This window comes from Arthrobacter sp. AOP36-A1-22 (genome assembly GCF_052377615.1).
In the GTDB taxonomy this organism is placed as follows: Bacteria; Actinomycetota; Actinomycetes; order Actinomycetales; family Micrococcaceae; genus Arthrobacter_H.
Map to the genome: position 1 here is coordinate 57,672 of NZ_JBQSWX010000009.1, position 57,671 is coordinate 115,342.

Below are 57,671 nucleotides of genomic sequence, written 5' to 3' on the forward strand. Positions count from 1 at the left end.
GTTCGGCCCCCAGGGTGCGCAAGGCCAACGGGGCATGGTCGAAGTCCAGGACATGGCCGTTGTCGAGGTAGGCCGGGTTGCCCAGCACCGTCGTCGTCCCCTCCACGACGTAGCCGTAGGCCTCGTGGTCCCGGGCCCCGTAGTTGAAGCATCCCCTCGCGGCGCGGTACTTCTTCCCGCCGGCGGCGGCCTCACGCGTTTCGGCGACGGCGGGAACCGGGCAGTCGGCAGCCACCGGGGAGTCGGCCTCCTCGGGGACGACGCCGGCCGGGCGGGTGGAGGGGGCGAAGACCCGGAGCTCATCGAAGCCCGGCTCCACCAGTACGGTCCGGCCGGCGGCCTCGTCCAGTTCGGTGAGTTGGTCCTGGTTCAGGTAGCCGCCCTGGTCGTGGAGCAGCAGCGTGGTCCCGCCGTCGGCCCGCAGGGCAGCCAGGGCGGCGTCGAGTCCGTCGGGTTGTTCCACGGAGATGTCGTGGTCCGCCAGGACCCGTGCCACCGCCTTCCCGCCCTCGGGGCCGGGGTTCTGCGGGCTCAGGACCCGGGTGTCGTGGGGGCCGTTGGCCAGGGCGTAGTAGACGGCGGCGAGCACGGCCACCACGGCGATGATGATCCACAACCGCCAGGCCCGCCAGCGGCCGGCCCAGACCGAACGGGCCGAGGCCGGACGCGGGGCCGCCAGCAGGCGATCGCCATCCTTGATCCGACTCATCTGGGCACCACCACTGCCGGGTCCGCCCGGGCGGCTGAGGGGGTGGCCGTGGAGAGGCGGTCCTCCAGCGTGGTCAGGTTGCGGGCGTCCTCGGCGCTGGGCTCGTGATGACCGTAATGCACCGCGTTGAAGAGCCTGGCCGCCTCCCGCAGTGCCGGGGATTCGCCGGCGAAGGCCTGCCCGAGCGCGGTGGAGACTTCGGTGGCGGTCCGTCCGGGCCGGGGCTCCAGCAGGGTGCGTTCCTCGGCCCGGGCCAGCAAGGCCCTGAACCGCTCCAGGACGGCGGTGGCATAGTCGGCCGCCAGGAAGGCGCGGTCGGCCCGTCGACGGTAGTCCTCGGCGCCGAGGGTGGCATCCAGGTCCACCTCGGCCCCGGCCTCCTGCGCCGTGCGGGCCCGGCGCTGCAACCGGGGGCGCGCGAAGAGGACGACCAGGGTGATGAGGATGGCCAGGGCCAGCAGGACCACGAGCCAGCCCAGGTTCGGGGCCAGCGCATTCAAGGAATCCACCCACTGGACGAAATCGGCCCAGACCTGTTTCAGGAAGACCACGATGGGGTTGGGCATCGCCTGGGCATACTCCTGCCGGGCCAGTTCCCGCGTCAGCTCACCGGTGGCTTCGTCCCGGTCGGGAAGATAGTGCGGGGCCTGCAGGAGGAGGGGCAGCGCGGAGGGCATCGGGTCAGCGGCCCGCCGGGTAGCCGGGGGAGTTGCCCGCCGGGGGGACGGTCGGCAGGCCCGGGATCGGGGCATCGATGCCGCTGTCGAATTCACGCAGCAGGGTCATGTCGAAACCGTCGCGACGGAACCGCAGATCGGTGTAGAGCAGCGTGGTGACCGAGCATTCGTAGGCGAAGCCCAGTCCCGCGGCGATACCGCCGAGGATCGTGCTGACGAAGCCGATCTTGACCAGGAGGCCGGCCAGGGCCGCCGGATCCTCGGGGGCCAGCATCCCGCCCAGCAACCCGGAGATCATGCTCAGCGGGGAAGTGATCAGGCTGGTGATGATCGCGACGATGATGCCGGTCAGCAGCAGGATCCCGAAGCACCGCCACCAGGAGGACTTCACCAGGGCGAAGGATCGGGCCATGGCCGCCAGCGGTGGCAGGTTCTCCGCCACGACGGCGTGGACGGTGAACGTCAGTTTGATCGAGATCCAGAGCGTGGTGGGGATGGCCAGCACCACGACGATGGCCGCCGTGGTGAAGGTGGCGGCCGTATCGGCGTTGAAGGCCACGAGGGTCACGATGCCTGCGCAGATGGCCAGCGCCGCGATCCCGGCGATCAGGTACAGCAACGCGACCAGCAGGAGCCTGCCGATCGAGGGGCGCAGGATCCGCAGGGCCTGCCCGAAGCGGGTCTTGCGGTTCAGCGTCGCCCGCAGCACGGGGATGGTGATGGCCCCCTGGACGATGATCATCAGGAACACCGAGGCCAGCCCGGCCGCCAGGCTGCCCGCGACCATGGTGATCAAGGATCCGGCCAGGGCGCTGAAATCCGGTTCGGCACCGTCGGCGAAGCCGGGGTCGGCGATGACGGTGAGCAACGGGATGGCCAGCAGGGCGCTGATGGTTCCGATGAAGAGCTGGACGATCACCGACAGGCCCAGCGTGGAACCGGCATTGCGGCGGACCGCCTGGAAGGCGCCGTCGAGCATGTCCCCGAGACCGAGTGGACGCAACGGGACGACCCCGGGCTTCGGCGGCGGGGCATATCCGTAGGGGCCCGCCGGGGGGAAGCCCTGGCCGGGAGGCGGCATCCCTCCGCCGGGGCCCGGTGGTCCTCCCCAGGAGCCGGGGGCCGGGTGGCCCCAGCCCTGGCCCGGTGCGGCCCCCCACCCCTGCTGCGGTGGGTTCTGCCAGCCGGGCGCCGCCGGTGGTTCGAAGCCCCCGGGAGCCGGCGGGATTCCGACGCCCTCCGGCACTCCGGCATCCTGACCGGGCTCGGAACCGGGCAGGTCGTCGGGGTTGGGTGGGTATTCAGTCATGCCGTTGGTGCCCCTCGCATCGCGTCAGTGTCCGAACCAGCCTAACGGGGCTCGGTGCGCCGCTGCAGGGGGCGCACCGCTGACCCCTATAGTGGAGGGCAGGTTCAAAGAGACACCAGTGAGACGTTCAGACGGAAGAGGGGTGCCATGAAGGCCCGAGTTTTGGTGGTCGACGATGACGAGGCGCTGGCCGAGATGATCGGCATCGTGCTGCGTAACGACGACTTCGACCCGGTCTTCTGCTACGACGGGGCCCAGGCCCTGGACACCTTCCGCGAGGTCAAACCGGATCTGGTCCTGCTGGATCTGATGCTGCCGGGCATGGACGGCATCGAGGTCTGCCGGCTGATCCGGGCCGAAGCGGATGTCCCGATCGTCATGCTCACGGCCAAATCCGATACCGCAGATGTGGTCCGTGGACTGGAGTCGGGGGCCGACGACTACGTCCCGAAGCCGTTCAAGCCGGCCGAACTCATCGCCCGGGTCAGGGCCCGGATGCGTCCGGGGGAGAAGCATGCCCCGGAGACGCTGAAGATCGCGGACCTGGTGATCGACGTGGCCGGGCACTCGGTGACCCGGGGTGGGGAACCGATCTCGTTGACCCCGCTGGAATTCGATCTGCTGGTGGCATTGGCCAGGAAACCGTGGCAGGTCTTCACCCGTGAACTGCTGCTCGAACAGGTTTGGGGCTACCGGCATGCCGCCGATACCCGGTTGGTGAACGTCCATGTGCAGCGGCTGCGGTCCAAGGTCGAAACCGACCCGGAGAACCCCGAAGTCGTCCTGACCGTGCGCGGAGTCGGATACAAGGCCGGACAGGGCTGAGCATGGAGACCTCCGCCGCGGACCACCCGGCGGCGGAACCCGACGACGGGGAGCCGCCGGTCTCCCGGGCCTTCCTGCTGCGCCCGCAGGCGGACCGGGAGGGCTCCCGGTGGAAACGCATGGTCACCGCGTGGCGGCGCTCGCTGCAATTGCGGGCCGTGGCCACCACCGTGCTGCTCTCCGCGTTGGCGATGCTCGGGGCCGGGATCTTCCTGTCGAACCAGATCGCCGACGGCCTGTTCCAGGAACGCTTCAACCAGGTCCAGGAGGAATCGGTCCGTGGCCTGAACCAGGTCAAATCCAACTTCGAGTCCGCGGCCACCACCGACCGCTCCAGCACCGTGGCCTTCGTCAATGACACGTTGAAGCTGGTCGAGGGTGATGGTGCCAGCGTCCAACGCGACTTCATCCTGACCCCGCTGCCCAGCTCCGAGAACATCTATGTCCCCAACACCGCCAGTGGCGGACTGACCAATGCCGTCATCCCCGACACCCTGTCCACCACCGTGAAGGACAGCCCCGGGGTCTATTGGGAATCGATCAGCTTCCCGCATGCCAGCTACGACACCCCTGGTCTGGCCTTCGGCACCACGGTCCAGTTGCCGCCCGGGCGCGACTATGCCCTGTATCTGGTCTACGACCTGGATTCGGTACAGCAGACCCTGGACTTCATCCACCGGGTGCTGGCCATCGGTGGGGTGCTGTTGCTCCTGGTCACCGGCGGCATCGCCTGGTACACCACGCGTCTGGTGGTCCGCCCGGTCTCCACCGCCGCCTCGGCCTCGGAGAAGTTGGCCGCCGGACAGTTGCAGGAACGCCTGGAGGTCCACGGCGAGGACGAGATCGCCCGGCTGGGGATCTCGTTCAACCGGATGGCCACCAACCTCCAGGACCAGATCACCCAGCTGGCCACCCTGTCGCAGATGCAGCAGCGCTTCGTCTCGGACGTCTCTCACGAACTGCGCACCCCGCTCACGACGGTCCGCATGGCCGCCGAGGTCCTCCACGACGCCCGCGAGGACTTCGACCCGATCAACCGGCGCTCCGCCGAACTGCTCTACAACCAGGTCGAACGCTTCCAGACCCTGCTCAACGACCTGTTGGAGATCTCCCGTTTCGACGCAGGGGCCGCGCTGCTGGATGCCGAGGTCCTCGATCTGGTTCCGGTGGTTCGGCGGGTCGTGGAGACCGCGAGCCTGCATGCGGAGAACCTCGGATCCGAATTGCGCGTCCACCTCCCCGAGGAGGGGTGCGCCGTGGAGATGGACCCGCGCCGCATCGAACGGATCATCCGCAACCTGGTGATGAACGCCGTCGAACACGGGGACGGGAATCCGATCGACATCACCGTCGGCCAGGATGAATACGCGGTCGCGGTCAGCGTGCGCGACCATGGGATCGGAATGGACCCCGAAGAGGCCTCGCGCGTCTTCGACAGGTTCTGGCGCGGGGATCCCGCCCGGGCCCGGACCACCGGAGGCAGTGGGTTGGGACTATCCATCGCCACCGAAGACACCCGCCTGCATGGTGGGTGGCTGCAGGCCTGGGGTGAGAAGGGCGAAGGAGCCTGCTTCCGGCTGACGTTGCCACGGCATCTGGGCGAATTGCTCGGTTCCTCGCCGTTGCCCCTGATGCCGCATACCCAGCTGGCGCTGGGCCAGTCGCTGGGCATGGGGGAGCCCGCCCCGTACACGGCCTCGCTGCCCACCCTGCCCACCCTGCCCACCGGGAACCTCGCCTTGCCCGGCTCGATCCTGCGGGCGGTTCCACCGGCCGAGCGGGCCACCGCGGTGTCCCCCTCCCCGGACCCCGACGACCAGCAGCCCGCCGCCCCGGACCGGATGGACCCCCACGGTGATGACCGGGCTGCCGCGGGAGGGCCGGAGGAACAGGACCCGGGAAGCATTGCCGACGACGAGCCCGGCACCGGGAAACAGGGAGGACAGGATGCTTAAGCACAGGGCATGGCACGGCGGCGGGGCCCGGGTCACCAGGGTACTCGGGGCCCTCGTCGCGGTCCTGTTGGTCATCACCGGTTGTGCCTCGATCCCGACGTCGGGGCCCGTGGGCACCAGTGCCCCCGAAGCCGCCGGCCAATCCGATTTCTCCTATGCCTTCGATCCTCCCGGGCCCACCAAGGATGCTTCCCCGCAGCAGATCATCGAGGGGTTCCTGCGCGCGGGCATCGACCCGCAGGACGATTACAGCGTGGCCCGCGAATACCTGGCCCGGGATGTCTCCCGGGAATGGCGGGCCGCGGACCGGACCACCGTCTATACCTCCGAACCCAACATCGTGGAGAATGTCGAAAAAGGCAGCTACACGGTGGAGGTCTCGGAGACCTCCAGCATCGACGAATACGGGCTCCTGACACGCAAGAAGGAACGGACCACGAAGTCGGTGGACTTCGAACTGGTCCAGGTCGACGGCCAATGGCGGCTCTCGAAGGTCCCGGATGGCACGATGATGGACGAGGGAAGCTTCGCGATCGTGTTCAAGTCCTACCCGTTGTACTTCTACGATTCCACCGACACCTACGCCGTGGCCGACTACCGGTGGTTCGCCACGCGGCAGGGCCTGTCCGCGACCGTCACGGCCGCACTGTTGGCCGGCCCCGCCCCTTATCTGCGCAATGCCGTCAGCAGTGCCTTCCCCGAAGGCAGCGAACTGGCGCGGGCCTCCGTGCCGGTGGAGTCCAAGCGGGCCACGGTGGACCTGAACGAGGCGACGTTCACCGATGCCAACGAGCTGCAACGACAACTGATGCAACAGCAGCTCGAATTGACGCTGAGCCAGATCCAGAACGTCAGCACGGTCACGATGACGGTCGCCCAACGGGCCGTGAGCCTGGGCAGCGTGGCCGAGGGGTTCACCGATGCCATCGTCGAGGCCTCGGTGCCGAACACCCAGATCGCGATCGCCAACAATTCCCTGGTGTTCTACCAGGGCAACGGCGTCGTCCCCGTGGGAGGGGTCCAGGACATCTCCTCGCATAAGCCCCGCGACCCGGCCATGTCTCCCGCGGACAATCGTTTTGCCTTCCTGAACGGCAAGCGCACCCAACTGTTCACCGTGGACGAATCCGGGGTGGTCCATGAGGCGACCACCGGGCAGAAGTTGTTGCGTCCGAGCATCGACGTCCACGGCTGGACGTGGACGGTCGGCAACGACGGACGCACCCGGGTCAGGGCGACCCCCTCGGACACGAAGAAGGACGGCCCCTCACGCCAGGTCAATGCCGGATGGATGTCCAAGGCGGATGTCACCTCCCTGCGGGTTTCCCCCGATGGGGCCCGGGCCCTGGTGATCGCCAAGGTCAAGGGCACGACCGGAGTCTACATCACCGGCATCATCCGTGACAGCGAAGGCGTCCCGCGCGGGTTCACCGATCCGTTGAAGCTGGACTCCTCGGTTCCGGTGGAGCGGGGGGTGTGGAACTCCTCGGATTCCGTGGTGGTGATGAAACCCAGCGACACCAAGGCCGTCCAGGCCGAAGAACTCTCCCTGGATGGAAGCACCAAGGAACTGGAACCGTTGTTGGGGATGACCAATATCTCCGCCGGCCCGGGAGACCAGCGTACGGTCTACGCCGAAACCCCCGACGGGGTCTACTCGCAGGTCTTCTCCACCTGGAAGAAGCGTGAGGGCAAGGCCACCCAGCTCGCCTACCCGGGGTAGCGGCCCGCTGTCCACAGCCGCTGGTCCGGACCTTCCAGACATGGCCCGCCCCGGGGACCATGAAGGCATGGAGTACCCGGCATTACCCGATCGGTGGGGTCGTCGCCTGGACTCGGTGGCCTTCTCCTCCTCGGTCCGGGGGCCGCTGTCGGCCCTGGCCGAACTCGGTTCGGTGGCGGCGCCCAGCGACTGTGTGTTCTGCCGCCGGCCCGATGTGGTGATGTGCCGGTCCTGCCGGGGCTCCTTCCGGGCCGCGACCGTCCGTCCCTTCCAGGCCCAGGACGGGGCCGAGTCCCTCCCGTTGGATCCGAAGGGGGAACCGTTGGCCGTGGTGGCCGGGGGAGTCTATGCCCGGGAGGTCTCGGCCGCCGTCCTGGCGTTCAAGAACCGCCAACGGGTCTCCTTGGCCGGGGTGTTGGGCCCGGCCCTGGCAGGGGCCCTGCGGGTCGCCGGGGAGGGCTTTGACGACGGGGTGGTGCTGGTGCCGATCCCCTCGACCCGCATCGCCCGGGCCCGCCGCGGCTATGCCCCGGTGGACGTGCTGTTGACCTGGATCCAGCGCCGGGCCCTGTTGCCGCCGTCGACCAGCCTCGCCCGCATGCTGCGGGTCCGCCCCGGACCGCCATGGGCGGGGGCCGCGCAGAAGACCAAGGGCCGGCGTGCCCGCTCGGGTAGTGCCGCACAACTGGTCCTGCGTCGCACGCGGGGGATCCCCGACCGTCCGGTGCTGCTGGTGGATGATGTGCTGACCACCGGGGCCACCCTGGCCCGGGCGCATCACCAACTCCAGGCCGCCGGGGTCCGGGTCGAGGGTGCCGTGGTGCTGGCCGCGACCGCTGCACCGCGGCACGGGGACGGGTCAGCGGTGGGCGCCCCGGATCCCGACGGGAGCGACACGCCCACCGGATCCCGGCCGGGACGCTGAGGAATTCGATGCCAGACCACATGTCGAGTGACGTGGATCACGAAATGAACGGTGGGAAGGCTTGATTAACCTGCGCGCTGGATTACGGTTGAGTATGGGCACCTCACCAAGAGGAGAAGAACCCATCTTCAGCGGTTGAAAGGAGAGACTTTCAGCCGCTGTCGTGTCACCCGAGGTCAGTAGGAGGACACCATGGAGATGCACATCACCGGGCGCAATGTGACGGTATCCGATCGATTCCGCGAATACGCGGATGAGAAGACGGGCAAGATCGAGCAGTTGGCCAGCAAGGTCCAGCGCCTCGACGTGAAGGTCACCAAGGAACCCAACGCCCGGCAGGCCGAAGCCCAGCTGACAGTGGAGATCAGCGTGGTGGGCAGCGGCCCGGCCATCCGTGCCGAGGCCAAGGCGGCCGATAAGTTCGCGGCCTTCGATACGGCCTTCGCCAAATTGCTCGAGCGGCTGCGGCGGGCCCGCGATCGGCGAAAGGTCCACCACGGCCGGCAGACACCCAAGGCGGTGTTCCAGGCGACGTCGACCCTAGAACCGGTCAGCAGTACCATGCCCCTGCATGAACAAACCCGTCAGGAACAGGACCAGGAACGCGAAGCAGCCGAAGCCGCCGAGGAAAGCCCGGTCGAGATCCGCCGTAAGGTCTTCCCCTCCGAGACCATGAGCGTGGACGATGCGGTGGACCGCATGGAACTGGTCGGGCACCCGTTCTACCTGTTCGTCGATGCCGACACCGGGGCCAGCTCGGTGGTGTACCGCCGGCGGCAATGGAACTACGGGGTGATCACCCTCGACGACAACCACTCCGACGAGGAGACGGTGGAGACCCGGAAGTACCGTGGCTCGCAGGGCGCCGCCGTGTGATGACGGCTCCGGGGCCCGAAAGGGCTCCATGACCCGATCGATGACCTTGGCCCAGGCCCGGCGCATTGCGCTGGCGGCCCAGGGACTTCATCAGGAACGGCCCACCCGCCGGGCGACCGCCCGGCAGGTGGGCCGGACCTTTGAGCGCCTGCAATTGTTGCAAATTGATTCGGTCAACGTCCTGACCCGGGCCCACTATCTGCCGCTCTTCGCCCGGTTGGGGCCCTACGATCGGGCGGCATTGGACCGGTTGTCCTCCCGGTCGCCACGGCGGATGGTGGAGTACTGGGCCCACGAAGCAAGCTTCATCCGGCCCGAACACCACGCCGACCTGTTGCTGTGGCAACGACGGACCTGGATGGGCAGCTTCACCCCCGATCGTCCCGAACTCGGTGAACTGGCCGACCGGATCCTTGACCTGCTGGGCTCCTCACGGCCGCTGACGGCCCGTGAGGTGGCGACTCGTTTGGGACACCATGAAGTGATCGACCGTTCCGGCTGGGGATGGAACCGCTCCTCGGTGAAGGAGGCGTTGGAAGCCATGTTCGCCCTCGGGCAGGTCGGCTCCGTGAACCGCAGCACCCAGTTCGAACGGCGTTATGCCCCCATCTCCACGGTCCTTCCCCCACAGGCCCGCAGTGCGGGGCCGCCGCGGGCGATCGAGGGGGTCGGAGGTGGCATGGTCGTCGCGGCCACCGACGCCGAGCGCTCCACCTCCGCCCGCAGGCTGATCGAGGCCGCGGCCAGGGCTCACGGCATCGGCACCGTGCGTTGCCTGGCCGATTACTTCAGGCTCCCGGTCCGCGCCGCGGCCGAAGCCGTGGAACGACTCGTCGAGGACGGGGTGCTCGAACTGGTCGATGTCCAGGGGTGGCCCGGCCGCCAATACCTCCACCACCAGGCTCTCAAACCGCGCCGGGCACGGGCCCGGGCGCTGCTCAGCCCCTTTGACTCGCTGGTCTTCGAACGACGGCGCCTGGAGGAGCTCTTCGGTTTCCACTACCGGCTCGAGATCTACACCCCGGCCGCCCGACGACGCTACGGCTACTACGTCCTGCCCTTCCTGTTGGGCCAGGACCTCGTGGCCCGGGTGGATCTCAAGGCCGATCGGGCGCGGGGAGTGCTCCTGGTCAGATCCAGCCACGCCGAACCGGAGGCACCCGCTGAAACCGCCCGGGAACTGGCGTCCGAGCTTTCCCTGATGGCTGAATGGCTCGGTCTGGAATCGGTGCAGGTCGAACTGGAGGGTAACCTTTCCCTAGAACTGGCCAATACGGTGGGGACACGAAGCGCGGGAACCTGAAAGGGCCGCCGATCGTGTCTCCCGTAGACTGGTCAAGCCAGAATTCCTGTGCCTGAGATTTGGAGCTACCACGTGGCATCACTGCTAGAACGCGTCCTGCGGACCGGCGACAAGAAGACCCTGAAGCAACTGCGCGGATACGCGCAGGCCATCAACCTGCTTGAGGACGAATTCCGGGCCATGTCGGATGCGGATCTGCGGGCCGAAACCGAGGACTTCAAGAAGCGCTTCCAAGAGGGCGCTTCGCTGGACTCCTTGCTGCCCGAGGCCTTTGCCGCGGTCCGCGAGGCATCCGACCGCACGTTGGGCATGCGTCACTTCGACGTCCAGCTCATGGGCGGGGCGGCCCTGCATCTGGGTGACATCGCCGAAATGAAGACCGGTGAAGGCAAGACGCTGGTGGCGACCGGGCCTGCCTATCTCAACGCCATCTCCGGCAAGGGCGTGCACATCATCACGACCAACGACTACCTCGCCGAGTACCAGTCGGACCTGATGGGGCGCGTCTTCCGCTTCCTGGGCCTGACCACCGGCTGCATCCTGGCCAACCAGGATCCTTCGGTGCGCCGTCAGCAGTATGAAGCGGACGTCACCTACGGGACGAACAACGAATTCGGCTTCGACTACCTGCGCGACAACATGGCTTGGAGCAAGGATGAACTCGTCCAGCGCGGCCACAACTTCGCCATCGTTGACGAGGTCGACTCCATCCTCATCGACGAGGCCAGGACCCCGTTGATCATCTCGGGCCAGGCCCAGGGGGATGTGAACCGCTGGTTCAGCGAGTTCGCCCGGCTGGTGACCCGCCTGGACGTCGACACCGACTACGAGGTCGACGAGAAGAAGCGCACCGTGGGCGTGCTGGAGGCGGGGATCGAAAAGGTAGAGGACCACCTGGGCATCCACAACCTCTACGAAGAGGCCAACACCCCGCTGATCGGCTTCCTGAACAACGCCATCAAGGCCAAGGAATTGTTCAAGAAGGACAAGGACTACGTCGTGATCAAGGGCGAAGTCATGATCGTCGACGAACATACCGGCCGTACGCTGGCGGGACGCCGCTACAACGAAGGCATGCACCAGGCGATCGAGGCGAAGGAAAACGTCGAGATCAAGGCGGAGAACCAGACGATGGCCACGGTCACATTGCAGAACTACTTCCGTCTGTACGCCAAGCTTTCCGGCATGACCGGTACCGCACAGACCGAGGCGGCCGAGTTCATGGGGACCTACAGCATCGGTGTCGTGGAGATCCCCACGAATAAACCGATGGTGCGCAAGGACCAGTCGGATCTGATCTACAAGAACGAAATCGCCAAATTCGATGCCGTCGCCCAGGACATCGTGGAACGCCACGCCGCCGGACAGCCGGTGCTGATCGGTACCACCAGCGTCGAAAAGAGCGAATACCTCTCCCGCAAACTCGCCCAGGAGGGCGTGCGCCATGAGGTGCTCAATGCCAAGCAACACGCCCGTGAGGCCGCCGTCATCGCCCAGGCCGGCAAGAAGGGTGCGGTCACCGTGGCCACCAACATGGCCGGCCGCGGTACCGACATCATGCTCGGCGGCAACGCCGAGTTCCTCGCCGTCGCCGACATGGAGCGCCGTGGCCTCGACCCCGAGCGCGACTCGGAGGAATACGAGCGGATCTGGGACGACGTGTTCGCCGCCGCCCGCGAAAGCGTGAAGGCCGAGGCCGAGGAGGTCCGCGGGTTGGGCGGTCTCTACGTCCTGGGCACCGAACGCCACGAATCCCGCCGTATCGACAACCAGTTGCGCGGCCGTTCCGGACGTCAGGGCGATCCGGGGGAGTCCCGTTTCTACCTGTCCATGACCGACGAACTGATGCGGCGCTTCAACGCCAACGCTGCCCAGCGGATCATGAACAACCCCTCGATGCCCGAGGACATGGCCCTGGAGTCCAAGATCGTGTCGCGGGCCATCGAAACCGCCCAGGGCCAGGTCGAGTCGACCAACGCCGAACAGCGCAAGAACGTCCTGAAGTACGACGACGTCATGAACCGCCAACGCGAAGCCATCTACGGCGACCGCCGGCGCATCCTTGAAGGTGGCGACCTGCAGGAGCAGGTCCAGCACTTCCTGGAGGACGCCATCAAGGCCATGGTGTCCGAGGCGACGAGCTCGGGGCACGGCGACGACTGGGACTTCAAGCAGTTGTGGACGAACCTGGGGCAGTTGTACCCGATCGCCTTGACCATCGAGGAGGTCCTGGAAGAAGGTGGCGGCCCCGGCCGCATCACCCCGGAGTTCCTGTACGAGGAAATCCTTTCCGACGCCCGCGTCCAGTACGAGGAACGCGAACGGGCCATCGGTGCCGAGAACCTGCGTGAACTCGAACGCCGGGTGGTCCTGAGCGTGATCGGACGCAAATGGCAGGAACATCTCTACGAGATGGACTACCTCAAGGAGGGCATCGGCTTGCGGGCCATGGCCCAGCGCGACCCGCTGGTCGAATACCAGCGCGAGGGCTACGTGATGTTCCAGACCATGATGGAGGCCATCCGCGAGGAAAGCGTCGGCTTCTTGTTCAACCTCGAGGTCGAGGTCGCCGCACCGACCCCGGTGTCCTTGCCCGGGGTCACCGACGGACGCTCCAACACCACGACGCCGGTGCTCAACACCCCCGGCCTGGATGCGCCGGCCCCTCCCTCGACCTTGCAGTACACCTCACCCAGTGAGGACGGGGAAGCGGAATCCCGGGTCGAGCGGTCGGCCTCGGCGGCGGCCAAGACCAAGGGCAAGGCCAACCGGGCCGAGCGGCGCTCGAAGAAGGCCAAGCGCAGCTAACCCAACTGCAGATCGACTACGGTCCAGTGTCCGTGTCGCCGCTCCACCCGGAGAGCGGCGGCACGGACACGGTCGTTTTCGGCCACCACCAGACTCGCCTCGTAGGCGCCGGTGGCCACCGGGCAGAGCCGGGTCCGTCTGATCGAGGTGTTGCGCCGGGAGCGGGTTCCGTCATCGGGTCGGGTCGCGTTGATCAGGGCGACCCGGCAACGGAGCTTCTCGTACTGGCCGGCCTCGAGCCAGCGGGCCAGCTGGTGGACCGGTCTGACCCCCGTCATCGATTCGAAGGCCGCCAGGGCAACCATGCGCACGATCGTCTGCACATGGGCGACTTCCTCCCGCCGGGACGCCTCCGCGGCGTCGTGCCGTGCCGGTGGAACCCTGGGGTCCGCAGCGGACCCGTTCGAAGTGCTGGCGGGGTAGCGGGGTGTGGTTGCCGGGAGCAGATCGGCGAATTTGCGCACCGGCAGGGGGCGGATCATTGCCTCCGGTGTTCCGGCGGAAAACCCCGGTCCGATCCCGGGGCCGTTCACGGGGCCCGGCGGCGGGGGTTCCGGTTGTGCTGACTGGCTCATGGCTCCTACTTTCCGTTGTGGTCCAACTCGGCCGGAGGCCGGGTCAAGACGGTTCCGATGGACAACAGGTTGGGGTCCGGGCCGATGGCATCCCGGTTGGCGTGGTACCAGCGGGGCCAGGCATGGGCGATTTGTGCGTCACTGGCTCCGGGCCCGGCCATCCGTGCGGCGATCCGCCAGAGGGAATCCCCGGCGCCGACCACCACGGTCCTTCCCGGTGCGGGGGCATCGGCCGGACTGCCCATCAGCCGCTCCATCGGTGCTGCCGGCCGTTCGGCATTCCACCGGGGGGTGGGTAGCTGCCGTTCGGTCCAGGACGCCGTGGGCACCGTGGACCGTGGGTCCTGGAGTGCCAGCTCCGGTACCGCGATGCGGAAGGTGGCAGACGAGGCAGCGACGGGGGGAACCGGTGCGAGGGCGTGGGCGGCCGGGACGATCAGGAGTTGGGTGCCGAGCAGGGCTGCCGCCGCCCGGCGCATGAAGACCGGCGAAAGCCGTGCGGTGCGATCGGCGCCCGCCGTCCGTCCTCTCCGGCGTAGGAATTCACTGAGGCAGGCGGCAAGGAAGCTGAAAATCCACCACCCGATGACCGCCAGCCCCAGCACGACGCAGCAGAGGGCGGCGCTGCGGTCCCAGCTGGCGGGGGAGCGCGTCGCCGCATCGCCCCACTCGGGTCCGCCGGACAGTCGGATCACCGCACAGAGCGACAGCAGGATCGTGCAGAGTCCGATCAGGACCCCGCTCACCCCCGAGGCTGTCTGCCGGGGGTCACCGGTCGGTCCTGGAACCATTTCCATCACTCTTTTCATTTGATGCAGTTTGATGTTATTTGGTGTTGATTGAGATCGAGCATGGCACTCGGGATCCCCGCTGTCCAGAGCCGAATGGAAATCGGTGGGAATAGGGTGGGCCCATGCGCTGGGAATCACTATTCGCCGATCTGGAGTCCCAGCTCAATGCCGTCCGGGCGCGGGAGCGCACCGTGGAGATCCAGGAGATGGTCCGGATCGAGCGGTCCCAGCTGCGCCTCTGGGACTATCTCGCCGGCCAGACGGGCGCGGAGATCACGCTGGACCTGCTCTCCGGTCAGCGGCTGCGCGGGGTGCTGGTGCATGTGGGGGCGAATTGGTTGTCGCTGCTCGAGGGCCATGCCGAATACCTGGTGTTGGCTCCCGGCATCAGGTCGATCGAAGTGGCCGGAGAGCGTGCCGCGGTCGTGGACCAGACCGCGGTACGACGCCGGCTCAGCCAGGGTGCTGCCCTGCGTTCACTGGTGCGCAACCGGGCGCGGGTCACGGTGTGGGCCGTGGACGGGGCCGCCTTGGGGACCGGGACCCTGGATCATGCCGGTGCCGACCATTTGCGCCTGGCCCGGCATCCGGCCGACGGGTACCGTCGCAGCGCCGAGGTCAGATCGGTTGCCCTGCTGCCATTCGCCTCGATCTCCGTCCTGCGTCATGAGGGCTGATGGCCGCCGACGATCCACAGATCGGGCCCACCCCTTGGGTAGTGGGGGTTTAGTCATTAGTGTTGACGCGTAGGGAGGAATCATTCACCGTAACTTCTCCCACCAACGCGGTCTGTGTCATCACAGTCGGCGGGAAGCAGAGGCAGCGTGGCAACCGATGTACAGCACAGCCAACCGGCGCGCAGACTGCGCAAACCCGGGTGGAGGGATCCCCGGCTGATCGTTGGCATCCTGTTGGTTATCGGCGCCGTGGCCGGAGTCCTCACCCTGCTGTCCTGGCAGAACAAGACGGTGCCGGTATACGTGGCCAGCCAGGACATCAGCATGGGGGAGAAGATCGAAGCCTCCGGATTGGACGTTGTCGATGTGCGGCTGGATTCCGTCCAGGACCAATACCTCACCGCCCGGCAGGCCCCGTCCGAGGATCTTCGGGCCAATACGCTGATCCGCAGCGGTGAACTGGTCCCCCTTGCCTCGCTGGGCGGCCGCGACCCGCAGAACCGCAAACCCCTCTCCGTCGAGTTGTCCCGGGACCTGCCGGTGGCGGTGGCGGTGGGCACCCGTGTTGATGTGTGGGCCGCCGAACGGGCCAAGGACTCCACGACCTATCAGGAACCGAAGAAACTGTTGGAAACCGTGGAGGTCAGTGCCATCCGCGAACTCGATTCCGGTTTCGGCGGGGTCTCGGGGCAGGTGGTTGAGCTCCTCGTGACCGATGAGGACCTGCCCGGGATGATTTCCGCCTTGGCCAATGAAGCGCAACTGACCGTGGTGTTCGCCGGCGGAGGGTCTGCCGGATGAGTATCGCCGTCGTGGTCTGGGGCCGGGCCGGGGACCTGGCGGACCGTCTTGAACGATTGCGCGGCATGGTCACCATCGTGAGGCACTGCGAGGAACTGGGCGAGGTCGTGGCCTTGGCCGAATCCGGCTTGGCCGATGCCGCGTTGTTGCTGGGACCGCCCATGGACATCGATGCGGAATTCGCCGACGAGCTGTCCTTCCACGGCGTCCCGGCGGTGGCCATCACGGATGAACCCTCCCAGGCCGGGCGGCTCGCCGGGCTCGGTCTGGGCGTGGAACCGGAAACCGCGCAGGAGCAGTCGGTCTCGGATCTGCTCGAACTCCTGGTTTCCGGCGCCCACCGTCCAGCGCCACGCGGTGCACGCCGGGCGCAGTCCCCCGCAAGGACGGAGCACATCCCGGAGCCGGCCCCGGGACGGATCCTGGCGGTCTGGGGCCCGGCGGGATCGACTGGGAAGACCCTGGTTGCGGTGAACCTGGCTGCCGAAGCGGCCATGGACGGCCAACGGGTCGTGCTGCTCGACGCCGATACCTACGGCGCCAGCGTCGCCGTCCATCTGGGGCTGCTCGACGAGGCTGCGGGGCTGGCACAACTATGCCGGCTCTCGGACCAGGGCATGCTCGACGAGGCGGGGTTCGAACGCTCCTGTGCCGTGGTCGCGGTCGGAGGGACAACGCTCCGGGTGGCCACGGGCTTGTCCCGGCCCCAACGATGGCCCGAACTGCGGGCCGGGGCCTTGGCCCGGGTGCTGGACTTCGTGCGTCGTCGGGCCGACCTGGTGGTCGTCGATGTCGCCTCCTTCCTCGAACGCGACGAGGACCTGACGTATGACACGTCCGCCCCGCAACGCAATGGTGCGGCCCTGGCCGTGTTGGAGTCGGCGGCCGAGGTCATCGCCGTCGGCTCGGCCGACAGCGTCGGGGTTCCCCGGATGATCAAGGGCCTCGAGGATCTGCGCGAGATCCTGCCCGGAACGACTCCCCGGGTGGTCTTCAACCGGGTGCGTCGTTCGGCGGTCGGACCCGCCCCGGAACGGGCCCTGGTGGAAAGCTGGGAGCGCTTTGGTCCCGGTGGCGGGATCGACGGGCTGCTGCCCTGGGAACCGGACACCGCGGACCGGGCCTTGCTGCAGGGCAGCGTGCTGGCAGAGCTGGCTCCCGAGAGTGTTCTGCGGGCCGGGATCGCGGCCCTGGTTTCGGTGGAAGTCAGGCGTCGTGCAGGGTTCTTCAATCGCTGATACAGCCCATTGGGAGCTAACCGGTCCGCGGGTTAGTCTTGAGGTGTTCGAGACCGCAAAGGCGCGGTCCTCATCCTTTTACGGAGGCGTTAATTGATGTCGTCGGAGTCGGGCAGTCCTACAGGATTCATTGCCGAGACCAACACCCCCCAGTTCGCCGAGGCCTATTACGGGCACCTTTCACCGGAGGATGCGGCAACGTATCCACCGGAGGAGCTGCGGAACCGCGTCGGGGTGCATCTGGGCCTCGGGCACCAGCGGGACCGGGGACGGGCGAAGGTCGCGGTGGATCTGGAGGAGGACCGTGCGGTCGTCTATGCGGTCACCGACGACATGCCCTTCCTGGTCGACTCTGTCACCGCGGAGATCGTCCAGCAGGAACAAGGCATCACCTTGGTCGTCCACCCGACGTTCCTGGTCCATCGGGACGAGGAGGGAATTGCGACCACGATCGAACCGGTCAACACCGCCGAGGCCACATCATCGGGCGATACTGCTGCCTTGCCGGACCTTTCCGCCTTCATGGACCAGACCGGTAAATCGACCGTCGAATCATGGATCGCCATCGAAATCGCCGGGACGCCGGAACCGGAGCGGGTCACCGCATTGGTCGAGGGCCTGGAACAAGTCCTGTCCGATGTCCGCGACGCCGTGGAGGACTGGGCGCCGATGCGTGCCAAGGCCCACGAAATCGCTGATTCGCTGGCAGATGTCAACGACGAGATCCCCGATCTGGATAGCGCTGCCGAGCTGTTGCGTTGGTTGGACGAAGGCAACTTCACCTTCCTGGGATACCGCGAATACGATCTGGCCGTGGAGGACGGAAAGGATGTCCTGCACGTGCGTTCCGAGAGCGGATTGGGCCTGATGCGCCGGTCGGGCACCACCATGCTCCGTCAGGAACTGACGAAACTGGGGAGGGACAAGGCCCGGGAAAAGCGTCCACTGGTCATCACCAAGGCCAATTCACGCTCCACGGTCCACCGCGCGGTCTACCTGGACTACATCGGGGTCAAGAGCTTCGACGCCCAGGGCAACGTCACCGGCGAACGACGCTTCATCGGCCTCTTTGCCACCAGTGCCTATACCCGCCCGGTCCGGACCGTCCCGGTGGCCCGCGATAACGTCGAGCGCGTGCTCAAGGCCTCGGGATTCGCCCCTGATTCCCATTCGGGCAAGGACTTGTTGACGATCCTGGAGAGCTACCCCCGGGACGAACTCTTCCAGATCCAAACGGAGGACCTGCTGCGTATCGTCACCGGGATCCTCAGGCTGCAGGAACGTCGTCGCACCAGTTTGTTCCTCAGGCCCGACATCTACGGACGGTTCATGTCCGCCTTGGTCTTCCTGCCCCGCGATCGGTACACCACGGCGGTCCGGTTGCGCATCGAGGAGGAACTGAAGAAGGCCTACGCCTCGGATTCCACCGAGTACGAAGTACAGATGAACGAATCCGCCCTGGTGCGGCTGTTCTATCGGGTCCGACTGCCCCTGGGTGAGCAGACGCCTGAGGTTTCCCGCGAGGAGCTGGAACAGCGGCTCGTCCGGGCCGTCAGGTCCTGGGGCGAGGGAGTGGACGAGGAGGTGCGCAGTCGCTTCGAGCGAGGCGAAGCCGCCGAGATGTCCCGGCTTTGGGCCGATGCCTTCCCGCAGGCCTACCGCGTGGACTTCGAAGTGGAGGACGCACTCGATGACATCGAACGCTTCTCCACCTATGACGAGCCCGGGCACGAAGGCCCCGTGCTCCACGTCTACGTCCCCTCCAACGTGGCCGACCAGCATGGCGTGGATGCCCGGTTGAACCTGTACCTGACCGAACCGCTGTCCTTGAGCCGGATCCTTCCGGTGCTGTCCCACCAGGGATTGGAAGTCGTCGACGAGAAGCCGTTCGCCATCGAACGACGCGACGGCAAGAAGTTCTACCTCTACGACCTGGGACTGAAGTATCCGGAGGGCATCGACCCGCTCGAAACCAGTGACCTGCTCACCGAGGCCTACGGTGCGGTCTTCGTGGGACGGGCCGAATCCGACGCCTTCGACCGGCTCATCCTCGCTCAGGGCCTGTCTTGGCGGGAGACGGCGGTCCTGCGGGCGTACGCCAAGTACCTGGGCCAACTCGGTGCCTCGAACTCCTATGGGTTCATTGCCGATACCATGCTGGCCAACCCGGAGGTGACCGAGGCCCTCGTGGACCTGTTCGAGGGCACCTTCGACCCGGATCTCGATGACGCCGAACGCACGCGTCGCACCGCAGCGGCACGGGCCGCGCTGGAGACCGGGCTGGAACACGTGGCGACCCTTGACGCCGACAGGCTGCTGCGCCGCTTCGTCAACGTCATCGACGCCACCACGCGGACCAACTACTACCAGGACACCATCCACCTGTCCTTCAAGCTCGAACCAGGGCGGATCGACGGGGCCCCGTTCCCGCGGCCGCAATACGAAATCTGGGTCTATTCGCCCCGCGTCGAAGGCGTGCACCTGCGCTACGGCAAGGTTTCCCGCGGTGGCCTGCGCTGGTCGGATCGCCGGGAGGACTTCCGGACGGAGGTCCTGGGGCTGGTCAAGGCACAAATGGTCAAGAACGCCGTGATCGTCCCGACCGGCGCCAAGGGCGGTTTCTTCGCGAAGAACCTGCCTGACCCTTCGGTGGATCGCAATGCCTGGATCGAGGAAGGCAAGGCCGCCTATCGGATCTTCATCTCGGCCCTGCTCGATATCACCGACAACCTGGTCAGGGACGGTGACACCGAGAGGGTGGTCGTCCCGGACCGCGTGGTGCGCCTGGATGACGACGACACCTACCTGGTCGTCGCCGCCGACAAGGGCACGGCCAGCTTCTCCGATACCGCCAACGAGATCTCACTGGCCCGGGGCCACTGGCTCGGCGACGCCTTCGCCTCGGGCGGATCGGTGGGCTACGACCACAAGGCCATGGGCATCACGGCCCGTGGCGCCTGGGAGTCGGTCAAACGGCACTTCTTCGAACTGGGAATCGACACCCAGACGGAGGAATTCACCGTGGCCGGCATCGGCGACATGAGCGGGGACGTCTTCGGCAACGGGCTGCAGCGTTCCGAGCACGCCAAACTGGTTGCCGCCTTCGACCACCGGCACATCTTCCTGGATCCGAATCCGGATCCGAAGCCGTCCTTCGCCGAGCGCCAGCGGCTATACGAGCTACCGCGTTCGAGCTGGGGCGACTACGACACCTCGCTGATCAGCGAAGGCGGGGGTGTTTATCCACGCCAGTCCAAGTCCATCCCGATCTCCGACCAGGTCAGGGACGTGTTGGGGCTGCCGGAAGGGACGACGTCGATGTCGCCCCCGGACCTGCTGCGCGCCATCCTGTCGGCGCCAGTGGATCTGGTCTACAACGGTGGCATCGGCACGTATGTGAAGGCTTCCACGGAATCCCACACCGATGTCGGGGATCGTGCCAACGACGCGATCCGGGTCGACGGCAAGGATCTGCGGGCCCGGGTGGTCGGCGAAGGCGGAAACCTGGGCATGACCCAGCGCGGACGCATTGAAGCAGCGCTGAAGGGGGTCATCCTCAACACCGACGCGATCGACAACTCCGCCGGGGTGGACTGCTCCGACCACGAGGTCAACATCAAGATCCTGATCGATCGGATGGTCACTGCCGGAAAGCTGCCCGAGGACGAGCGGGCGGACTTCCTGCATTCGATGACCGACGAGGTCGCGCGGCTGGTGCTGCGGACCAACGTCGACCAGAACATCCTGCTGGTCAACGACAAGCAGCATCTCTCCGAATGGAGCCCGAGCTTCGAACGGCTCATGGACTGGTTGGAGGAGCATGCCGATCTGGACCGCGAGCTCGAGTTCCTGCCCAGTACGGAGGAACTGGAGGAACGCCTGGCCGGGGGCAAGTCACTGACCGCTCCCGAGCTGGCCGTGTTGGTGGCCTATTCGAAGATCCAGCTGGCCACGGCGTTGGCGCAGACCACGCTGGCGGATGATCCGTACTTCGACCGGACGATGCGCGAGTACTTCCCGGTGCAGCTTTCGGAGAAGTTTCCCGAGGATGTCCTGGCCCACCCGCTGCGCCGGGAGATCGTCAGCACCGTGGTGGCCAACGACATGGTCAACATGGGTGGCATCACCTATGCGTTCCGGGTGCTGGAGGAGACCAGCGCTTCCGAGGAAGCCGTGGCCCGTTCATTCGTGGCCCTGCGGGAGATCTACGCCCTGGATGACTTCGTGGACGCCGTGACCGGTTTGCCGGCCAGCGTCCCCGTCGAGCACTGGTGCCGCATCCAACTGGATATGCGCCGGCTGCTGGACCGGGCCACGCGTTGGTTCATCTCCCATGTCGGTTCCGGGACGAGCATCCAGCAGGACATCGAGGCCTTCGAGCCGACGGTCACCGCCCTGCAGGCCGAACTGGGGGACCTGCTGCGCGGCGTTGACGCCGAGCGGGTGGCCCGGTGGAAGGACAACGGGATCCAGTGGGGCCTGCCCGAGGATCTTGCCTCGCGCTGGGCCTTGCAGTTCGAGGGCTTTGCCTTGCTGGATATAGCCCAGGCCGCCCATGACCGGGGACTGCCGGCCCGCGAGGTCGCAGCCGTCTACTACGTGGTCTTCGCGCGTTTCGGCATCGACAATTTGCTCGAACGCATCACCCGGCTCCCGCGGGGGGACCGGTGGCAGGCGCTGGCCCGTGCCGCCCTGCGGGACGATCTGTATTCCACGGCGGTGGACATCACCGGAGCGGCGTTGCAGGCCGCACCGGAGGTGGTCGATCCCGAGGGACGGGTCGTGGAGTGGGAAGAACAGAACGCCGACAACCTGGCCCGGGCGAAGAACATGTTCGATGAGGTCAACAGCCTCGAACGCGATGACATGGCTTCACTATCGGTGGCACTGCGCCTGCTGCGTTCGATCGTGCGGCGGTAGCTCTTGGCGACCTTCACCGATCCGGTCCGGGACGACGCCGATTTCAGGCCCGGGGACGAGGAATGGCTCCACCTGCTGGTGGGGGATTGGCAGATGGTCGCGGACCTGGCGTTTGCCGATCTGGTCCTCTGGCATCCCTCGGCCGGAGGGACGTATGTGGCTCTGGCCCATGTACGTCCCTCCACCAGCCATACCGTCTTCCATAGCGACTTCGTGGGGGAGCGGATCCGCAAGGACCTGCGCCCCCTGGTCGAGCAGGCCTGGACCAGCGGGGAATCCCAACGCGCAGGGGAGGAGCATTGGACGCAGGAGTCGGCGATGCGCATCGAGGCGTTCCCGATGGTGCGCAACGGCAGGACGCTGGCGATCGTCACCAGCCACCAGGATCTGTCCAACTCCCGGGTGGCCTCGCGGCTGGAACAGACCTATAAGCAATGCGCCACCGATCTGCTACGCATGGGCATGCAGGGCCTGTGGCCGGACTTCGCGACACCCACCGGCTCCCGACGCGGGGCTCCCCGCGTCGGTGACGGGCTGATCCGGTTGGACGCCGAGGGAATCGTGCAATATGCCAGCCCCAACGGGGTCTCGGCCTATCGCCGTCTCGGGGGGGTCGACTCCCTGGAGAGCCGCTCACTGGCGGAGGTCACCACCGGTCTCCTGAGGGACCGCCGCCTCGTGGACGAGGCCCTCGCATTGGTCGTCACCGGCAAGATGCCCTGGCGCACCGAGGTCGAGTCCAACGGGGTCAGCTTGTCCCTGCGGGCCATCCCGCTACGTGATGGCAAGAAGCGATACGGGGCCCTGGTGCTCTGTCGCGATGTGACGGAGTTGCGCCGCCGCGAGATGGAGCTGGTCTCCAAGGATGCCACCATCCGGGAGATCCACCACCGGGTGAAGAACAACCTGCAGACCGTCGCCGCGCTGTTGCGCATGCAGTCCCGCCGCATGGTCAGCGAAGACGGAAAGCAGGGTCTGGAGCAGGCCATGCGCCGGGTGGCCACGATTGCCCTGGTGCACGAGACGCTGTCCCAGGGCCTGAGCCAGAGTGTCGACTTCGACGAATTGATCGACCGCCAGTTCAGGTTGGCCGCCGAAGTGGCCTCACCTGGTCAAGTGGTTCACACCGAACGGTCGGGATCCTTCGGCGGGCTGCCCAGCGAACTGGCGACCCCGCTGTCGCTGGTCATCAACGAGTTGGTTTCCAACGCCGTCGAACACGGCCTGGGCGAGCAGGACGGAACGGTCAGCCTCCACGCGGTGCGACGCACCATCGCCGATGGCACCGAACGGCTGCGCGTGGTCGTCTCCGACGACGGTCGTGGTCTGGGCTCGGAGCCCCGCAAGGACGGACTCGGACTGCAGATCGTTCGCACCCTGGTGACCAGCGAACTGGCGGGGACCATCGAATGGGAGCCGGGAACCCATAGCGGCACGGATGTCATCCTGGACCTGCCGCTGCGCAGCTGAGGGGCGCACCCGTGAACAGGAAAAACGCCGGCCGGTCCCCGAAGGGACCGGCCGGCGTCATGGGGACCCGGGATTGATCAGTTGAACTTCTTCTGGTGGGCCTTGACCGACTTCACGTAGGTCTTGGTATCGCTGTACATGCCATTGCGCTTCACCGAGCCCTGCCCCTGGTAGTAGGAGGCGATGCCGTCTTCGACGTTGCTGCTGGTGCGCTGCAATGAACGGATGATGGCAACCCCCGCCGTGGCGTTGTCGTAGGGGTTCAGCAAGTCCAGCTTCCGGCCGACCAGCTGTGACGCCCAGTCACCCGAGGTCGGGATGACCTGCATGGCACCGATGGCGTTGGCGGGGGAGACCGCTGCCATGTTGAAGCCTGACTCCTGGTACGCGTGGGCCAGGGCCAGGGACGGGTCGACGCCCATCTTGCGTGCCGTGCTGCTGATGATCGACTGCATTTCCGACCGTGAGGGGAGGTTGCGCGAGAGCAGCGTGTACTTATTGTCGTTCGCGGACTTCACCGTGCCGGCCGGGTACTTATAGTGCAGGAAGGTATCCGGCACCAGCTGCTTACGGGTCGACGAGGTCGAGGAGGTCGAGGAGGCCGGGGACCCGCCGGAGAGCTTGAGCTTCTGTCCGGGGTAGATGACCGAGGAGTTGTTCAGGTTGTTGGCCGACAGGAGCTTGGACAAGCCCATCCCCGCCTGGCCGGCGATACCGGAAAGGGTGTCCCCGGACTTGACCGTGTAGGTGCTGCTGGTCTTCTTCTTCGTCGAGCTCGACGAGCTGGAGGAACCCGAGCTGGATTTCGAGGAGGAAGAGGCGGAGCCGGAGAGCTTGAGCTTCTTGCCCGGGTAGATGACCGTGGACATGCTCATGTTGTTGGCCGCCAACAGCTTGGACAGACCCATGCCCGCCTTCTCGGCGATCGCCGAGAGGGTGTCCCCGGATTTGACCGTGTAGGTCGACGCCGATCCGCTGGAGCTCTTCTTGGAGGAGCTCGAGCTGGACTTGGACGAGTTCGAGGAGCCCCCCGAGAGCTTGATCTTCTGGCCCGGGTAGATCATGGAGCTGGACTTCAGTCCGCTGGTCTTCAGCAGGGCCGAAAGGGAGAGGCCCTTGCTGTGGGCGATGCCCGAGAGGGTGTCTCCGGATTTGATCGTGTAGGTCGATGCCGATCCGCTGTAGCTCTTCTTGGAGGAGCTCGAGCTGGACTTGGAGGAGGACCCACCGGAGAGCTTGAGCTTCTTGCCCGGGTAGATGATCGTGGACATGCTCATGTTGTTGGCCGCCAACAGCTTGGACAGGCCCATGTCCGCCTTTTCGGCGATCGCCGAGAGGGTGTCCCCGGATTTGATCGTGTAGGTCGACGCCGATCCGCTGGAGCTCTTCTTGGAGGAGCTCGAGCTGGACTTGGAGGAGGACGATCCACCGGAGAGCTTGAGCTTCTGGCCGGGGAAGATCAGATCGCTGGCCTTGAGCTTATTGGCCTTGAGGAGTTTCGACAGCGGCATATCGTGTCGATGGGCGATGCCCGAGAGGGTATCGCCTGACTTGACGGTCACCTTCTTGGCGGGCGCTGCGGCCACGGTGAGGCGGGTCGGCAGCTGTGAAGCCACCAGATGGGCGGCGATGCGCTGCTGGGCGGCCGCGATGTTCGCGGGAGTCGCGGTCTTCGGGGTGAGAAGTGCTGTGGACGTGGGAGCCTCGACGGCGGCTGCGGGGGCGGCTGCTGCCACACCTGACAGGACGACGGCGGGAATCGTCGCGGCTGCGACGGCTCCGGAAATGGAACGGTTGCGGGCTCCCTGAACGAAGACGTTCGAGGAACGCGCGCCGCTGGTGCGGTGCTCGGGCATGTAGACATCCTCTGATCGCGACGGCCTTGGCCGAAGAGATCACCATCGAGTTGAAGCCAGGCAGGGCTTCGCGATACTCGTGTGACCTATGTTGCAACTGTGACTCATGTGAATTTACACCATGTGATGCGTTCCTAAAAGTCTTAAGTGGCTCGTCACCTGAGCATTGCGACGGGGAGAGCACGGATTGTGGCATTCTTGTGTGGTGAGTTCTCTTAATAATCTCGTGACCGAATGGTTGTCTTTGCCTGACCTAGCCGAGGCGTTGGACGTCTCGATCAAGGACGTGCACCGTCTGTTGGACGAACGCTCGATCGTTGAATTGCGGGTGGGCGCACGCAAGGTGCGCTCCGTTCCGGCGGAATTCGTTCTGGAGGGGCGGATCATCGATAGCCTCAAGGGCACCATCACGGTGCTGGGCGACGCCGGATTCACGGACGAGGAGCTGATCAGCTGGCTCTTCACCCCCGATGAATCGCTGCCCGGTACGCCGATCCAGGCCCTGCGTGAGGGGCGGAAGACGGAGATCAGGCGCCGGGCCCAGGCCCTCGGCTGGTAGCAGCGGCGCCCGGGCGGGCGGCGGTGGTGCTCAGGCCGTGCGCTCGGTGACGGCCTTTCCCAGCGCGCGCAACTGTTCGCGGATCTGATCGGTGACGGATAAGACGTCGAGCGCATCGAAGGCCTGCGCCGAGAGTGCGGCGATGCTCCCCTCGGTCGCTGCCAGCGCCCCGCAATCGGTGAGGACCGTCATCATGCGATTGATTTCCGCCGCTGTGAGGTCATCGGCCCCCAGACGGTTCTGGATGAAGTCGCGGTCTTCCTCAGAGGCCAGCAGCAGCCCGTGGGCGATCATTTCGGTGCGTTTGCCCTCGCGGAGATCATCGCCGGCAGGTTTCCCGGTGATCTCGGCGTTTCCGAACACGCCCAACACGTCGTCGCGGAGTTGGAAGGCCTCGCCGATCGGCAAGGCGAAGGCGGAGTAGCCGGCCAGCAGGTGGTCGTCGGCCCCGGCCAGGGCGCCCCCGAGGAGCAGGGGGTTCTCGGTGGAGTACTTGGCTGATTTATATCTCAGGATCGTCCGGGCCCGTTCAAGGACGTCGCTATCGGATGACGAAGGCCCCGCCGACTCCTCCAGGACGTCGAGATACTGCCCGGCCATGACCTGGGTGCGCATGCCGTCAAAAATCCTCCGCGCCGGCGAACCGGCGTCCGTGGCGGTCGCGAAGAGCTGTTCACTGAACGACAGGCAGAGATCGCCGGCCAGGAGGGCTGCTGCTTCCCCGAAACGTGCTCCGTCCCGGGCCCAGCCGAGCCGGGAATGGGTGGATTCAAAGGATTTGTGCACGCTGGGTCGGCCGCGTCGGGTCGCGGACCGGTCGATGACATCATCGTGGATCAAGGCCGCCGCCTGGAACAGTTCCAGGGCCGCGGCCGCCCTGATGATCGCCTCGTCGGCGGGATCCCCACCGGCCCCGGCATAACCCCACCAGGCGAATCGCGGCCGAAGCCTCTTGCCGCCCTGGATGAGGGTTTCGACCGAATCGACGAGATCGACGGCGGTGGGCGAGATTCCGGTCACGATATCCCGCTGTTCCGACAGGAACGTCGCCAGCATGGAGTCGAGGCGCTTGATGAATTCGGTGTCCTCGGCGCGGGGGGGCCGGGGGAAGGGCCCGGGGGCTTCAGTGGGATTCATGACGTCCGTTGTGTGGGGTGGGCTGGGAACGGTCCCATTCTATCTGTCGGAGCAGTTACGTAGAATTGGTGACATGGTCGAAGCCCCCACGCCGCGCACGGTCTTCCATGTGGACATGGATGCCTTCTATGTCTCCGTCGAGCTCCTGACGCGGCCGGAATTGAAGGGGCGCCAGGTCATCGTGGGAAACCCCGGGGGGCGTTCGGTGGTGCTTTCCGCATCCTATGAGTGCCGTCGCCTGGGCGTCCGGTCCGCGATGCCGATGGGCACGGCGATGCGGATGGCACCGAAGGCCACGGTCATCGAGCCGAACATGGCTTCCTATCGCCTCATTTCTGAACGCATCATGTCGGTCTTCGCCGAGATCACCCCCCTGGTGGAACAAGTGAGCGTGGACGAGGCCTTCCTCGACGTCACGGGCAGCTTGCGTCGACTGGGTGAACCACTGGAGATCGGGCGCATGATCCGGGCCAGGTTCCGCGCTGAACTGGGCCTTCCGGCCAGCGTGGGGATCGCCAGGAACAAATACGTGGCGAAGGTGGCCTCGACCCGTTCCAAGCCCGACGGATTGCTCCGCATCGCTCCCGAGGACACGGTCGCCTACCTGCACACCCTTCCCGTCGAAGCCCTGTGGGGCGTGGGGGCCAAGACAAAGGAGGTGTTGGCCCGGGCCGGGATCTCGATGGTGAGCGAACTGGCCCAGACCCCGCTGGCCACGCTGGAACGGCTGCTTGGTTCCAATGGCCTCCACCTCCATGCCCTCGCCTGGGGCAGGGACGACCGTGCGGTGGAACCGGTCAGGGTGGAGAAGAGCATCGGTGCCGAGGAAACCTTCGCCGTCGACGTCCATGAAGAGGCGCCGCTGAAGCGGGAACTGCTGCGCCTGGCGTACCGCGTGGCCCAAAGACTCCGCGAGGCGGAGCGCCAGGGCCAGACAGTGGCCCTGAAACTCAGGTACTCGGACTTCACCACCATGTCTCGGAGCCGTCGACTGGTGCAGCCCACGAATTCCGCGCAGGTACTGCTGGCGGCTGCGGAAGGACTGCTGGCCGGGATCGGAGAACGACCGCAAGGGGTTCGTCTCATCGGCATCCGGGTGGAACAACTTTCCGATGCCGACGGCGGCATCCAATTGAGCTTCGAACGGAGCGACGGAAACTGGCGTCAGGCCGAGGAAACCATGGATCGCATCCGGCAGAGGTTCCCCGCCGGATCGCTGCAGCCGGCGACCCTGATGCGCCCACCGGAGAACCCACCCGAGGAGGAAACATAACTCGACTTCCCGGTGGTGGAAATGCAGACTATCCTTGACGGACCACAGGTAGCGAAAAAGTAATTGGACGTACTTGCGGCAGCGGGAACAATGCAGTTGCGGGAACCGTTGACTTATATATAGGGGTTCTCCGGACGGAGACCGACGGACACGAGGGATTGGGGAAGGGATCATGCCACTTTCCGAACACGAGCAGCACTTGCTCGAGCAGCTGGAAAAGCAACTGCACGAGGATCACAAGTTTGCCTCCTCGATGAAGTCAAACGCCGCACCCGGCGGCTATTCCACGCGGAACATCGCCATCGGCGCCATCATCGGAGTCGTGGGCATCATCGCTCTGTTGCTGGGTGTCTCCAGCCAATGGATCCCGGTCGGTGTCCTGGGCTTCGCGCTGATGTGCATCGGGGTCTATGTCGCTTTTTCGAAGAATGCCTTCGGCAAGGTCGGCAAGGGCAAAACCAGGTCAGGACCGCAGAAGAGCTCATTCATGGCGGATCTTGAATCCAAATGGGAAGCCCGTCATCGGGACGAGCACTAACGATCACTAACTAGTCGTCGGGCCTGGCCACCAGGCCCGAAGAAGGACCCTAGCCACCGCAGGGCGCAGGCCATCACGGCCGGCGCTCTTTTTTTGTGCCCTCAGGGCGCCACGACCTCGTGGTGAACGCCACACCCCCGCGGGCCCATCCCCTCCGGTGGCCCTCCGCGCCGTCCTCCACTTCCCGCCACCGGGTTCCTCCACTTTGCCCCACCAGGATCCCGGCGAGGGCGCACAGCCCGTGATTGCGCATCTTTTCGGGCTTTTTCCCGTCCGGCGCGCTCTTGTATACCAAATTCCCTCCACTCCTCACCACGGGCCTGCTTCCCTCTGATTGCAAGGAAAAGAATTTGCCCTATTGGTGGTAAAACTACCGTCTGTCGTTGACAGTGGGGCTTTGTGGAGTAAAGTGGGGGACTGTAGAGGTGATGGGGGATGACGGGGTGAACGTAGCTCCTTGATGACGGGAAGGCGGTGCGTATGTTCCTCGGGACGTACACGCCGCGTCTTGACGAAAAGGGGCGCATCATCCTTCCTGCCAAATACCGCGATGAACTGGCGAACGGGCTGGTTCTGACCCGGGGGCAGGAACGCTGCGTCTACGTCTTCAGCCAGCGGGAATTCGAGAACGTGCATGAGCAGATGCGTCAGGCACCGTTGTCCTCGCGGCAGGCGCGGGATTACATCCGCGTTTTCCTCTCCGGCGCCTCTGACGAGATGCCGGATAAGCAGGGCAGGGTCACCATCCCGGGGGCACTGCGCGCCTACGCCGGACTGGACCGTGAGGTCACCGTCATCGGTGCGGGGTCCCGGGCCGAGATCTGGGATACCCAGGCTTGGAACGAATACCTCGAAGAACAGGAGAGCACGTTCTCCGAGACAGATGAAGAAGTACTGCCGGGCATTTTCTAGCAACCGCTGGAAGCGCTCGGTGGGGTTGGACCAGATCTCCAGCCGCCCGTCAGCATCATCCTGGCTCCACTTCCCCGGAGCCAGGCCGATGAGGATCGGAGCGGAGGGGGATCTGGCCCAATCCCTACACCACGATTGCAAGCTGTGACACGCTGAAAGGGGACAGGGCATGACCGACGACATCACACCCCGTCCCACATCCGAGCGGCACGTACCGGTGCTGCTCGAACGTTGTGTAGGGCTGTTGGCGCCGTCGATCCAGGCAGGGATCGACCAGCGCGAACGGGCCGTCGTCGTTGATTGCACGCTCGGCATGGGCGGGCACTCCGAGGCGCTGTTGCGTCGTTTCGACCAGCTTCACCTGATCGGGCTGGATCGCGACGAGCAGGCACTGGCCTTGGCGGGGGAGCGGTTGGCGCCGTTCTCCCACCGGACCGATCTGGTCCACGCGGTCTACGACGAAATCGATGATGTGGTCGAGGACCTGGGCTTCGACGGCGTCGATGGCGTGTTGTTCGACCTGGGGGTTTCCTCGCTGCAGCTCGATGAGCGCGAACGCGGCTTCGCCTATTCCTTCGATGCCCCACTGGACATGCGCATGGACACCTCGACCGGACCGACGGCCGCCGATGTGGTCAACGACTATTCCGAATCGGATCTCGTCCGCCTGATCCGCACCTGGGGTGAGGAGAAGTTCGCCGGTCGGATCGCGTCGGCCATCGTCCGGGACCGGGGGATGCGCCCCTTCGAAACCACCGGCCAGTTGGTGGAGAGCATCCGCAGCGTCGTGCCGGCCGGGGCCGCCCGCACCGGGGGACACCCCGCCAAAAGGACCTTCCAGGCCCTGCGTATCGAGGTCAACGAAGAACTCGATGTGCTGGACCGGGCGCTACCGGCCTCGATGGACGTGCTGAACATCGGGGGCCGGGTGGTGGTGATGAGCTACCACTCGCTCGAGGACAAGCTGGCCAAGAAGCACTTCGCCGCGGCCTCCAAGTCCTCGGCCCCCCTCGGGTTCCCGGTCGAGCTGGAGGAGCACAAGGCCCGCTTCCGGAGTCTGACCAAGGGAACCGAGAAGCCGAATGACATCGAAATCGACGAAAACCCCCGCGCGGCATCAGCCAAGCTCCGCGCGGTGGAACGAATCCTGAAGAGGAGCTGAACATGAGCACCGCAACCCAGACGCGTGCAGTTCACGCACGGCAGAGCACCGCAGGCAGCACCGTCGGTGCCAACGCCCGCGCACTGGCTCCGACGCCCCTTCCTCGTTCCGAACCCAAGCCGCGCACACCGCTGTCCCTGGTCCCGGCCACGAAACGCAGCCGACGCGCCGGATTCGCCGTGTTCTGCTTCGCTTTGTTGCTGGCGGCGCTGGTCGGGGTCCTGGTCATCAACGTCAATGTGGCCAACTCCCAGTACGACATCGTGAGCCTCCGCGGCCAGGAACAGGCCCTCAGCCAGCAGAACGAAGCGCTGACACAGGAGCTCCAAAACCTTCAAGCTCCCCAGAATGTGGCAGTCAAGGCGGCAGAATTGGGTATGGTCACCCCGGGAACGGTGGCTTCGATCAATCTGGACACCCAGAAGATCGCCGGAAAGTCCACGGCCGCGGAAAAGGGAAAGCTTCCTTCCGCCCATGTACCGACACCGGCGGTCCCTGAAGACCAGGCCAAGAAACAGACGGTGGCGGACACGAAGTCCGAAGCCGCGGAGCAGCAAAGCAACATCGCCCCCGAGGGCAAGGCAGTCACCGACGGCGCCTCGGAGGCCGAGAGCAAGACACAAAAGAAGACCGACGAAGCTTCGAGCGAGGACCTGAACGGCGGAACCATCCCGGCTCCGGCGCAGCAGGGTTCCGGACAGTAGGGCAGCGAGTCCTGTTCGGTACGGACCTCGAGAAGAACCGATCAGCAACCCAAGGAATGAACTATGGCCAGGCCGCCCGCCAGGAAATCAAAGCACACCGAGCCGCGCCGTCTGCGGACGGGCCTGGCCCTTGCCATGGTCATGCTGGTCCTGCTCGGCGGACGGCTCTTCCTGGTGCAGGGGCTCGATCCGTCGGCTGCTGCGGAGGCGGCCACCGGCCAGCGGATCCGCGAAACGGACCAGCAGCCGGTGCGTGGCAAGATCCTGGACTCATCCGGGAAGATCCTGGCTGCCAGCTTTGAACGCTACGACCTGGTGGTCGACCAGCGCCAGGTTAAGGACTCGTTCAAGCGCAAGGACGGTGACGGCGGCCGGGACGTCGTGCAGACCGAAGACGCCGTCAAGGAACTCGCGGCCACCCTGGACATCGATCAGGACACGCTGAAGACCTCCATCATCGGCGATGAGGGGGCCAAGAAGAAGGGCTACTCCGTCGTGGCCAAAGGGGTGACCCCCGAAACCCGCAACAAGGTCCTGAAGATCGGGCTGCCATGGATCACCAGCCAGGAACGCTTCGAACGTGAATACCCCAACGGCACCGTCGCCGGCTCGGTATTGGGTTTTCTGCGGTCCAGCGAGGACGGGACCTCCCAGACCGGGGCCGAGGGCTTGGAATTGAGCCAGAACAAAGCATTGGCCGGTGAAGCGGGGACCAAGACCTTCGAGATCGCCGCCGATGGGGTCAGGATTCCGATGGCGACGCTCAAGGAAAAGCCGGCGGTCGATGGCCAGGACCTCAAACTCACGATCAACAGCGATATCCAGTGGGCCGCCCAGGAAGCGGTGATGGCCAAGCAGAAGCAGTTCAACGCCGAATGGGTCAACGCGGTGGTCGTCGAGGTGGACACCGGCAAGATCCGGGCCCTGGCGGATTCGACGACGGTGGATCCGGCGGACCCGGGAGCCACGGACGCCAAGTTCCGTCGTTCAACCACGGTGTCGCAGGCCTACGAACCCGGCTCGACCGGCAAGGCCGCCACTTTCGCGGCCGCCTTGGAGGAAGGCGTGGTGAAGCCCAAGGACCACTTCACCGTCCCGAACGAATACACCATCGGCAAGGAAACCATCCACGACTCGATGAAGCACGAGACCCTGGACATGACCACGGCGGGGATCTTCGCGCGCTCCTACAACACCGGCACCACGATGGTCGGCAGCAAGCTCAGCAACGAACAACGCTACGAATGGATGAAGAAGTTCGGCATCGGCCAGGGCTTCGACATCGGGGTTCCGGTCAACAAGGGCATCTTCGTTCCCCCGGAGCGCTGGGACCGCCGCCAGCAGTACACGACCATGTTCGGCCAGGGCTACAGCCTGACCTCCCTGCACACGGCCCGCATCTTCCAGGCGATCGCCAACCAGGGGGTCCAGATCGAGCCCTCGCTCATCGAGTCCTACACGGATCCGGACGGGACCGAACACGAGCGCAAGGAGGTCAAGAGCAAGCGGGTCATCTCCAAGAAGACCTCCAAGGAAATGCGGCGGATGATGGAGACCGTGGTGACCGACGGCACGGGGTATGACATGGACATCGATGGATACCGCGTCGGGGGCAAGACCGGAACCGGTCAGGCCGCCGGTCCGACGGGCAAACTCGACGGCTACACCAGCTCCTTCGCCGGGATGGCGCCGATCGACGACCCGAAGTACCTGGTCGTCGTGACGATGCAGCGGCCCAAGGGCAATTGGGAGAGCTTCAGTGTGGGCGACACGTTCACCTCGATCATGTCCCAGACCCTCAACAGCTACAACGTCCCACCCACCACCGATAAGCCCGATCCCTATAAGGTCTTCGTCGGAAAGAAGCAGAAATACGCATGGTGAACACAGTGCCCCCCACCCCCCAGGACGCCGAACGTGCGTTCCGTCCCGACCAGGCTCCTCGTCTGACCCTGAACGAGCTGGCCGGTCGCCTGGCCGAGCACGGCATCACGCCTCGGCTCCGGGGTGACGGCGGCACGGTGGTCCAGGGGGTATGCCTCGATTCACGAGCCGTGCTGGCCGGGGACCTCTACGCAGCGGTTCCCGGGGCACGAAGCCATGGTGCCGACTACTGCACCGCAGCCGCCAATTCCGGAGCCGGGGCGATCCTCGCCGACGAAAGCGGTGAAGAACGGGCGGCGGCCACCGGCCTACCGGTGCTGGTGGTGGACTCCGTGCGGGCCTCCGTGGGACCCGTGGCCGCCATCCTGTACGGATCGGTGGAGCCCGGGCTCGGCCTGATCGGTGTCACCGGAACCAACGGCAAGACCACGACGACGTACTTCATCACCTCGCTGTTGCGGGCGCTGGGCCAGCGGACCGGGCTGATCGGGACCATTGAGATCCTCGCCGACGGAACACGGATCCCCAGCGTGCTGACCACACCGGAAGCCCCGCAACTGCATGCGTTGTTGGCCCGGATGCGGGCGGCCGGGGTGGACACGGTCGCGATGGAGGTCTCCTCCCATTCCATCGACTATGAACGAGTCGGAGGCATGGCCTTCGGGGTCGCGGGCTTCACCAACCTCACCCAGGACCACCTGGACCTGCATGGCAGCATGGAGGCCTATTTCGAGGCCAAGTCCCGGCTCTTCGCCGCCGAGCGGAGTGCCCGTGCGGTCATCACGGTGGACGATGCCTGGGGTCGTCGCATGGCGCGCTCCAGCACCGCCGAGGTGTCCACCCTGCGGACCGTTCCCCGTGATGGGGCAGGAGCCGACGAGCAGCTGCCCGGTCGGGCGTGGAGCGTCCAGGGCATCGCCCAGCACGGTCTCGGTCATGAATTCGAAATTCACGGTCCCGACGGGGAACGGTTGCGCGCCCACACGGGCCTGCCCGGGCTCTTCAATGTCTCCAACGCCGCCCTGGCCCTGCTGATGGTCCATGTCGCAGGCATCGCCCTGGAAGACCTCCAACGGGTCCTGGACGCCTCCGACCCCCTGACCGTCGCGGTGCCGGGCCGGATGCAGGTCATCTGTGATTCCCCGGCAGCCGTCGTCGATTTCGCCCATAATTCAGACGCGCTCGAACGGGCCATCGAAGGCGTGCGGGGACAACATCCGGACTCACGGGTCATCGTCGTCTTCGGGGCCACGGGGGACCGGGACGCCACCAAACGCCCCACCATGGGGGCCGTCGCAGCCCGACACGCCGATGTCGTGATCATCACGGATGATGATCCCCACAACGAGGAAGCCGGAGGGATCCGCCGGGATGTCCTGACCGGGGCGTTGGAGGCCATCGAAGCCGAGGGACTGGGGAGCCAGGCCGCCGAGATCTTCCCGCGGGCGGACGCGATCGTGGCCGCAGTGGCGATGGCGCGGGCCGGGGACACCATCCTGGTGGCAGGGCGCGGGCATGAGGTCTGGCAGGAAGTCAACGGCGTGAACGTGGCCCTGGACGACCGGGTGGAACTGCGTCAGGCATTGCTCGCCGCAGGGCATAGCCCGCGCCCCGCCGAGGACGGTTCCACCGACTCGGCGGCCAACGGGTAAAGTCAAAGAGCCATGATTGAACTGAACACAGCCGACATTGCGTCCATTACCGGTGGGCGCATCACGGCCACCGCCGATCCCGGAACCACCGTCAGCGGTGTCGCCACCGACTCACGGGAGTGCGCCACCGGGACCCTTTTCGTCGCCAAACCCGGCGAGGTATCGGACGGCCACCACTTCATCGACCGGGCCTTCGCCGCAGGCGCCATCCTGGCCCTGGCCGAGCACGAGACACTGGATACGGCAGGGGCCGTGCACCCGGCGGTCATCGTCGACGATGCGGTCATCGCCATGGGCGCGCTGGCGGCCCATCTCGTGGAGCGGCTGCGGGCCGGCGGGACCCGGGTCATCGGCATCACCGGTTCCGCCGGGAAGACCACCACCAAGGACCTGCTCGCATCGATCCTGCAGACCTCGGGGCCCACGGTGGCTCCCATCGGTTCCTACAACGGCGAAGTCGGCGTCCCTCTGACCGTCTTCAATGCCACGGCCGAGACCCGGTACCTGGTCATCGAAATGGGTGCCACCGGCATCGGCCACATCACCTACCTGACCGACATGGTCCACCCGGACACCGGCGTCGTGCTGTGTGTGGGCACCGCCCACGCCGGCGAATTCGGCGGAGTGGAGAACATCGCCCGGGCCAAGGGCGAATTGGTCGAGGCACTGCCTGGCAACGGCACCGCCATCCTGAACCTCGACGACCCGCGGGTCGCCGCCATGGCGACACGCACCGACGCCGAGATCCTCGGATTCGCCATGGACGACGGCGGGAACCGGGCCCCGGTCATGGCCACCGACATCGTGGTCGCCGAGGGCGGCTACCCCGAATTCACGCTCGACCTGCCCGACGGTGGAAGCCACCGGATCCGTAGCGGACTCATCGGACGGCACCACGTCTCAAACCTGCTGGCCGCCGCGGCCGCCGCGTACAGCGTGGGCATCGACGGCTCCACGATCGCCGCGACCCTGCAGGACCGGGGGCCGGCGAGCCGGTGGCGCATGGAACGCACCGACCGTGCCGACGGCGTGAGCATCGTCAACGACGCCTACAACGCGAATCCCGAATCGATGCGTGCCGCACTGCGGACGCTGGCCGAACTCGGTCTGCCCTCGGAGGCGGGAGTCGCCCGCCGCACCTGGGCAGTCCTGGGCGAGATGCTCGAACTCGGCCCCGAATCAATCCACGAACACGACCTGGTCGGCCGCCTCGCGGTCCGGCTCAACATCAAGAAGCTGGTGGTGGTCGGCCAAGGAGCCAAGGCCGCCTTCAACTCGGCAGTGCTCGAAGGCAGTTGGGGAGACGAGGCGTACTACGTCGAGACCCCGGACGACGCCGAGGCATTGTTGGCTGACCAGCTGGAACCCGGAGACATCGTCTTGTTCAAGTCCTCCAACTCCGCAGGTCTACGCCACCTGGGCGACAGGGTGGCTTCCACTACCTGCTCGAACGGTGCCACCAGCGCGCTCGAAACGGAGGATCCCCGGTGATCTCCCTCATCATGGGCGCAGCCATCGCCCTGGTCCTGTCCTTTGCCGGAACCCCGGTCTTCATCAAGGTCCTGACCAAGCGCAGCTATGGCCAGTTCGTCCGGGACGACGGTCCGACCTCGCACCACACCAAGCGCGGGACGCCGACCATGGGCGGTGCCGTCATCGTCGCGGCCGTCTTCGTCGCCTATTTCGGTACGCACGGGATCCTGGGCCTGCTCGCCGACCATGCCCCCGGCCCCTCGGCCAGTGGGTTGGTGTTGCTGTTCCTGATGGCCGGCATGGGCTTCGTCGGGTTCCTCGACGACTACATCAAGATCTCCAAGCAGCGCAGCCTCGGGCTCCGGGCCTGGCAGAAACTGCTGTTGCAGGCGATCGTGGGGATCGCCTTCGCGATCCTCGCACTGAAGTTCCCCAACGGCAAGGGTCTGACCCCGGCCTCCACCCATTTGTCCTTCACGCGCGACACCGCCCTGGATCTGGCGTTCTTCGGCCCGCTGATCGGGGCCATCCTCTTCATCATCTGGGCGAATGTGATCGTCACCGCGGCCACCAACGGCGTGAACCTCACCGACGGCCTGGACGGGCTGGCGACCGGGGCGTCGATCATGGTCTTCAGTGCGTACACCCTGATGGGCATCTGGCAGTTCAACCAGGCCTGTGGATCCTCCCGCTCGATCGGGTCGGTGTGTTACGAAGTCCGCGACCCGATGGATCTGGCCCTGCTCGCGGCGATCCTCTCCGGGGCCCTGATCGGGTTCCTGTGGTGGAACACCTCCCCGGCACAGATCTTCATGGGGGACACCGGCTCACTGGCCATCGGTGGTGCCGTGGCGGCCTTCGCGCTGCTCTCACGCACCGAGGTCCTGCTGATCATCCTCGCCGGACTGTTCGTGATCATCTCCTTGTCGGTGATCATCCAGGTCGGCTTCTTCAAACTCTCCGGCGGCAGACGAATCTTCCTGATGGCTCCGCTGCAGCATCACTTCGAACTCAAGGGGTGGGCCGAAGTCACCGTCGTCGTGCGCTTCTGGATCATCTGCGGACTGTGCGTCGCCGTTGCCTTGGGTCTCTTCTACGGCGAATGGGTTTTGGGACTGTGAACGTGCGTTTGGACGATCTGACCAGCTGGGACGCCGACTGGAGCGGCCTGCGGGTCGTGGTGGCCGGGCTGGGCGTCACCGGCTTCTCCGCCGCCGATACCCTGATCGAGCTCGGGGCCGCCGTCGTCGTCGTCGATACCGGCGCCGGGGAGGAAAGCGCCCAGCGGGCCGACACCTTGAAGATCGTCGGTGCCCGGGACGTCCTGCTGGGCCCGGAACACACCCAGGGACTGCCCACCATCGACGGCCGGGTCGCCGATCTGGTCATCGCCTCACCGGGCTGGCCACCGCATCACCCGCTGCTGAGGGCTGCCGCCGAAGCCTCGGTGCCGATCTGGGGCGACGTCGAACTCGCCTGGCGGGTGAACCACCGTGAAGGGCGCAAGACCGCCGAATGGCTGGTCATCACCGGGACGAACGGGAAAACCACCACCGTGGGGATGACCGAGGCCATGCTGCAGGCGGGCGGGCTGCGGGCCGTCGCCGCCGGCAACGTCGGCACGCCCATCCTCGATGCGGTCCGCGACCCCGAGGGGTATGACGTGATCGCCGTCGAGCTCTCCAGTTTCCAACTGCACTACACCCACACCCTCTCGCCGCTGGCCTCGGTGGTGTTGAACATCGCCCAGGACCATGTGGACTGGCATGGCTCCTTCGAGCAGTACCAGGCGGATAAAGCCAGGATCTACGAACGCACCCGGGTGGCCGCGGTGTACAACGTGGAGGCACCGATCACCGAGAAAATGGTCGAAGACGCCGATGTCGTCGAGGGATGCCGGGCCATCGGCTTCACCACCTCGGTCCCCGCGCGCAGCATGCTGGGGGTCGTCGACGATCTGTTGGTGGACCGCGCCTACATCGCCGAGCGCGGTGATTCGGCCGCCGAACTGGCCTCGTTGGAGGACTTCGGGGGAGTGGCACCGCGGCATATGGTCGCCAATGCGCTGGCTGCCGCGGCGCTGGTCCGCGCCTACGGGGTCGAACCGGAAGCCGTCCGCCGGGGACTGCACGCCTATGAAGGCGGGGACCACCGCATCCAGGCCGTCGCCCGTCGGGACGACATCCTGTGGATCAACGATTCCAAGGCCACCAACCCGCATGCCGCCGCCGCATCGCTGGGCTCCTTCGGCTCGGTCGTCTGGATCGCCGGAGGGCTGTCCAAGGGAGTGGACTACTCCGAACTGGTGACGCGCTTCGCCGACAAACTCCGAGCCGTGGTGCTCATCGGAACCGACACCTCCGCGCTGCAGGAGGCATTGCGGCGACACGCGCCCACGGTGCAGGTGATCGAGGCGCCGGTAGGCGAAACTGGTACACAGACAGCAGATGGTTCGGATCGGCAGGAACGCGAAACGTCGGTCATGGAAGCGGCTGTTCAAGCCGCGGCGCGGATCGCCGAGGCCGGGGACACGGTGCTCATGGCGCCGGCGGCGGCATCCATGGACCAGTTCACGTCCTACGCCCACCGCGGCAACGCCTTCATCGAAGCGGTCGGCCGGCTCATGGAGGACGAAGAAAACTAAGGAGTATGCGTGGAACCCCCCACATCACGCCCCACCGGTGGATCGGGCCGCAAGCCCCGGATCCGCAGGACGGGCCTCCACGGGGGCAACGCAGGCTCAGCGGGACATCCGCCGGCGTCCGGTCCATCCGGCACCGCCGATACCGGGGCGCAGGAGTCGGCCCCGGCCACCAACGCCCACCCCGGCAGCCCGAAGAAGGCCTCCTCCCCGCGGAAGAAGGGCCTCCAGGCCCCCGACCGGTCGCGGGCCCTCATCACCCGGACCCCCGGACGCGAGAACACGGCGGCCACGCGGGGCAGGACCCGGGAGAAATCCACCCAAACGCCGGTCGCCCGCTTCTGGAACTGGGTTGAAGGCGACCCGCATAAGGACGGACGGACCGGGTACTACCTGATCCTGGGCAGCACGTTGGCCCTGACCGTGATCGGCCTGATGATGGTCCTGTCCTCCTCCTCCGTGGAAGCGATCAGCAGCAACCCCGATGCCTCCTCCTACGACCAGGTCATCAAACAGGGCGTCTGGGCCGTCGTGGGGGTCGCGATGATGCTCATCATCTCGCGGTTCTCGCTGCCGACGTTCAAGAAGCTGGCGTGGCCGGCCCTGTTCATCAGCGCCTTCCTGCTCCTGCTGGTCCTGACACCGCTGGGGCTGGAGATCTACGGGAACAAGAACTGGATCAAGATCGGTTCGCTCACCTTCCAACCCTCCGAAGCGGCGAAGCTGGCCCTGGCGGTCTGGGCGGCCTCCGTACTGAGCAAGAAGTCCAAGCTCATCGACCAGACGTCCCACGCCTTGATCCCGGTCCTCTTCCCCGGGGGCGTCCTGCTCCTGGGACTGGTGATGGTCGGCCGGGACCTGGGCACCGCACTGGTCATCGGTCTGGTCCTGGTGGCCACGTTGTTCCTGGGCGGGGTCCGGCTGAAGCTGTTCGCCGCGGCCGGGGTGCTCGGGGCCATCGCGGCCGTGGTCATGGTGATGGTCTCCGGCAACCGCATGACCCGCATCTATGCCTGGCTGGGGCTGAACTGCGATACCCAGCCCGGCGCCTGCTACCAATCCACCCAGGGCATCTATGCGCTGGCCTCAGGCGGCTGGTGGGGTGTGGGCCTGGGCCAATCACGGCAGAAGTGGAACTACATCCCCGAGGCCTCCAACGACTTCATCTTCACCATCCTCGGTGAGGAGCTCGGACTGTTGGGCACCCTGGTCGTCGTCGTGCTCTTCGCGATCCTCGCCATTGCGATGTACCGGGTCGCGGCCCGCCACCAGGACGGGTTCGTGCGCATCGCCACCGGCGGCATCATGGCCTGGCTGATCGGCCAGGCATTCCTGAACATCGGCATGGTCACCGGGTTGCTCCCGGTGATCGGCGTCCCGCTGCCCTTCATCTCCTCGGGTGGTTCGGCCCTGCTGCTCTCGCTCATGGCCGTCGGCGTCGTGTTGTGCTTCGCCCGTTCCCGCCCCGACGCCAGCTCTGAACTGCCCACCGAAGCCACGACCCCGGGCGGGACCCCACGCAAAGTCAGGAAGGCCAACCCATGAACCATGTCCCCTCGGTGGTGATGGCCGGCGGAGGAACCGCCGGCCATGTCTCACCCCTGCTCGCCATTGCCGATGCCCTGCGGGAGGCCGAACCCCGGCCCGCGATCCGCCTGGTCGGAACCCCCTCGGGGATGGAAACCCGGCTGGTGCCGGCGGCCGGCTACGAGTTGGAGACCATCGCCCGGGTGCCGATGCCACGCCGTCCCTCGCTGGACCTGCTGAAGCTGCCGTTCCGTTTCGTGGCGGCAGTGCGGGGGGCCCAGAACATCCTGCGCCGGGCCGAGGCCGACGTGGTCGTCGGGGTCGGCGGCTACGTCTGCACTCCGGTTTATCTGGCGGCCCGTCGGCTGCACATCCCGGTGGTCGTGCATGAGGCCAACGCCAAGGCAGGCCTGGCCAACCGGGTCGGCGCGCGCTTCGCCGCCGCCGTGGGCACCGCGTTCGAGGGCACCGGCCTGCCCGGAGCCGAACTGGTCGGCATGCCCATGAGCCGCCGGATCGCCGGATTGGACCGCGCCGCGGCCCGGGTCGAAGCCCGCAGCGCCCTGGGCCTGGACCCACAGCTGCCGACCCTGGTGGTCACCGGCGGATCCTCCGGCGCCCTGTCGGTGAACCAGGCCCTCATCGGTGGTCTCCGCCGCCTGGCCGGGGACGCCGGCGCCGAACACCCGGGATTCCAGGTCCTGCACGTCACCGGCAGCGGCAAGGCCATGGTGGACGAGGACGGGGAGCCGCTGTCGCTGCCCGGCTACCACCAGGTCGAATACGTGGACGGGATGGAACAGGCCTACGCCGCCGCGGACCTGATCATTGCCCGGGCCGGAGCCGGCACGGTCTGCGAGCTGGCCGCCGTCGGACTGCCCTCGATCCTGGTCCCGCTGCCGATCGGCAACGGCGAACAGGCACAAAATGCCAGCGACCTGAAGGCCACGGGGGGCGCCATCGTGAAACCCGATGACGAGTTCACCGCCGACTACGTCGCCCGGGTCGTCCCCGGGTTGCTGGCCGACCCCGGACGCCTGGACACCATGTCCGCGGCGGCCCGGGCGCTGGGGCGCCGCGACGCCGCCGAACAGATGGCCCGCCGGGTGCTCGACGCGGCCGCCGGGCAGCGGGGCGTCCGCGCCCCGAAGAGAGGACACTAGAGGCATGCAACAACGTCATACGCTGGCCGAGCTCGGCCGGGTCCATCTCATGGGGATCGGCGGGGTCGGGGTCTCCGCCGTCGCCCGGCTGATGCTGGCCCAGGGGGTCGCCGTCACCGGCAGCGACGCCAAGGACCTTCCGGTCCTGGACGAACTCCGCGCCCTGGGGGCGGTGATCCACGTCGGATACTCCGCCGCGGAGCTGCCGGAGGCCGATACCGTCGTCGCCTCCTCGGTCATCAAGGCGGGGAATCCCGAATATGATGCCGCCATCGACCGCGGGATGCGCATCCTGCACCGCTCCGAGGGGCTGGCGGCCACGATGGATTCCCACCATGTCGTCGCCGTCTGCGGCACCCACGGCAAGACGACGGCCACCTCGCTCATCGCCGTGATGCTGCGCCAGGCAGGAGCCTCACCGTCCTTCGCCATCGGCGCCAACATCGCGGGGTTGGGGGTCAACGCCGAACATGGCTCGGGGCGGATCTTCGTGGCCGAAGCCGACGAATCCGACGCCTCGTTCCTGAACTACCGTCCCGATACCATCGTGGTGACCAATATCGAGGCCGACCACCTGGACCACTACGGCACCGAAGCCGCGGTGCATGAGAGCTTCCACCAGTTCGCCTCTTTGTTGCCCGACGGCGGATTGCTGATCGCCTGCGCCGACGACCCCGGGGCCCTGGCCCTGGCACGGCGCCTCCGCGCGGAACGTCCTCTGGTGCGGGTGCAGACCTACGGTTTCTCCGACTCCGCGGACCGTCGGCTGAGCAACTCCCGGCCCGAGGAGGGACGCTTCGCCTGCGATCTGGACTGGGGCAGTGGCGGATCCGGGCGGCTCTCGCTCTCCGCCCCCGGGGACCACAACCTGCTCAATGCGGCGGCGGCCTTCGCCGTCGGACTGGACTGCGGGCTGGATCCGGGGACGGCTCTCGACGGCCTGGCGGCCTTCACCGGGGCGGCCCGGCGTTTCGAGCTCCGGGGCCGGGCCCACGGGGTCACCGTCTACGACGACTACGCCCACCACCCGACGGAGGTCCTGGCGGCGCTGCGGGCCGGCCGTGCCGTGGCGGGGGAGCATGGCAAGGTCCATGTCGTCTTCCAACCGCATCTGTTCAGCCGGACCCGCGAATTCTGGGCGGAGTTCGCCGATGCCCTCTCCCTGGCTGATACGGCCCTGGTGCTGGAGATCTACGCAGCCCGTGAACAACCGTTGCCCGGGGTCCATTCATCCCTCGTGGCCGATGCGTTGAACACCGCCGGCGGGTTGGTCGATCGCGGGGACGTGGCGGCCCGGATCTCCGAGGTGGCCCGCAGCGGCGATATCGTGATGACCATCGGCGCCGGGGATGTCACCGAACTCGGACCGGTGATCGTTTCGAGGTTGGAATCGGGCGCATGAGCGGGGGAACCTCCGGCGGCCCCAACGTCGTCACCCTGCCCGAATCGCCCGGCCGGCGTCTGCGTCGACGCATCCTGTGGATCGGCGGGGCCGTCGTCGCGGTGATCGTGGTCCTGATGCTGGTGCTGCTCTATTCGCCCCTGCTGGCCGTGCAGACGATCACGGTGGAGGGCAATAAGCTGGTCCCGACGAAGACGATCACCACGGCGCTGGAACCATTGGAAGGAACTCCATTGCCACGGATCGGTCCGGGGCGGGTCAAGGACCTGCTCGCGGATCAGGAAGCCATCCACGACGTCGTTGTCCAGGCCCATGCCCCCGGGACCCTCGAGGTGCGGATCGTCGAGTTCGCCCCGGTGGCCATCGTGGAGAACGATTCGAAGTCCTACGACCTGGTCGGAGAGGACGGCAGGACGTTGTCCAGCGTCAAGAAACGCAAGGGCGTCAAGCTTCCGCTGATCGACGGGAAGGCCTCGGAGCAGGATCCGGAGGTCTTTTCCTCCTTGACCGGCGTTTTGGCGGCCTTGCCTTCCTCGACGTTGAAAAAGCTTGACCATGCCAGCGCGCAGACCGTCGATTCGGTTGAACTCTCCCTCACGACCGGGCAGAAGGTCCTGTGGGGGAGCGACGAACGCAGCGGTGACAAGGCACGGGTCCTCACGGCCTTCCTGAAGGACAAGAAGCAGGCGGGCGTCAAGACCTTCGACGTCAGCACCCCCGACCACCCTGTCACCCGGTAGGGGTCGGGGCATGCGGCAGGAACCACCCCACGGTAATGGTGCGACACGCCTAGGCGGTCGTTGCATGCCGGGGATGCAAAACATAGCGTCTTAGTAGCAGGTACTTGACATAACTATAACCCTCAACTTGAGGGTTAACGTTGGTCCGGTTGAAGCTTCCTAAGACTCAGCAGCACATCGAACAAGGGAAACAGGACGTGGCAGCTCCACAGAACTACCTCGCCGTCATCAAGGTCGTCGGAATCGGCGGTGGCGGCGTCAACGCCGTGAACCGCATGATCGAGGTCGGCCTTCGCGGCGTCGAATTCATTGCGATCAACACCGACGCGCAGGCGCTCCTCATGAGTGACGCCGACGTGAAGCTCGACGTGGGGCGCGAACTGACCCGTGGCCTCGGCGCGGGCGCCAACCCGGAGGTCGGCCGCCAGGCAGCGGAAGACCATGCCGAGGAAATCGAAGAGGTCATGCGCGGCGCCGACATGGTCTTCGTGACCGCCGGCGAAGGCGGTGGTACCGGCACCGGCGGGGCCCCCGTCGTCGCCCGCATCGCCCGTTCGTTGGGGGCGCTGACCATCGGCGTCGTCACCCGTCCGTTCACCTTCGAGGGCCGTCGCCGTGCAACGTCCGCCGAGGCCGGCATCGACGCCCTTCGCGACGAGGTCGATACCTTGATCGTGATCCCGAACGACCGGCTGCTCTCCATCAGCGATCGGAACGTCTCGGTACTCGATGCCTTCCGTTCCGCCGACCAGGTGCTGCTGTCCGGCGTCCAGGGCATCACCGACCTGATCACGACCCCCGGGTTGATCAACCTCGACTTCGCCGACGTGAAGTCGGTCATGCAGGGGGCGGGTTCCGCCCTCATGGGCATCGGCTCGGCCCGGGGCGAGGACCGTGCGGTCCAGGCCGCCGAGCTGGCCATCGCCTCACCGCTGCTCGAGGCGTCCATCGACGGGGCCCACGGCGTGCTGCTCTCCATCCAGGGCGGTTCGGATCTGGGCCTGTTCGAGATCAACGAAGCGGCCCGCCTGGTCCAGGAGGTCGCCCACCCGGAAGCCAACATCATCTTCGGTGCCGTCATCGACGACGCCCTGGGTGACGAGGCCCGCGTGACCGTCATTGCGGCGGGGTTCGACCAGGTTGATGTCACCAGCGCACCGGCGCAGCCGCGACAGCAGCAGAGCGGACCGGCAGTGCCGCAGCAGGCGCCGCCCACGACGGTCCCGGGCACCATCCCGCTGGCCCCGTCCGAGGGAGCCGCCTCGGCGCAATCGACGCCCGGCTCCTCCGGCCAGTCCGCGGCCTCCGCCCCCGAAGCGGCCCCCGCTGCCTCCCAGGGGTACGACGAGCTGCCCCACGTCGTGGAGCAGGACCTCTCGTCCTCCTCGCATGACGATCTGGATGTCCCCGACTTCCTGAAGTAATCCCCGACAGTGGCCCTGATGGGGTCGACGGCGCGTGGCCCGGTACCATTCCGGGTGGCGCGCCGTTGTCTGATTTGGAGTGGTGGTCTTGCTTCGCTTTGAGTTCCCCGGCCCTTCGCCGGCGCAGGTGGCCTTCACCTCGACCGCCGAGGGCAACCTGGCCTTGCACGTGGGCGACCACGCCCCGGAGGTCCTTCAACGACGTCGGAGGCTGGAGGACCGGCTGGGCCTGGAACCCGGGAGCCTGCGGTTCATGAACCAGACGCATTCGGTCACGGTCCATACCGTGGAACCCCGTCCGGCGGCCCCGAACCAGCAGGTCGACCCGGCCCGGGACGCCGGGGTGGGGGAGAGGTCCGCCGAGGCCGACGCCCTGCTGTCCCCGGACGGCTCGATCCCCCTGGCGGTCATGGTCGCCGATTGCGTACCGGTCGTCTTCGTGGCCGCCCGGGACGATGGCGGACTGGTCACCGCGGTGGCCCACGCCGGGCGCAACGGCCTGCTCGGGGGCATCCTGACCAACACGGTCGAGGCTATCCGCGAGGCCGGGGGCGCCCGGATCCATGCGTGGATCGGTCCTGCGGTATGCGGGGCCTGCTACGAGGTTCCTGCCGACATGGCGTCGGACGCCGCGGCCGTGATGCCCGGAATCGAAGCCAGGACCTCCTGGGGTACTCCTTCACTGGACCTGCCGGGTGCGGCGGCCACCCTGTTGGCAGGTCTGGACGTGGACGTCACCTCCACCGGGGTGTGTACGGTCGAGGACCAGGACTACTACTCCTACCGGCGTGATGCACGCACCGGCCGTCTGGCCGGAATCGTCTGGCCGGCCCAGCTGTCGGAGAGGAACACATGAACACCACCCCCGCCCCGGCCCCGGATGAGGCCCGGCGTCGCGAGGGCCTGGAGCAACGACTCACGGCCGTCCGCGAACGCATCACCACCGCGACCCGTGCCGCCGGACGGGACCAGGAGCCCGAACTGGTGGTCGTGACCAAGTTCTTTCCCGCCTCCGACGTCCGGCTGCTCCACGAGCTCGGGGTGCGCGAGGTCGGTGAGAACCGCGACCAAGAAGCCTCCGCCAAGGCAGTTCAGGTCCAGACGCTGGACCTGAACTGGCATTTCATCGGCCAACTCCAAAGCAACAAGGCCAAATCGGTGGTCCGTTACGCAGCGGCCCTGCATTCGTTGGACCGGGCCTCCCTGGCCCGGGCGTTGGGCAAGGCCATGCACCGCGAAACCGAGCGCCGGGCCGAGGAGGGGCTGGCTCCCCGAGCGGACCTGGCCACTGTGATCCAAGTCGACCTGCGTGCCGCGGACCAGCGCACGGGGGACGACGGCGGGATCGGACGCGGCGGCGCGGAACCCGAAGAGGTCCAGCAGCTGGCCGAGCTCGTCGCCGAAACCGAAGGTCTGGCCCTGGCCGGGGTGATGGCCGTGGCCCCGTTGGGTCAGGACCCGACTCCGGCCTTCGAACGGCTGGCCGGAATCTCCGCCTCCTTGCGGGCCGACCACCCCACCGCGGACTGGATCTCGGCGGGGATGAGCCACGACCTGGAACAGGCCGTGGCCGCCGGGGCGACACACCTCCGTGTCGGCTCCGATGTGCTCGGCCAGCGCCCGCCGGTGCTGTAGCGTCGTTTGCAGCGGAGACTCAAGCGGGAGAAGACCCCTCGCCGCGTACGATCATAAGGAGAAGACCATGGCTGGCGCCTTGCGCAAGACGATGATCTACCTGGGACTCGCCGACGGTGACGAGCACTACGAGGACGAGCAGTCCGAGATGCCCGAACAGCAGCAGCTGCAGCAGCGTCCGGAACCGTCCCGTGTCGAGCCCGAGCGGGCCCCCATGGCAGTCGCCGCTGAACCGGAAACGGAATACCGGGCTCCGGTCACCCCCATCAAGCGCGCGCCTTCATCCAGGGACGAGGATTCTTCATTGCGGCAAATCACGACGGTTCACCCCCGTTCATATAACGACGCCAAGGTCATCGGCGAGAGCTTCCGGGACGGCATCCCGGTCATCATGAACGTCACGGACATGGGTGAAGGCGACGCCAAGCGTCTGGTCGACTTCTCCGCCGGCCTGGTCTTCGGGCTGCATGGCAGCATCGAACGCGTCACCAACAAGGTGTTTCTTCTCTCACCGGCCAGCGTCGAGATCCTGGGTGAGGACAAGAAATCCTCCGAGGACACGGCAACCTTCTTCAACCAGAGCTAGCGGCCGCTTCGTACCGTGGGAATTCTTTTCGGACTGGTCTATGCCGCCTTGACGGTCGTCCAGGTCATGCTCATGCTGAGGATCGTCTACGACATCGTCCAGATGTTCGCCCGGGGCTGGCGTCCCCGCGGCATGGCGCTGATCCTGGCCAGTTTCGTCTACCGCATCACCGATCCGCCCATGCGGTGGCTCCGGTCCAAGATCAAGCCCTTGGATGTGGGCGGGATGCGCCTGGATCTGGCTTTCCTGATCCTTTATTTCGCCATCATCATTGCCAAGGTCGTCGTTCTGCAGATCGGGCGATAGGCTCTTGTCTCCCGACCGAGGTCAAAGGTTAGTCTTCGGTGCGGGAAACGTTATAGTCTTGAAACAGGAAGTATGCCGCGGCAGCCGCTGCAGCTTGCTTACATAACCGGTGTAATCGCCCTCGGGCCGCAATCAGGCGGCCGGGGAGAGAACTAAGTATCGAGGTGACCAGATGGCGCTCACGCCAGAAGATGTAGTCAACAAGCGTTTCCAGCCAACGAAGTTCCGGGAGGGCTACGATCAGGACGAAGTTGACGACTTCCTGGACGAGATCGTCGTGGAACTGCGTCGACTGACCCAGGAGAACGAGCAGCTGCGCCAGCGCGTCAGCGAGCTCGGTGGCTCCACGGACGTCGAAACCGGCAGCGTTCCGGCCCCCGTCGCCGCGGCCCCCGCCAGCGAGACCGCCGCCGCTCCGGCCGCGGAATCCGCTCCGGTGACCGGCAACGTCGACGAAGCAGCCGAAGAAGCCTCCCCCGAGGTCGAGGACGCCCCTGCCACCGAGCAGACGCCGACCACGCCGGAAGCTCCTGCTGCCGCCGCGGCCCCCACCGCCGATACCGCTGCCGCAGGATCCGGTTCCGCCGAGTCCGCCGCCGGTGTGCTGGCCATGGCCCAGCGCCTGCACGACGAATACGTCGGCGCCGGGGTCGAGCAGCGCGATAAGATCATCGCCGAAGCCCAGCTGCAGGCCACGAAACTGGTATCCGACGCCGAGGACAAGAGCACCAAGACGCTCAACTCGCTGGAGGACCAGAAATCCGTGCTGGAGCGCAAGCTCGACCAGCTGCGTGGCTTCGAGCGCGACTACCGGGCCCGCCTGAAGTCCTACATCGAAGGTCAGCTGCAGGATCTCGAGTCGCAGGGCCCCATCGCGACCCCGGATTCCCAGGACAACGCCTAGCCAATCGTTGCGGGGAGGACGCTTCGGCGTCCCACCCACGACCATGTCTGTCGGCGGCCGGATCACCCGGCCGCCGACATCACGTTAAGGACCCCGATGGATCAGGACCCCGCAGCACGCACCGAGCATGAGGCCCCGGCGCCCCCGCCGAAGGGTGCCAGCGGCCGGTTGATCGCGCTCTCGCTGGGCATCGCCGTCCTCGGGGCCGGCCTGGACCAGCTGACGAAGGCCCTGGTGCAGGCCAGGATGGAACTGGGCGAAACGATCGACGTGATCGGATCGGCCCTGCAATGGCATTACATCCTGAACTCCGGGGCCGCCTTCTCCATCGGTACCTCGGTGACCTGGATCTTCACCATCATCATGGCCGTCGTCGTGGTCTACGTCCTGACGCTGCTGCGCAAGGTGAGCTCGGGATGGTGGGCCGTGGCCCTGGGAGGCTTGCTGGCCGGTGCCAGCGGCAACCTCATCGACCGGCTGTTCCGTGAGCCCTCGTTCGGCATGGGCCACGTCGTGGACTTCATCGCCGTCCCGCACTTTGCGATCTTCAACGTGGCCGACTCCTTCGTGGTGTGTTCCATGATCGGCATCTGCCTGCTGCTCTTCCGGGGCATCGGACTGGACGGCCTGCCGGTGCCCGAGAAGACCACCCGGAAGAGCGGGAAAGCCGACGAATCGTGAGCCCGACCATCTTCGCCGTCGGGCCCGAGGAAGCAGGCCAGCGCGTCGACGCCCTGCTGGCCGCCCGACTGGAGACCACCCGCAGCGTGGCTGCGCGCTGGTGCGCCGGGGGCCATGTGCTGCTCAACGGCAGCCAGGTCGCCAAATCCCGCAAGGTGGCCGACGGCGACGTCGTCAGCGTCGATCCGCCCCCGGAAACAGACCCGTTGGAAGTGAGGGCCGAATACGTGGAAGCCATGAAGATCCTGGCCGAGGACGACGACTACGTGGTCATCGACAAACCCGTCGGGGTGGCCGCCCATCCTTCCCCCGGGTGGGTGGGGCCCACGGTCGTCGGCGCGTTACTCGCCGCCGGCTACCGCATCTCCACCTCCGGGGCCCCCGAACGCCAGGGCATCGTGCACCGGCTGGACGTGGGGACTTCCGGGGCGATGGTCGTGGCCAAGACCGAGCGGGCCTACACGGCACTCAAACGTGCCTTCAAGGAACGCACCCCCTCCAAGACGTACCACGCCCTCGTCCAGGGGCTGCCCGACCCGTTGTCCGGGACCATCGATGCACCCATCGGCCGGCATCCGGGACATGACTGGAGGTTCGCGGTCCTCGAAGGCGGACGCGATTCGGTCACCCACTACGAGGTCCTGGAGGCCTTCGGTCGGGCCAGCCTGGTGAAGGTGCAGCTGGAGACCGGACGCACGCACCAGATCCGGGTGCACTTCTCGGCCCTGCGCCATCCCTGCGCGGGAGACCAGACCTACGGGGCCGACCCGCGGTTGGCGGCCGACCTCGGACTGACCCGGCAGTGGCTGCACGCCTACCAGCTGGGGTTCCCGCATCCGGTCACGGGGGAGTGGGTCGAGGTCGAGAGCAGCTACCCGCAGGACCTCTCCCACGCCCTGGAGATCCTCCGCGACGGGGACCTGGGCTACTGAGCCCCCGCCGCGTCGACCTCCACGGACCCGGGGCCGCCCGGCCCCCGACCGGGACACGCCTGCCGCCGCGCGGGGAAGTTCGGAAGGGTCGCCTCCGGGCCTAGAATGGATCGGTGGCCAGCTCAAACCGGGACGGATTCGTCCACCTTCATACGCATACCGAATACTCGATGCTCGACGGCGCCGCGCGCCTGACCGACCTCTTCGAGGAGACCAAGCGCCTGGGCATGCCGGCCCTGGCCACGACCGACCACGGCTATCTGTTCGGGGCCTTCGACTTCTGGAACAAGGCGACCAGTGCGGGGGTCAAACCCATCATCGGGGTCGAGGCCTACGTCACCCCCGGAACCTCCCGCAAGGACAAGACCCGGGTGCGCTGGGGCGAGGCCCATCAGAAGCGGGACGACGTCTCCGGCGGTGGCGCCTACACCCATATGACGTTGCTCAGCCGCAACAACGAAGGCATGCGCAACCTCTTCAGGGCCTCGTCGATCGGATCGTTGGACTCGGTGTTCGGCAAGTGGCCGCGGCTGGACCGCGAACTGCTCGAGCAGTACAGCTCAGGGCTCATCGCCACCACCGGCTGCCCCTCGAGCGAGATCCAGACCCGCCTGCGGTTGGGCCAGTACGAGGAGGCCAAGCAGGCCGCCGGTGAATACCAGGACCTCTTCGGCAAGGAGAACTACTACTGCGAGCTGATGGACCACGGGCTGGACATCGAGCGCCGGGTCACCAAGGATCTGCTGCGGCTGGCCAAGGAACTGAAGCTGCCGCTGGTGGCGACCAACGACCTGCATTACACGCACGAACGCGATGCCAAGGCCCATGAGGCCCTGTTGGCCCTGCAGTCGGGCTCCACGCTGCTGGAACCGACCTATGACCAGGGGGGATCACGCTTCGCGTTCTCGGGAACCAGTTTCTACCTGAAGTCGCCGCAGGAGATGCGCGCGCTCTTCGCCGAGTTCCCCGAGGCCTGCGACAACACCCTGGAGATCGCCGAACGGTGTGAGGTCTCCTTCAACACCGACGCGAACTACATGCCCAAGTTCCCCTGCCCGCCGGGGGAGGACGAAACCAGCTGGCTGGTCAAGGAAGTCGAATCCGGCATGCGGTACCGCTACCCCCAAGGCGTCCCCGAGGCCTCGCGCCGGCAGGCCGACTACGAGCTGGACATTATCACCAAGATGGGCTTCCCCGGCTACTTCCTCGTCGTGGCGGATTTCATCAACTGGTCCAAGGACAACGGCATCCGGGTCGGCCCCGGACGTGGTTCCGGCGCCGGCTCCATGGTGGCGTACGCCATGCGCATCACCGACCTGGACCCGCTGCAGCACGGGTTGATCTTCGAACGCTTCCTCAACCCGGAGCGCGTGTCCATGCCCGACTTCGACGTCGACTTCGATGATCGTCGCCGCGGCGAGGTCATCAACTACGTGACCGAGAAGTACGGCGACGAGCGCGTGTCGATGATCGTGACCTACGGCTCGATCAAGACCAAGCAGGCCCTGAAGGACTCGGCCCGGGTCATGGGCCACCCCTTCAGCATGGGCGAGACGCTGACCAAGGCCCTGCCGCCGGCCGTCATGGCCAAGGACATCCCGCTGGCCGACATCGAGGACAAATCCGCCCAGCGCTACTCCGAAGCAGCGGATTTCCGCCAGATGCTGGCCGCCGATCCGGAGGCCGCCAAGGTCTTCGAAACGGCGAAGGGCATCGAAGGGCTGAAGCGCCAGTGGGGCGTCCACGCGGCGGGGGTGATCATGTCCTCGGACCCGATCATCGACGTCGTGCCGATCATGCGCCGTTTCCAGGACGGGCAGGTCATCACGCAGTTCGACTACCCCACCTGTGAAACTCTCGGGCTGATCAAGATGGACTTTTTGGGGTTGCGGAACCTGACGATCATTTCCGACGCGATCGAGAACATCAAGATCAACCGCGGGATTGACCTGGACCTCGAACAACTCGAGGTGGACGACCGGGCCGCCTACGAACTGCTGGCCCGCGGGGACACCCTGGGGGTCTTCCAGCTCGACGGCGGACCCATGAGGTCGCTGCTGCGTCTGATGCGCCCCGACAACTTCGAAGACATTTCCGCCGTCATCGCGCTCTATCGTCCGGGCCCGATGGGCGCGAACTCGCACAACAACTATGCGCTGCGCAAGAACGGCCTGCAGGAGATCACCCCGATCCACCCCGAACTCGAGGAACCGTTGCAGGAGATCCTCGACAAGACCTACGGCCTGATCGTGTACCAGGAGCAGGTCATGGCCATCGCGCAGAAGGTCGCCGGGTTCTCGCTGGGCCAGGCGGACATCCTGCGCCGGGCCATGGGCAAGAAGAAGAAGGCCGAACTGGATAAGCAGTACGCCGGCTTCCACCAGGGCATGCTGGACAGCGGGTTCTCCGAGGCCGCCATCAAGGCCCTGTGGGAGATCCTGCTGCCCTTCTCCGACTACGCGTTCAACAAGGCCCACTCGGCGGCCTACGGCCTGGTCTCCTACTGGACCGCCTACCTCAAGGCCCATTATCCGGCCGAATACATGGCGGCCCTGTTGACCAGCGTCGGCGACGACAAGGACAAATCGGCGCTCTACCTCAACGAATGCCGCCATATGGGCATCACCGTGTTGCCCCCCGACGTGAATGAATCACAGCTGAACTTCACCCCGGTGGATACCGACATCCGTTTCGGCATGGGAGCCATCCGCAACGTCGGCTCCAACGTGGTCAACGCGCTGGTGGAGGCACGCCAGGAGAAGGGCGCCTTCGAGACGTTCACCGACTTCCTGCAGAAGGTTCCCGCGGTGGTGTGCAATAAGCGCACCATCGAATCGCTGGTGAAGGCGGGCGCCTATGATTCGATGGGCCACCCACGGCGGGCCCTGGCCATGATCCATGAGGAGGCCGTCGACTCGGTCATCGTGCTCAAACGCAACGAGGCCGCCAACCAGTTCGACCTCTTCAGCGCCCTGGACGATCCGTCCGCCGGCTCCGGGCTGGCCATCGACGTCCCGGATCTGCCCGAATGGGAGAAGAAGGACAAGCTTTCCTTCGAACGCGACATGCTCGGGCTCTACGTGTCGGACCACCCCCTGCAGGGCCTGGGCAACCTGTTGGAACAGCATGCCGACCTCTCCATCACCCAGGTGCTCTCCGAGGACGGGCCGCGCGACGGGCAGATCGTCACGATTTCCGGGATGATCACCTCGCTGCAACGGCGCATTGCCAAGAACAGCGGGAACCCGTACGCCCGGTCGGAAATCGAGGACCTCGGCGGCTCCATGGAGGTCATGTTCTTCGGTCAGGCCTACGGGCCGATCGCCAGCGTGCTGGCCGAGGACCTGATCGTCGTGGTCCGCGGTCGACTGCAACGGCGCGACGACGGGGCGGTGTCCTTGAACGCCCAGGAACTGACCATCCCCGAGATCAGCGAGGACGGGCTGGCCGGGCCGGTGGTCATTTCGATGCCCAGCCACAAGGCCAACGAGGCGGTGGTCACACAGCTCGGTGAGGTCCTGCGCACCCACCAGGGCAACACCGAGGTGCGGGTGAAGCTAGCCGGCACCCGCAGCGTGGAACTGATGCGCCTGGGCATCGACTTCCGGGTCAACCCCAACCCAGCACTGTTCGGGGACCTCAAGGTGTTGTTGGGCCCCACCTGCCTGGACATCTAGCGTCGCCGGTCCGCCGTAGCACTCGGCGGGCCGGGGCCCGAGGCCGTAAACTGGTGCGGTGACGAATTCAACCCAGACCCCCGGATCCCTCCCCGTCCTGCGGACCATCGACCTGCGGGGGACCGCGCTGGACCATGCGGGCCTGAAGGCCGCCCTGCCCCGGCCGGAGAACGACTTCGACTCGGCCTCCGACGCCGTCGCGCAGATCATCGCCGAGGTCCGGACCGGAGGCTACGCGACGTTGGCGGAACTGGCCCGACGCTTCGACCACGTGGAGCAAAGCAGCACCGTGGTCCCCGCCGAGGCCCGTCGCCGTGCCTTGGACGAACTCGATCCTGCCGTCAGGGACGCGCTGGAGGAGTCCATCCGCCGGGCCCGCCTGTTCGCCGCCGCCCAGCGCCCGGCCCCCGCCACGGTGGACTTCGGCCAGGGAGCCACCGTGACCCAGCGCTGGGAACCGGTACGCCGGGTGGGGCTGTACGTCCCCGGCGGGCTGGCCGTCTACCCGAGTTCGGTGGTCATGAATGTCGTCCCGGCACAGGCCGCCGGGGTGGGGTCCATCGCCCTGGCCTCGCCTCCGCAACAGGAATTCGGCGGGCTGCCCCACCCCACGATCCTCGCGGCCGCGGAACTGCTGGGCATCACCGAGATCCATGCCATCGGAGGCGCGCAGGCCATTGCCGCCTTCGCCTACGGGGTCGACGCCGATACCGCGTCCACGCCGACAGAGGGCATCGAGCCCGTCGATGTCATCACCGGGCCGGGAAACGTCTTCGTGGCCACCGCAAAACGTCTGGTCAAGGGGGTCGTGGGAATCGACGCGGAGGCCGGTCCCACCGAAATCGCGATCCTGGCCGACGCCGGCGCCACCGCCCGGTACGTGGCCGCCGACCTGATCAGCCAGGCCGAACATGATCCCAACGCGGCGGCGGTGCTGGTCACCGATTCCACCGAGCTCGTAGTGGCCGTCCGGCAGGAGCTGGACGGGCAGATCGCCGCAACGAAGCACGTCGAACGGGTGCGGACCGCACTGGCGGGTCGCCAATCGGCCGTCATCCTGGTCGACGACCTCGCCGCGGGGCTGCGCGTCTGCAACACCTATGCCGCCGAACACCTGGAGATCCTCACCGCCGATGCCGCCGCGGTGGCCGCACGGGTGACAGCGGCCGGAGCCGTCTTCGTCGGGGAACACAGCCCGGTGAGCCTGGGGGACTACAGCGCCGGCTCCAACCATGTCCTGCCCACCAGCGGAACCGCTGCCTTTGCCTCGGGGCTGAACGTGCTGACGTTCCTGAAGGCCATCCAGGTCATCGACTACCCCTCTGCGGCGCTGCGTGAGGTCGGTAATCATGTCGTGGCGTTGGCCCGGGCCGAGGACCTCCCGGCGCACGGCGACGCGGTCAGCCATCGCATCGGGGGTCACTAGGGACGACGGCAGCACCGGCCCCGGGTCCCGGGGCGGGGCCTACACAGGGCGTCCTGGTGGCCTTCGACACGTCGAGGGGCTCCGAACATGACATGATGGTGCTGCCGTGACCATGTCCTTGATCACGTAGCCGGGTCCGAAGTCCGGCCTATGACCCCAGGAAAGGTGGAGTGGATGCGTTGCCCATTTTGCAGGAACTCCGACTCCCGGGTCGTTGACAGCCGGCTGACCGAAGACGGTTCGTCCATCCGCCGGCGTCGTCTCTGCAGCTCTTGCGAACGACGGTTCACGACCTTGGAAACGACGAGCCTGAATGTCGTCAAGCGATCCGGCGTCGCCGAACCCTTCGATCGCGCCAAAGTCATCTCCGGGGTGGGCAAGGCGTGCCAGGGCCGGCCGGTCACCGATGACGACCTGGCGCTGCTTGCCCAGGAAGTCGAAGAAAGCGTCAGGGCCTCGGGCGCCGCGGAGATCAACGCCAACGAGGTCGGATTGGCGATCCTGGGCCCGCTACAGAAGCTGGACCAGGTCGCCTACCTGCGGTTCGCCAGCGTCTACCAGGGCTTCGAGTCGCTCGAGGATTTCGAAAGCGCGATCGCCAAGCTGCGCAGTGAAGGCCAGCCGCGCCCCGACGCCGCCCATCAGCGTCCCCTGACCGCCGAATAAGGAACCGCAGGGTCCCGGACCCGACGGCTTCCCGCCGCCGCATCCGGCCCTGCCGGCCGGCAGGCTAGTCGTGGAGGCCGTGGTGGATGGCCGACTGCAGTGCACCACCGACAATGCCGGCATTGTTCTTCAGATGTGCCGGTTCGATCGGGGTGCGGAGCTTGAGCTGGGGCAGGAAGTCCTCCGAACGCTTGGAGATCCCGCCGCCCACCACGAAGAGCCGCGGGGAAAAGAGGAACTCCACGTGGGAGAAGTAGCGCTGAAGCCGCACCGCGTAGTCCTCCCAGGACAAGCCATCGCGTTCGCGGGCCGAGGCGGAGGCCTGGGTTTCGGCGTCGTACCCGTCGATTTCCAGGTGCCCGAGTTCCAGGTTCGGGACCAGGACGCCGTTGTGGACCAGCCCCGATCCGATGCCGGTGCCGAGCGTGATGAGCATGACGGAGCCCTTGACCCCGGCCCCGGCCCCGTACCTGGCTTCGGCCAGTCCCGCGGCGTCGGCGTCGTTCATGACCTGGACGGGGCGTTGGAGCACGTCGGTGAAGAGCGTGTCGACATCCGTGTCGATCCAGGATTTGTCGACGTTGGCTGCCGAGAGCGCCACGCCTTCGTGGATGATCGCCGGGAAGGTGATGCCCACCGGGGCGTCTGTGGCCGGGGCCTTGTCCCGGGTGCCGAGTTCCTCGAGGATCTGCCGGACGACCTCGGCCACGGCCTGCGGGGTGGAGGGGGTCGGGGTATCGATGCGGTACCGCGAGCCGAGCAGCTTGCCCTTCTTCAGGTCGACGATGCCGCCTTTGATCCCTGTGCCGCCGATATCCACGCCGATGGCAGTGGAAACCGTGTTCTTCTTGCTTTTCTCGTCCTTCGACATGGTGCTCCTCAGCGGGGGATGGGAGGGCCGGGTCAGGCCACGGTCAGGATTTCGGCGCCCTGGTCGGTGACCAGGAGGGTGTGCTCGAACTGGGCGGTGCGTTTGCGGTCGCGCGTCACGGCCGTCCAGCCGTCGTCCCACATGTCCCAGTCGACCTTCCCGAGCGTGAGCATCGGTTCGATGGTGAAGACCATCCCGGATTCGATGAGTCGTGAGTAGGCAGGCGCTGCGTCGTAGTGCGGGATGATCAGACCGGTGTGGAAGGCCTCGCCGACGCCGTGGCCGGTGAAATCGCGGACGACGCCGTAGCCGAAGCGCTTCGCGTAGGCGGAAATCGTCCGGCCGATGACATTGATCT

The 57,671-nt window shown here is 66.5% G+C and carries 47 protein-coding genes (2 of these 47 cut by a window edge); 38 read left to right on the forward strand and 9 right to left on the reverse strand.

All coding sequences use genetic code 11. The features are described from left to right. The 3 genes in view from ACT3S2_RS07575 to ACT3S2_RS07585 are tightly spaced (at most 4 nt apart) and all read right to left on the reverse strand, a layout consistent with a single transcriptional unit that may run on beyond the window. A protein-coding gene (locus tag ACT3S2_RS07575; protein WP_444561486.1) for a DUF4350 domain-containing protein crosses the window boundary here: on the reverse strand, positions 1-709 show its 5' portion. 482 nt of this gene lie to the left of the window's left edge; only the first 709 of its 1,191 coding nucleotides appear in the window; its start codon is at positions 707-709; its stop codon lies off the left edge, out of view. Further along, positions 706-1,386, reverse strand: a complete 681-nt coding sequence (locus ACT3S2_RS07580; RefSeq protein ID WP_444561487.1) for a DUF4129 domain-containing protein — start codon at positions 1,384-1,386, stop codon at positions 706-708. The genes ACT3S2_RS07575 and ACT3S2_RS07580 overlap by 4 nt, the downstream gene beginning before the upstream one ends. A 4-nt stretch (positions 1,387-1,390) precedes the next feature. Next, the gene (locus tag ACT3S2_RS07585; protein WP_444561488.1) at positions 1,391-2,695 is read right to left on the reverse strand and encodes a hypothetical protein; all 1,305 of its coding nucleotides are present in this window, start codon (positions 2,693-2,695) and stop codon (positions 1,391-1,393) included. Positions 2,696-2,842: 147 nt separating this feature from the next. On the opposite strand from ACT3S2_RS07585, the gene mtrA reads away from it, so the two are divergent. The 7 genes from mtrA to secA all read left to right on the forward strand — a co-directional run bounded on the left by mtrA (position 2,843) and on the right by secA (position 13,110). After that, positions 2,843-3,520, forward strand: a complete 678-nt coding sequence (gene mtrA / locus ACT3S2_RS07590; protein WP_444554378.1) for an MtrAB system response regulator MtrA — start codon at positions 2,843-2,845, stop codon at positions 3,518-3,520. 2 nt (positions 3,521-3,522) lie between these two features. Beyond that, on the forward strand, positions 3,523-5,475 hold the full coding sequence (gene mtrB / locus ACT3S2_RS07595; protein WP_444554379.1) for an MtrAB system histidine kinase MtrB: 1,953 nt from the start codon (positions 3,523-3,525) through the stop codon (positions 5,473-5,475). Beyond that, positions 5,468-7,198, forward strand: coding sequence for an LpqB family beta-propeller domain-containing protein (locus ACT3S2_RS07600; protein ID WP_444561489.1), 1,731 nt, complete (start codon positions 5,468-5,470; stop codon positions 7,196-7,198). The genes mtrB and ACT3S2_RS07600 overlap by 8 nt, the downstream gene beginning before the upstream one ends. 40 nt (positions 7,199-7,238) lie before the next feature. Continuing rightward, a complete protein-coding gene (locus ACT3S2_RS07605; protein ID WP_444554381.1) occupies positions 7,239-8,123 on the forward strand; it encodes a ComF family protein in 885 nt (294 codons plus the stop codon). A 192-nt stretch (positions 8,124-8,315) separates the two neighbouring features. Beyond that, positions 8,316-8,999 (forward strand): ribosome hibernation-promoting factor, HPF/YfiA family, encoded by a 684-nt coding sequence (gene hpf, locus ACT3S2_RS07610; protein WP_444554382.1) that lies wholly within the window; start codon positions 8,316-8,318, stop codon positions 8,997-8,999. 28 nt (positions 9,000-9,027) lie between these two features. Continuing rightward, a complete protein-coding gene (locus ACT3S2_RS07615; protein ID WP_444554383.1) occupies positions 9,028-10,302 on the forward strand; it encodes a winged helix-turn-helix domain-containing protein in 1,275 nt (424 codons plus the stop codon). Positions 10,303-10,374: 72 nt separating this feature from the next. Further along, complete coding sequence (gene secA / locus ACT3S2_RS07620) at positions 10,375-13,110, forward strand: preprotein translocase subunit SecA (RefSeq protein WP_444554384.1); 2,736 nt, start codon at positions 10,375-10,377, stop codon at positions 13,108-13,110. On the opposite strand, the gene ACT3S2_RS07625 is transcribed toward secA, so the two are convergent. Both ACT3S2_RS07625 and ACT3S2_RS07630 read right to left on the reverse strand, forming a co-directional pair. Further along, on the reverse strand, positions 13,107-13,685 hold the full coding sequence (locus ACT3S2_RS07625) for an Rv3235 family protein (RefSeq protein WP_444554385.1): 579 nt from the start codon (positions 13,683-13,685) through the stop codon (positions 13,107-13,109). The two genes, secA and ACT3S2_RS07625, sit on opposite strands and share 4 nt — an antisense overlap. A 5-nt stretch (positions 13,686-13,690) precedes the next feature. After that, complete coding sequence (locus ACT3S2_RS07630) at positions 13,691-14,494, reverse strand: LysM peptidoglycan-binding domain-containing protein (protein WP_444561490.1); 804 nt, start codon at positions 14,492-14,494, stop codon at positions 13,691-13,693. Positions 14,495-14,598: 104 nt separating this feature from the next. Between ACT3S2_RS07630 and ACT3S2_RS07635 the strand changes: the two genes are divergently transcribed. The 5 genes from ACT3S2_RS07635 (at position 14,599) to ACT3S2_RS07655 (ending at position 23,582) form a co-directional block, all read left to right on the forward strand. Beyond that, on the forward strand, positions 14,599-15,153 hold the full coding sequence (locus ACT3S2_RS07635) for a hypothetical protein (protein WP_444554387.1): 555 nt from the start codon (positions 14,599-14,601) through the stop codon (positions 15,151-15,153). A gap of 147 nt (positions 15,154-15,300) precedes the next feature. Next, entirely contained in the window at positions 15,301-15,954 is a 654-nt protein-coding gene (locus tag ACT3S2_RS07640) for a hypothetical protein (protein ID WP_444554388.1), read from the forward strand. Then, a complete protein-coding gene (locus ACT3S2_RS07645) occupies positions 15,951-17,192 on the forward strand; it encodes an AAA family ATPase (protein WP_444554389.1) in 1,242 nt (413 codons plus the stop codon). Before ACT3S2_RS07640 ends, ACT3S2_RS07645 begins: the two co-directional genes overlap by 4 nt. A gap of 96 nt (positions 17,193-17,288) precedes the next feature. Continuing rightward, complete coding sequence (locus ACT3S2_RS07650) at positions 17,289-22,112, forward strand: NAD-glutamate dehydrogenase (RefSeq protein WP_444554390.1); 4,824 nt, start codon at positions 17,289-17,291, stop codon at positions 22,110-22,112. A gap of 3 nt (positions 22,113-22,115) precedes the next feature. Further along, complete coding sequence (locus tag ACT3S2_RS07655; protein WP_444554391.1) at positions 22,116-23,582, forward strand: sensor histidine kinase; 1,467 nt, start codon at positions 22,116-22,118, stop codon at positions 23,580-23,582. 77 nt (positions 23,583-23,659) lie between these two features. Here ACT3S2_RS07655 and ACT3S2_RS07660 read toward each other — a convergent pair whose 3' ends face one another. After that, the gene (locus ACT3S2_RS07660) at positions 23,660-25,438 is read right to left on the reverse strand and encodes a LysM peptidoglycan-binding domain-containing protein (RefSeq protein WP_444554392.1); all 1,779 of its coding nucleotides are present in this window, start codon (positions 25,436-25,438) and stop codon (positions 23,660-23,662) included. Positions 25,439-25,664: 226 nt separating this feature from the next. Between ACT3S2_RS07660 and ACT3S2_RS07665 the strand changes: the two genes are divergently transcribed. Continuing rightward, positions 25,665-25,997, forward strand: a complete 333-nt coding sequence (locus tag ACT3S2_RS07665) for an Rv2175c family DNA-binding protein (protein ID WP_444554427.1) — start codon at positions 25,665-25,667, stop codon at positions 25,995-25,997. Positions 25,998-26,027: 30 nt separating this feature from the next. Here ACT3S2_RS07665 and ACT3S2_RS07670 read toward each other — a convergent pair whose 3' ends face one another. Continuing rightward, positions 26,028-27,134, reverse strand: coding sequence for a polyprenyl synthetase family protein (locus ACT3S2_RS07670; RefSeq protein ID WP_444554393.1), 1,107 nt, complete (start codon positions 27,132-27,134; stop codon positions 26,028-26,030). Positions 27,135-27,207: 73 nt separating this feature from the next. Between ACT3S2_RS07670 and dinB the strand changes: the two genes are divergently transcribed. From dinB to nrdR, 25 genes are all read left to right on the forward strand, one after another. Then, positions 27,208-28,407, forward strand: a complete 1,200-nt coding sequence (gene dinB, locus ACT3S2_RS07675) for a DNA polymerase IV (RefSeq protein WP_444554394.1) — start codon at positions 27,208-27,210, stop codon at positions 28,405-28,407. A gap of 172 nt (positions 28,408-28,579) precedes the next feature. Beyond that, the gene (locus ACT3S2_RS07680) at positions 28,580-28,945 is read left to right on the forward strand and encodes a DUF3040 domain-containing protein (RefSeq protein WP_444561491.1); all 366 of its coding nucleotides are present in this window, start codon (positions 28,580-28,582) and stop codon (positions 28,943-28,945) included. Positions 28,946-29,425: 480 nt separating this feature from the next. Then, positions 29,426-29,857, forward strand: coding sequence for a division/cell wall cluster transcriptional repressor MraZ (gene mraZ / locus ACT3S2_RS07685; RefSeq protein ID WP_444554396.1), 432 nt, complete (start codon positions 29,426-29,428; stop codon positions 29,855-29,857). Between the two features lie 169 nt (positions 29,858-30,026). Next, entirely contained in the window at positions 30,027-31,019 is a 993-nt protein-coding gene (rsmH, locus tag ACT3S2_RS07690) for a 16S rRNA (cytosine(1402)-N(4))-methyltransferase RsmH (RefSeq protein WP_444554397.1), read from the forward strand. 2 nt (positions 31,020-31,021) lie between these two features. After that, positions 31,022-31,723 (forward strand): hypothetical protein, encoded by a 702-nt coding sequence (locus ACT3S2_RS07695; protein ID WP_444561492.1) that lies wholly within the window; start codon positions 31,022-31,024, stop codon positions 31,721-31,723. 63 nt (positions 31,724-31,786) lie between these two features. After that, complete coding sequence (locus tag ACT3S2_RS07700; protein ID WP_444554399.1) at positions 31,787-33,607, forward strand: peptidoglycan D,D-transpeptidase FtsI family protein; 1,821 nt, start codon at positions 31,787-31,789, stop codon at positions 33,605-33,607. Then, positions 33,601-35,259 carry a UDP-N-acetylmuramoyl-L-alanyl-D-glutamate--2,6-diaminopimelate ligase gene (locus ACT3S2_RS07705; RefSeq protein WP_444561493.1) on the forward strand — a complete coding sequence of 553 codons (1,659 nt, stop codon included), beginning with the start codon at positions 33,601-33,603 and terminating at the stop codon, positions 35,257-35,259. The genes ACT3S2_RS07700 and ACT3S2_RS07705 overlap by 7 nt, the downstream gene beginning before the upstream one ends. Before the next feature lie 12 nt (positions 35,260-35,271). Beyond that, entirely contained in the window at positions 35,272-36,750 is a 1,479-nt protein-coding gene (locus ACT3S2_RS07710) for a UDP-N-acetylmuramoyl-tripeptide--D-alanyl-D-alanine ligase (protein WP_444554401.1), read from the forward strand. Beyond that, positions 36,747-37,853 carry a phospho-N-acetylmuramoyl-pentapeptide-transferase gene (mraY, locus tag ACT3S2_RS07715; RefSeq protein WP_444554402.1) on the forward strand — a complete coding sequence of 369 codons (1,107 nt, stop codon included), beginning with the start codon at positions 36,747-36,749 and terminating at the stop codon, positions 37,851-37,853. The genes ACT3S2_RS07710 and mraY overlap by 4 nt, the downstream gene beginning before the upstream one ends. Beyond that, a complete protein-coding gene (gene murD, locus ACT3S2_RS07720) occupies positions 37,835-39,376 on the forward strand; it encodes a UDP-N-acetylmuramoyl-L-alanine--D-glutamate ligase (protein WP_444561494.1) in 1,542 nt (513 codons plus the stop codon). The genes mraY and murD overlap by 19 nt, the downstream gene beginning before the upstream one ends. A gap of 9 nt (positions 39,377-39,385) precedes the next feature. Beyond that, entirely contained in the window at positions 39,386-40,918 is a 1,533-nt protein-coding gene (gene ftsW, locus ACT3S2_RS07725; protein WP_444554404.1) for a putative lipid II flippase FtsW, read from the forward strand. Next, the gene (gene murG, locus ACT3S2_RS07730) at positions 40,915-42,063 is read left to right on the forward strand and encodes an undecaprenyldiphospho-muramoylpentapeptide beta-N-acetylglucosaminyltransferase (RefSeq protein WP_444554405.1); all 1,149 of its coding nucleotides are present in this window, start codon (positions 40,915-40,917) and stop codon (positions 42,061-42,063) included. The genes ftsW and murG overlap by 4 nt, the downstream gene beginning before the upstream one ends. A gap of 4 nt (positions 42,064-42,067) precedes the next feature. Beyond that, complete coding sequence (murC, locus tag ACT3S2_RS07735) at positions 42,068-43,465, forward strand: UDP-N-acetylmuramate--L-alanine ligase (RefSeq protein ID WP_444561495.1); 1,398 nt, start codon at positions 42,068-42,070, stop codon at positions 43,463-43,465. After that, positions 43,462-44,205, forward strand: a complete 744-nt coding sequence (locus ACT3S2_RS07740) for an FtsQ-type POTRA domain-containing protein (protein ID WP_444561496.1) — start codon at positions 43,462-43,464, stop codon at positions 44,203-44,205. The genes murC and ACT3S2_RS07740 overlap by 4 nt, the downstream gene beginning before the upstream one ends. 197 nt (positions 44,206-44,402) lie before the next feature. Beyond that, positions 44,403-45,629, forward strand: a complete 1,227-nt coding sequence (gene ftsZ, locus ACT3S2_RS07745; protein ID WP_444561497.1) for a cell division protein FtsZ — start codon at positions 44,403-44,405, stop codon at positions 45,627-45,629. A gap of 82 nt (positions 45,630-45,711) precedes the next feature. Further along, a complete protein-coding gene (locus ACT3S2_RS07750) occupies positions 45,712-46,485 on the forward strand; it encodes a polyphenol oxidase family protein (protein ID WP_444554409.1) in 774 nt (257 codons plus the stop codon). After that, complete coding sequence (locus ACT3S2_RS07755; protein ID WP_444554410.1) at positions 46,482-47,264, forward strand: YggS family pyridoxal phosphate-dependent enzyme; 783 nt, start codon at positions 46,482-46,484, stop codon at positions 47,262-47,264. The genes ACT3S2_RS07750 and ACT3S2_RS07755 overlap by 4 nt, the downstream gene beginning before the upstream one ends. 67 nt (positions 47,265-47,331) lie before the next feature. Further along, positions 47,332-47,850 carry a cell division protein SepF gene (locus tag ACT3S2_RS07760; RefSeq protein ID WP_444554411.1) on the forward strand — a complete coding sequence of 173 codons (519 nt, stop codon included), beginning with the start codon at positions 47,332-47,334 and terminating at the stop codon, positions 47,848-47,850. Between the two features lie 15 nt (positions 47,851-47,865). Then, the gene (locus ACT3S2_RS07765) at positions 47,866-48,156 is read left to right on the forward strand and encodes a YggT family protein (protein WP_444554412.1); all 291 of its coding nucleotides are present in this window, start codon (positions 47,866-47,868) and stop codon (positions 48,154-48,156) included. A gap of 172 nt (positions 48,157-48,328) precedes the next feature. Next, complete coding sequence (locus ACT3S2_RS07770) at positions 48,329-49,060, forward strand: DivIVA domain-containing protein (RefSeq protein ID WP_444554413.1); 732 nt, start codon at positions 48,329-48,331, stop codon at positions 49,058-49,060. Between the two features lie 96 nt (positions 49,061-49,156). Beyond that, a complete protein-coding gene (gene lspA, locus ACT3S2_RS07775) occupies positions 49,157-49,741 on the forward strand; it encodes a signal peptidase II (RefSeq protein WP_444554414.1) in 585 nt (194 codons plus the stop codon). Next, positions 49,738-50,673, forward strand: coding sequence for an RluA family pseudouridine synthase (locus tag ACT3S2_RS07780; protein WP_444554415.1), 936 nt, complete (start codon positions 49,738-49,740; stop codon positions 50,671-50,673). Before lspA ends, ACT3S2_RS07780 begins: the two co-directional genes overlap by 4 nt. A 113-nt stretch (positions 50,674-50,786) precedes the next feature. Beyond that, a complete protein-coding gene (gene dnaE, locus ACT3S2_RS07785) occupies positions 50,787-54,350 on the forward strand; it encodes a DNA polymerase III subunit alpha (RefSeq protein WP_444554416.1) in 3,564 nt (1,187 codons plus the stop codon). 58 nt (positions 54,351-54,408) lie between these two features. Then, positions 54,409-55,776, forward strand: a complete 1,368-nt coding sequence (gene hisD, locus ACT3S2_RS07790; RefSeq protein ID WP_444561498.1) for a histidinol dehydrogenase — start codon at positions 54,409-54,411, stop codon at positions 55,774-55,776. A gap of 174 nt (positions 55,777-55,950) precedes the next feature. Continuing rightward, positions 55,951-56,442 carry a transcriptional regulator NrdR gene (gene nrdR / locus ACT3S2_RS07795; RefSeq protein WP_444554418.1) on the forward strand — a complete coding sequence of 164 codons (492 nt, stop codon included), beginning with the start codon at positions 55,951-55,953 and terminating at the stop codon, positions 56,440-56,442. 64 nt (positions 56,443-56,506) lie between these two features. Here nrdR and ppgK read toward each other — a convergent pair whose 3' ends face one another. Beyond that, a complete protein-coding gene (gene ppgK, locus ACT3S2_RS07800) occupies positions 56,507-57,313 on the reverse strand; it encodes a polyphosphate--glucose phosphotransferase (protein WP_444554419.1) in 807 nt (268 codons plus the stop codon). A gap of 32 nt (positions 57,314-57,345) precedes the next feature. Next, positions 57,346-57,671, reverse strand: the end of a protein-coding gene (map, locus tag ACT3S2_RS07805; RefSeq protein ID WP_444554420.1) for a type I methionyl aminopeptidase. It continues 550 nt past the right edge of the window; the window shows 326 of its 876 coding nt (coding positions 551-876); the start codon falls outside the window, past its right edge — the gene reads right to left on this strand; the stop codon is at positions 57,346-57,348.

Coding starts and splice junctions, on each gene's coding strand:
- ACT3S2_RS07580 (WP_444561487.1), bottom strand. CDS start 1,386: ATGCCCTCCGCGCTGCCCCTCCTCCTGCAGGCCCCGCACTATCTTCCC.
- ACT3S2_RS07585 (WP_444561488.1), bottom strand. CDS start 2,695: ATGACTGAATACCCACCCAACCCCGACGACCTGCCCGGTTCCGAGCCC.
- mtrA (WP_444554378.1), top strand. CDS start 2,843: ATGAAGGCCCGAGTTTTGGTGGTCGACGATGACGAGGCGCTGGCCGAG.
- mtrB (WP_444554379.1), top strand. CDS start 3,523: ATGGAGACCTCCGCCGCGGACCACCCGGCGGCGGAACCCGACGACGGG.
- ACT3S2_RS07600 (WP_444561489.1), top strand. CDS start 5,468: ATGCTTAAGCACAGGGCATGGCACGGCGGCGGGGCCCGGGTCACCAGG.
- ACT3S2_RS07605 (WP_444554381.1), top strand. CDS start 7,239: ATGGCCCGCCCCGGGGACCATGAAGGCATGGAGTACCCGGCATTACCC.
- hpf (WP_444554382.1), top strand. CDS start 8,316: ATGGAGATGCACATCACCGGGCGCAATGTGACGGTATCCGATCGATTC.
- ACT3S2_RS07615 (WP_444554383.1), top strand. CDS start 9,028: ATGACCCGATCGATGACCTTGGCCCAGGCCCGGCGCATTGCGCTGGCG.
- ACT3S2_RS07625 (WP_444554385.1), bottom strand. CDS start 13,685: ATGAGCCAGTCAGCACAACCGGAACCCCCGCCGCCGGGCCCCGTGAAC.
- ACT3S2_RS07630 (WP_444561490.1), bottom strand. CDS start 14,494: ATGAAAAGAGTGATGGAAATGGTTCCAGGACCGACCGGTGACCCCCGG.
- ACT3S2_RS07635 (WP_444554387.1), top strand. CDS start 14,599: ATGCGCTGGGAATCACTATTCGCCGATCTGGAGTCCCAGCTCAATGCC.
- ACT3S2_RS07645 (WP_444554389.1), top strand. CDS start 15,951: ATGAGTATCGCCGTCGTGGTCTGGGGCCGGGCCGGGGACCTGGCGGAC.
- ACT3S2_RS07650 (WP_444554390.1), top strand. CDS start 17,289: ATGTCGTCGGAGTCGGGCAGTCCTACAGGATTCATTGCCGAGACCAAC.
- ACT3S2_RS07660 (WP_444554392.1), bottom strand. CDS start 25,438: ATGCCCGAGCACCGCACCAGCGGCGCGCGTTCCTCGAACGTCTTCGTT.
- ACT3S2_RS07670 (WP_444554393.1), bottom strand. CDS start 27,134: ATGAATCCCACTGAAGCCCCCGGGCCCTTCCCCCGGCCCCCCCGCGCC.
- dinB (WP_444554394.1), top strand. CDS start 27,208: ATGGTCGAAGCCCCCACGCCGCGCACGGTCTTCCATGTGGACATGGAT.
- ACT3S2_RS07680 (WP_444561491.1), top strand. CDS start 28,580: ATGCCACTTTCCGAACACGAGCAGCACTTGCTCGAGCAGCTGGAAAAG.
- mraZ (WP_444554396.1), top strand. CDS start 29,426: ATGTTCCTCGGGACGTACACGCCGCGTCTTGACGAAAAGGGGCGCATC.
- rsmH (WP_444554397.1), top strand. CDS start 30,027: ATGACCGACGACATCACACCCCGTCCCACATCCGAGCGGCACGTACCG.
- ACT3S2_RS07695 (WP_444561492.1), top strand. CDS start 31,022: ATGAGCACCGCAACCCAGACGCGTGCAGTTCACGCACGGCAGAGCACC.
- ACT3S2_RS07700 (WP_444554399.1), top strand. CDS start 31,787: ATGGCCAGGCCGCCCGCCAGGAAATCAAAGCACACCGAGCCGCGCCGT.
- ACT3S2_RS07705 (WP_444561493.1), top strand. CDS start 33,601: ATGGTGAACACAGTGCCCCCCACCCCCCAGGACGCCGAACGTGCGTTC.
- ACT3S2_RS07710 (WP_444554401.1), top strand. CDS start 35,272: ATGATTGAACTGAACACAGCCGACATTGCGTCCATTACCGGTGGGCGC.
- murD (WP_444561494.1), top strand. CDS start 37,835: ATGGGTTTTGGGACTGTGAACGTGCGTTTGGACGATCTGACCAGCTGG.
- murG (WP_444554405.1), top strand. CDS start 40,915: ATGAACCATGTCCCCTCGGTGGTGATGGCCGGCGGAGGAACCGCCGGC.
- murC (WP_444561495.1), top strand. CDS start 42,068: ATGCAACAACGTCATACGCTGGCCGAGCTCGGCCGGGTCCATCTCATG.
- ACT3S2_RS07740 (WP_444561496.1), top strand. CDS start 43,462: ATGAGCGGGGGAACCTCCGGCGGCCCCAACGTCGTCACCCTGCCCGAA.
- ACT3S2_RS07755 (WP_444554410.1), top strand. CDS start 46,482: ATGAACACCACCCCCGCCCCGGCCCCGGATGAGGCCCGGCGTCGCGAG.
- ACT3S2_RS07760 (WP_444554411.1), top strand. CDS start 47,332: ATGGCTGGCGCCTTGCGCAAGACGATGATCTACCTGGGACTCGCCGAC.
- ACT3S2_RS07770 (WP_444554413.1), top strand. CDS start 48,329: ATGGCGCTCACGCCAGAAGATGTAGTCAACAAGCGTTTCCAGCCAACG.
- lspA (WP_444554414.1), top strand. CDS start 49,157: ATGGATCAGGACCCCGCAGCACGCACCGAGCATGAGGCCCCGGCGCCC.
- nrdR (WP_444554418.1), top strand. CDS start 55,951: ATGCGTTGCCCATTTTGCAGGAACTCCGACTCCCGGGTCGTTGACAGC.
- ppgK (WP_444554419.1), bottom strand. CDS start 57,313: ATGTCGAAGGACGAGAAAAGCAAGAAGAACACGGTTTCCACTGCCATC.